The organism is Pseudonocardia petroleophila (assembly GCF_014235185.1).
Classification (GTDB): domain Bacteria; phylum Actinomycetota; class Actinomycetes; order Mycobacteriales; family Pseudonocardiaceae; genus Pseudonocardia; species Pseudonocardia petroleophila.
In genome coordinates, this window is the sequence record NZ_CP060131.1 from 1,803,656 (window position 1) to 1,858,921 (window position 55,266).

Genomic DNA, 55,266 nt, shown 5'->3' on the forward strand with positions numbered 1-55,266 from the left:
GAGCAGGTAGTTCTTGACGTACTGCTGCGTGAGCGTCGAGGCGCCCTGCTCGATGCTGCCGGACACCGAGTTGGTGACGACGGCGCGCACCGTGCCCTGCCAGTCGACGCCCTGGTGCTGGTAGAACCGGCGGTCCTCGACGGCGACGATCGCGGCCTTCATGGCCGGGGAGATCTCGTCGGAGGTGACCGAGCGCCGGTTCTGGTCGGGGACGAACAGCTGCGCGATGGTGTTGCCCGCGTTGTCGGTGACGATGCTGGTCTGGGGCAGCGGCTGGTCGAGGACCTCGGTGGACACGCTGCCGACGCTGTCGCTGGCGTCGTTCGCGACCAGCCCGAGACCGATCGCGGCCGGGAACGCGATGCCGGCCGTGACGATCCCCGCCAGCAGGCAGAGGCCGAGCAACAGGCCGACCGGCCGGATCAGATGGCGCGGGAGGCTCACGGAGACCGAGCCTACGCGGCCCCGTGTCGGGACCCCGTCAGGTGAGTATTTTTGCTCCCTCCCGGAGGGAACCGCGGCGACCCAGGATCCGTCTGTAGCGGGTCGAGTCGACCTACCTCGGGAGGGGCCATGACGGAGCGGTGGAATTGGCGGAGCGCGGCGAGGTGCCGCACGGACGACGCCGACGAGCTGTTCGTCACCGGCGCGCAGCAGCGCGAGGCGAGGATGTTCTGCCGCTCCTGCCCCGTCCGCACCGAGTGCCTCGCCCACGCGCTCGACGAGGGCGTCGAGTTCGGGGTGTGGGGCGGGATGACCGAGCGCGAGCGCCGCGCCCTGCTGCGCACCCGGCCCGAGGTCACGTCCTGGCACGACCTGCTGACCGGCGCCCGCACCGCCTACTACGCCGCCGACCCGGACGCCACGCCCTACGAGCACACCGCGGCCGGGCTGGCCCGGGCCGCGGAGCACGCGGTGGCCGAGCGGACGGCGCGGCGGCTGAGCGAGTCGGCGTAGGCCTACTGGGCCGTGCGCAGCGGGGTGGGGGTCGGCGGGGGCGTGGCCGCCGCGGCGAGTCGGTTGCCCACCTCGCGCAGCCCGTCGAGGTCGGAGATCTCGGCCGCCACCACCGGCACCCGGGCCACGGCGACGCCGGGGTGGGCGTGGGCGAAGCGGGCGAGCAGCCGCTCCTCGCGCTCGGCGAGGTCGACGCGGTCGGCGTGCAGCCGCAGCACCGCGGTGGCCAGCGGGGCGCCGCGCAGGCCGTCGGCCACGTCCCGGGCCCGCCCGGCCGACAGGTCGGCGCGGGCGGGGTGGGTGCGGTTGAGCACGAGCCCGGCCAGCGGCATGTCCTCCGCCGAGAGCCGCTCCACGAAGTACGCGGCCTCGCGCAGGGCGTCCGGCTCGGGGGCCGCCACCACGACGAACGCGGTGCCCGGCGAGCGCAGCAGCGCGTAGGTGGCCTCCGCGCGCTCGCGGAACCCGCCGAACATCGTGTCGAAGGCCTGCACGAACGCCGAGGCGTCGGCGAGGAGCTGCCCGCCCAGGATCGTCGAGACCGCCTTCGCGAACAGCGAGAACCCGGCCCCGACGATCTTCATCAGGCCGCGGCCGCCGGCCCGCGCGGGGGCGGACAGCAGCCGGATCATCCGGCCGTCGAGGAAGGTGGACATGCGCTGCGGGGCGTCCAGGAAGTCGAGCGCCGACCGCGACGGCGGGGTGTCGACGACGATCAGGTCCCAGTCGTCGGTGGCCGCGAGCTGCCCCAGCTTCTCCATCGCCATGTACTCCTGCGTTCCGGAGAACGAGGAGGAGATCGTCTGGTAGAAGGGGTTGTTGATGATCGTCTCGGCCCGGCCGGGCTCGGCGTGCGTCTCCACCATCTCGTCGAAGGTGCGGCGCATGTCGAGCATCATGGCGTGCAGGTCGCCGTCGGCGTCCTCGACGAGGCCGGGCTCGTTGGTGAGCGCCTGCAGGCCCAGCGCCTGGGCCAGCCGCTTGGCCGGGTCGATGGTCAGCACGACCGTGCGGCGGCCGCGCTCGGCGGCGCGGATGGCCAGCGCCGCGGACGTGGTGGTCTTGCCGACCCCGCCCGAGCCGCAGCACACGATCACGCGGGTGGCCGGGTCGTCGATCAGGGCGTCGACGTCCAGGTCGGGTGCGGTCCTCACACCGACACCCCCGTGCCCGCGCCCTGCGCCACCAGTTCCTCCGTGAGTTCGTAGAGCGAGCCGAGGTCGACGCCGTCGAGCAGCGTCGGCAGCTCCAGCCTCGGCTGGTCGGTCCCGGCGTCGAGGCGGGCGAGCGCCAGCCCCTCCGCGTGGATGCGGACGGCGTGGTCGACGGTCTCGGCCACCAGCCCGTCGATGACGTCCGGGGCCAGGTCGAGCCCGGCCGACGCCAGACCGGCGCGGATCCGCTCGGCGTCGACCCGGCCGTTCGCGGCGGCGGTGACCGAGCGGTCGGGCAGCCACTGCGGGCGCACCTGGTTGACGATCACCGCGCCCGGCCGCAGCTCGGCGTCGCGCAGCTGCTCGATCGCCTCGAGCGTCTCGGTGACGGGCAGGTCCTCCAGCAGCGTCACCAGGTGCACCGCGGTGAGCGGGGAGTGCAGCAGCTCCACGACGCCCGCGGCCTGGGTGTGGATCGGGCCGACCTTGGCGAGGTCGGCCATCGCCTTGGTGACGTCGAGGAAGCTGACGACCCGGCCGGTGGGCGGGGCGTCGAGCACGACGGCGTCGTAGACGGGGGTGCCGTCCTTGTCCCTGCGGGTGACGCACTCCTTGACCTTGCCGGTCAGCAGCACGTCGCGCAGGCCCGGCGCGAGCGTGGTGGCGAACTCGATGGCGCCCATCCTGCGCAGCGTCCGCCCGGCCATCCCGAGCCGGTAGAACAGCTCGAAGTACTCCAGGAGGGCGGCCTCCGGGTCGATCGCCAGCGCGCGGACCTCGCCGCCGCCGGGCGCGACCGCGATCCGGCGCTCCTCGTAGGGCAGCGGGGCGGTGTCGAACAGCTGCGCGATCCCCTGCCGGCCCTCCACCTCGACCAGCAGCGTCCGCTTGCCGCCCGCGGCGAGGGCGAGCGCGAGTGCGGCGGCCACCGTCGTCTTGCCGGTGCCGCCCTTGCCGGTGACCACGTGCAGCCGCGCCTGCGCGAGCTGATCGGGCCACCCCGGTGTCGTCATGTCCGCCAGGCTACGAGCCGACGACCTGCCCGGTCGCCCGATCGGGGTGAGGCGCTGGCTACAGTCCCCTCCATGAGCTCCCCCTCAGCGACCAGGTGGGAATACCTCACCGCACCCGTCCTGATCCACAACACGCAGGCGATCCTCAACAACTTCGGCCGCGACGGCTGGGAGCTGGTGCAGGTCACCTCCGGCGCCAACGGCGAGCAGCTGGTGGCGTGGTTCAAGCGGCCGGCGCAGACGTGACGGCCTCGGCGAAGCTCCGCGAGCTCGGGATCGAGCTGCCGACCGTCGCCGCCCCCGCCGGGGCCTACATCCCGGCGCGGCGCACCGGGAACCTGGTGTTCACCGCCGGTCAGGTGCCCTTCGTCGACGGCGCGCTCCCGGCCACCGGCAAGGTCGGGGCCGATGTCGACGTCGACACCGCCCGTGACCTGGCCCGCACCTGCGCCCTCAACGCGCTGGCCGCCGTCGACGCGCTGGTCGGGATCGACGCGGTCGTCGGCGTGGTGAAGGTCGTCGGGTTCGTCGCCTCCGCGCCCGACTTCACCGGCCAGCCGTCGGTGATCAACGGGGCGTCGGAGCTGCTCGGCGAGGTCTTCGGTGAGGCGGGTGCGCACGCCCGCTCGGCCGTCGGGGTCGCCGTGCTGCCCCTGGACGCGCCGGTCGAGGTGGAGATCGTCGTCGAGGTGGCGGGATGACCTCCGCGGAGCGGTCGACGCACGACCTGCTGGTCGCGCTGGCCGGGCGGCTGCCCGACGAGGTGCTGTGGCGGCTGCGCGACTGGCTCGCCGCGGGCGCGCACGAGCCGCTCGCCGCGATGCTCACCCGCGAGCTGCTGCGCCACCGCCTCGGCCTCACCGACGCCGAGCGCGTGCTGCTCGTCGCGGGTGCGGGCGAGTGGGGGGCGTCGCGGCGGCTGCTGGAGGCGGTCCTGCCGCTCGACGGGCCGCTGCACACCGACGTCGTGTTCCGCTCCGGCCCCGACGCCCTCGACGCGGCCGCGCTGAGCGTCCTGGGGGTCGTCCGCGGCCACCCGGGGTGCGTCGAGCTGCGGCAGGCGTGGCGGGTCGGGCCGCGCGGCGACCAGCGCGTGCTGGTCGTCCACGGCGGTGAGCGGCCGTGGCTGCTGGCCGGCACGCTGCAGCGCGTCCTGCGGGCCCACGGCGACCGCACACCGTGCGTCGAGGTGCTCCCGGCGCACGGGGAGCCCCCGGCCTACCACCAGGCGGCCATCATCGGATCGGCGCCGCTGTGGCAGTCGACGGCGTCGTCGTCGTCGATGGAGCCCGTCGCAGCCGGCTGAGACGCAGACGCACGGAACGGGAGGGCCGGTGGACGACCGGACCACGGGCGACTCGCCCCACGAGATCCTGCTGGCGCTGGCCGGCCGCATCGACGACGACCTGCTGGCCTGGTGCCGCGAGCTCGTCGCGGTCGGCGAGGACGGCCGCGCGCTGGAGCTGATCACCGGCACGCTGGTCGCCGACGGCACCGCACTCCCGCCGCGCGACCGGGCCGCCGTCGTCGCCGCGGCCCGGGCCGCCCGCACCGACCTCGACGTCGACGCGGCCCTCCCGCCTGCCGCCGCCGAGACCGACACCGCCCACCGCTTCGCCGCGGGTCCCGGCGTCGAGCACCTGGCCGCGGCCGTGGGGGCGCTGCCCGAGCGGCTGGTCGCCGGCTGCCGCACCTGGGTCACGTTCCGGACCACGCCCGCCGGGTCCGCGCCGGGCCCGCTGCCCCAGCCCGTCGTGGTCGTCGAGGTCGCGGCGGACGACCAGCGCCCCGTCGACGTACTGGGCTACCAGCTCGCCATCGCCTGCGCCCGCGTCGGGGCCCCGTCCGCGGTGGAGGTCGTGGTCGCGGGTTCCGCGCGGCCCGGCTACCAGCGGGCGGCGCTCGCGTCAGCCGTCCCGGTGCACGGCGCCGACGACGACACCGGGTCGGCGTCGGCGGACACCGACACCGACACCGACACCGACACCTTCGCGGCCCAGTCGCCCGCCCCGTCCCCGTCGCCGGGGTCCGAGTCGTCGGAGTCCGAGGCGGAGACGCCGGCGTCCGGGATCCCGGAGTCGTCGGGCGCGTCCGCGTGGCCGTCGCTCGGGAGCCTGGTGATGCCGCCGCCGGTGCGGGCGTTCCGCTCCCCCGAGCCCGACCCCGCTCCGCTCGACCGCCGGTCGCGGCGCGAGGCGCGCGACTCCGGGGAGGCCCGTGCGGAGGGTTCGTGGGACTTCGGGGTCGACCGGGCCACCCCCGCCGGCGGTACGCCCGTGGTCCGGCCGTTCGCCTCCGACGCCGACGGGTCCGCCCTGTTCGGCGGGTCCGGTGCCGAGCCGGACACCGCCGACCGCGCCTCCGCCCACGACACCGGTGCCGGCCGCGGCGATGCCGACCGTCCGGGCATCGACCGTTCCGACACCGGCGGTCCGGGCGCAGCCCGTCCGGACACGGACCGTCTCGACGCGGACGGTCTCGACACGGACCGGCCTGACGCGGATCGGCCCGACGCGGACCGTCTCGACGCGGACCGTCTCGACGCGGACCGTCTCGACGCGGACCGTCTCGACGCGGACCGTCTCGACGCGGACCGTCTCGACATGGACCGGCCTGACGCGGACCGTCTCGACACGGACCGGCCTGACGCGGATCGGCCCGACGCGGACCGGCCCGACACGGGCCGGGCGGACGCTGACCCGGCCGCAGGCATCACGGCCGCTGCGGACCGGCCCCTCGACGGGCCGGACACCGACCGGCCCGCCCCCGAGCCCTCCCCCACCGACCGGGCCGCCACGGAGCAGGACGCCACCGAGCGGGACGCGGCCGAGCGGGACGGCGTCGACCGGCCCGCCACCGGGCCGGGTCGGGCCGAGCCGGCCCCCGCCGATCCGGACCGGGGGGACGCGGCCGAGCAGCCGCTGTCCGGCTGGCCCGCCCTCGCGCGGTCCCGGTCCGCGGCGCTCGCCGCCGCGTCGTCGTTCGACCCGACCGAGGACGCGGCCGACGCTGCCGACCGCGACGGGGACCTCGACACCGACCTCGACACCGACCACGCCGCGGACACCGAGCCGGCCGTGCCCGCTCCGGTCACCCCGCTGCGCTCCCGCACCGACCTGCCGCGCCCGCGGCCCACCGCGGTGTCCCCGCTTCCGCGCCCGACCGACCAGGAGCCGCCCGGCCCCACCCCGTTCGGCAGGCGCCGCCCGCTGGCCCCCGTCGCCGACTTCCCGCGCCACCCGGGCCCGCCCGCCGGGTCGGACTCCCCCGCGCTGGCCTCCATCGGCGACCCGTTCGGCGGTCCGATCGACGACCGCGAGGCGTCCCGGACGCTGCCCCCCATCGACGAGGCCGATCCGCTCGGCATCGGCCGGCTCCCGGTCGAGCACGACGCTGCCCACCGCGCGGGCGGGGAGGACGCGGGGGAGCCCGCTCCCCCCGTCTCCGACGACTGGCTGGCCGACTGGATCTCCGGCGACTGGGCGATCTCCCGCTCGACGTCCTCCCCGGACCCCCTCGACCCGGACCAGCCGCTCCCGGGGCTGTCGGGCCCGGTCGAGGACGCCCCGGCGTCGCCGGAGCCGCCGCGGCCCGTTCCCCGGCCCGCCCCGCAGCCGTCGGCCCGGCCGGTCCCGCGCCCGTCCCCGGTCCGCCCGCCGGCTCCCGCCGCGCCGGCGCCGTCGGAGACGGCCGCCCGGCTCTCCGACGCCGACCGCGACCTGCTGGCCCGCCTGCAGTCCGAGCTGGGCGGCGGCGACGCCCCCCGCCCGCGCGTCTCGCGCCGGGCCGGCATCGCGGGCGAGAACGGCAACGGGGCCCCGAACGGCCGCGGACCGCACCCGCCGCCGCCGGACATCGCGGGCTGACGCTCAGCCGGCGGCCCGGGCCACCTCGTCGACGACCTCCTGCAGGCGCAGCCCGCGGGCGGCGTCGAGGACGACCGGCGGGCCGCCGTGCACGGCGTCGACGAACCCGTCGAGGAGCCGCCCGTAGCAGGTGCGGGCGTCGGCGGCGCCTCCGGAGAAGCGGTGCCGCCCGACGCCGCCGAAGACCGTCAGCTCGATCTCCGACGGGTCGACGGGCAGCCGCAGGGAGACCGTGACGGTGCTGTGCGCGCCGCCATCGTGGCGCAGGGCGAAGCGCCAGAGGTCGGGCTCGACGAGGTGCGCCCAGTCGACGCCGGTGACGGGGCCGAGCGCCGCGTCGAGCAGGTCGACGACGTGCGGACCGAGGTCGAGCAGCGCGCCGTGCGCCGCCCGCCACGGCGAGGTCGCGTACGGCCCGCCGAGCAGGGAGCCGGACAGCCAGCGGATCGCGCCGAGGGTGTCGGGCCCCGCCCCGGCCGGGACGCCCGCGAGCCACCCGGCGATCCCGGTGTCGTAGCGCAGCGTCAGCACGACCGCCGAGACGACCCCGGCCGCGGCCTGGGCGACCGCACGGGCCCCGTCGAGGTCGGCGGCCAGCGGCTTCTCGCAGATCAGGTGCTTGCCGGCCGCGGCGGCGCGGACGGCCAGCTCGCCCTGCACCTGCGGCGGCACCGCGAACGCCACCGCGTCGACGTCGGCGAGCAGCTCCTCGAACGATCCGACGGCCCGCCCGCCCAGCTCGCCGACCAGGTCGGCGGCCACCTCGGGTCGCCGGGTCCACACCGACGCCAGCTCCGTGCCGGGATGGGCGACCAGCGCCGGCCCGTGCACCCGCCGCGCCCACGGCCCGCCCCCGACCAGTCCCACCCGCAGAGCACTCACGTCCGTCATCATGCCGTCCCTCGATCTAGGGTGACCTCTCGTGACCCCCGAACCGGTCGTACCCCGACCCGCCGCGACCGTGCTGCTCTTCCGGGACGTCCCCGGTGACCGGCCGTTGCAGGTGTTCCTGCAGCGCCGGGTGGCCGGGATGGCGTTCGCGGGCGGGATGACGGTGTTCCCGGGCGGCGGCGTCGACGCGGACGACACCCCCGACCCCGCGCTGTGGGACGGCCCGGACCCGGCGTGGTGGGGCGAGCGGTTCGAGGCCGACGCCGAGTCCGCCGGACGGCTCGTGCACGCGGCCGTCCGCGAGGTGTTCGAGGAGTGCGGGGTGCTGCTCGCCGCGCGCCCCGACGGCTCGGTCCCCGACCCGATGGTCCTGGCGGAGGCCCGTGCCGACCTCGTCGCGCACCGCCGGACCCTGCGCGAGGTCCTCGCCGGGACCGGGCTCGTGCTGCGCGCCGACCTGCTCGACGCGTGGTCCCGCTGGATCACCCCGGAGGAGTCGCCGCGACGCTACGACACCGCGTTCTTCGTCGCCGCGGTGCCGCACGGCCAGCAGGCCGACGCGCACACCACCGAGGCCGTCGAGGCGGCGTGGTGGCATCCCGAGGAGGCGCTGGAGCGCTGGCGGGCGGGCGAGATGGAGCTGATGGCGCCGACGTTCCGGACGCTGCAGGAGATCGCCGAGTACCCCGACACCGCGTCGGTGCTCGCCGCGGCCGCCGCGCGGACCGTCCGCCCGATGGTCCCGCGCGTCAAGCGCGAGGGGGACGAGGTGGTGGTCGTGCTGCCCGGCGACGAGGGGTTCGAGGTCGCAGCGGGACACCTGACGCCGGGGGAGCTCCGGTGACGCACCCCGCCTACCGGACGCTGCGCCCGGTCACGCCGCTCGCGTCGGTGCTGCTCGCCGACAACCCCTCGCCGATGACGCTGGAGGGCACCAACACCTGGGTGCTGCGCGCGCCCGGCGTCGAGGGGTGCGTCGTCGTCGATCCCGGTGACGACGAGATTGGGCACCTCGAGCGCGTGGCCGCGCAGGGTCCGGTCGCGCTCGTGCTGCTGACCCACCGCCACCACGACCACGCCGGCGGGGCGGCCCGCTTCGCCGAGCTGACCGGGGCACCCGTCCGGGCGCTCGACCCGTCGCTGGTGCTGGGGTCCGAGGCGCTCGGCGTCGGCGAGGTGGTGGCCGCGGCGGGCGTCGAGCTGCGGGTCGTCGCGACGCCGGGGCACACGTCGGACTCGGTGTCGTTCCTGCTCGACGGACCCGGCGCCGCGCAGGCCGTGCTCACCGGCGACACGGTCCTGGGCCGCGGCACCACCGTCATCGACCACCCCGACGGGAAGCTGGGCCCCTACCTCGACTCGCTGCGCCGCCTCGCCGACCTCGCCCCCGGCACGGCCGTGCTGCCCGGGCACGGCCCGGAGCTGCCGGACGCGCCCGCGGTGGCCGCCGCCTACCTGGCGCACCGCGAGCAGCGCCTGGACCAGGTCCGCGACGCGCTGACGACGCTGGGCAGCGGCGCGACCGCCCGCCAGGTGGTGGAGCTGGTCTACGCCGACGTCGACGAGTCGCTGTGGCCCGCCGCGGAGTGGTCGGTGCAGGCGCAGCTGGCCTACCTGCGCGGCTGACGCGCCGGCGCGCACCCCGCCGGATCGCAGTGGGGTGGCTTCACTCCAACCCCGTTGGAGCAGAGCCACCCCACTGCAACCCGGGCGCGGCCGTCAGGCCCGGGCCAGCGCCTCCTGCGGCTGCGGGGCCAGGGTGGCGCGCCGCCACCACAGCATCCCGGCCATCACCGCCCCGGCGAGCCCGCCCACCAGGAACGAGCTCGCGGCCCCCGCGACGTCGACGGCGACCCCCGCCGCGACCTGGCCGGCGGAGATCCCGAGCACCGCGGCGGTGACGATCCAGCCGAACCCCTCGGTGGCCGTGCCGGCGGGGGCGGTCGCCTCCACCCCGAGCGAGTGCGCGGTGACCTGCGGCGTGATCAGGGCGCCCGCCGCCAGCATCGCGACGACAAGCACCGGCAGCGACGCCAGCGGCCCGACCAGCGCCATCGCCGCCACGCAGACGGCGAACGCCCCCAGCAGGAACGGCATCCGCAGGTGCAGCGGGCGCGGCCACGGCCGCAGCGAGTAGAGGATGCCGGCGAGCACCGAGGCCACCGACCACGCGGAGAGCAGCACCCCGCCCAGCGTCGGCGAGCCCTGCTCGGTGGCCACGGCGTTGACGCCCACCTCGACCGACCCGATGACGAGCCCGAACCCCAGCGACGCCAGCGCGACCGTGCGCATCCCGGGCCGCGCCACCGCCCCGAGCAGCCCGATCGACGGCCCCCCGACGGCCGGTTCCTGCGTCCGCACCGGGCGGCTCAGCGCGAACACCGTCGTGCCGACCACCATCCCGGAGACCGCGACGACGAGCGCGGTGCCCGGCCACGGGGCCGTCACCAGGAACGCGGCGAGCGCGGGCCCGAGGATGAAGAAGGTCTCCAGGCTGATCGCCTCGTAGCTGTAGGCCGCGTCGCGGCGCGGGCCCGCGGGGACGAGCCGCCCCCACAGCGCGCGCGAGGCCCCGGGCATCGCCGGGCGGACCAGCCCGGACAGCGCCGCCGCGGCCACCAGCACCGGGATCGCCGCACCGTTCTCGATCACGAGGATCAGCCCCGTCGCGGCGACGGCGTAGAGCCCGGCCGCGAGCAGCAGCGGCCGCATCGGCCCGACCCGGTCCATCCACCGGCCCTGCGCGACCGCGCCGAGGGACTCCCCGGCCAGCGTGCCCGCCGACACCACGGCCGCCACGGCGTAGGAGCCCGTCGCGCGCTGCACGTAGAGCAGCACGGCCAGCGTCGTCATGGCGATCGGCAGCCGCGCCAGCGCGGAGGCGAGCGTCGGCACGAGTGCACCGGGGGAGGTCAGGGCAGCGCGGTAGTCGGCCAGGGCCGCGGACGAGGAGGACACACCGAGCAGGGTCGCACGATCTGGCACGGCCGTACCACTTTATTGGGCCCGGACGCGACGAACGGCACCTCCCCGGTCAGGGAGGTGCCGTCCGTCGATGGGGTCTAGCGGGCCCGGCGGGCCAGCCGCTCGGGCTCGAGGATGAGCACGCTCTTGCCCTCCAGGCGCAGCCAGCCGCGGTGGGCGAAGTCGGCGAGCGCCTTGTTGACGGTCTCGCGGCTCGCGCCCACGAGCTGGGCGATCTCCTCCTGCGTCAGGTCGTGCGTGACGCGCAGCAGGCCCGACTCCTGCGACCCGAACTGGCGCGCCAGCTGCAGCAGCGACTTCGCCACGCGGCCGGGGACGTCGGTGAAGATCAGGTCGGCGAGCATGTTGTTGGTGCGGCGCAGCCTGCGGGCGAGCACGCGGAGCAGCTGCTCGGCGATCTCGGGCCGCTTGCCGATCCACTCCCGCAGCGCGGTGCGGTCCATCGTGTAGGTGCGGACCTCCGTGACGGCCGTGGCCGACGACGTGCGCGGCCCCGGGTCGAAGATCGACAGCTCGCCGAACATGTCGGACGGGCCGGCCACCATCAGCAGGTTCTCGCGGCCGTCGGGCGACTTGCGACCGATCTTGACCTTCCCGGACGCGACGATGTAGAGCCGGTCGCCCGGCTCGCCCTCCGCGAAGATCACGTGCCCTCGCGGGAACTCCGCCGGTTCCAGCGCCTGCGCCAGCGCGTCGGCCGCGTGCGGCTCGACCCCCTGGAAGATGCCTGCGCGGATCAGAATCTCGTCCACTTCACCGCTCCTCGTTCCGGCCGCGGCCTCGCGGCGGATCACCGGCGCGCCAGTCTAGGGGGTGCGCCCACACTCTGTGACGTCGCGCGGGTCGTTTTCCGTGCACGACCGGGCGACATCGGGGTCGATTCGCCGCCGCGACCCGTTCCGGGAGCCCCGGTGGAGGTCAGGCGGCCTTGTCGCGCTTCTGCGGCCTGCGGCCGCGCGGCGCGCGGTTGCGCAGCCGGAACAGCTCCAGCGCGCGGCCCGTGCCCTGGCGGAACAGGGCGCGAACCTCGTCCGGACGGGGGCGTTCGAGCAGCTCCTCGAGCTCCTCGGGGCGCACGGTGGACTCCCGCAGCTTGGACTCGACGCGCTCCATGCCGAGCGCGAAGAACATCACCAGCAGCGGTACGAGGACGGAGAGCCAGGCAGTCATGTCGAGGAAGATGGTCCCGCACGCCCGGAAGTTACGGTGGACCGGGGTCGGTGCGCCGCCGCGGTGATACCCAAACGTGTCCGGGTGTTCGGCTCCGGTGACCGACGACGGGTCGTCGGGGGCCCGCCGTAGGCTCGACGGCGTGACCGGATCCTCCGCACTGACCCGCAAGGCGGCCGTTCTGGCGAAGCGCGTGGCGGCCGGCGAGCCGTCGCTCGGGCGGGCCCGCCGCGTCGGCCGGATGCTGCGGGAGCTCACCGACACCCACGTCGACGCGCACTGCGAGCTCGACTTCCGGACGCCGCTGGAGCTGGCCGTCGCCACGATCCTGTCGGCGCAGAGCACGGACAAGGGCGTCAACCTCGTCACCCCGGCGCTGTTCGAGCGGTACCCCACCGCGCTCGCCTACGCGCAGGCCGAGCGGGCCGAGCTGGAGGAGATGATCCACAGCACCGGGTTCTACCGGAACAAGGCGTCGTCGCTGATCGGTCTGGGTGCCGCCGTGGTCGAGAAGCACGGCGGCGAGCTGCCGCACACGCTCGACGAGCTGGTCGCGCTGCCGGGGATCGGCCGCAAGACCGCCAACGTCATCCTCGGCAACGCCTTCGACGTCCCGGGCATCACCGTCGACACCCACTTCGGGCGCCTGGTGCGGCGCTGGGGCTGGACGGACCTGGAGGACCCGGTCAAGGTCGAGCACGCGGTCGGCGAGCTGATCCCGAAGCGCGACTGGACGATGGCGTCGCACCGCGTGATCTTCCACGGCCGCCGCGTCTGCCACGCCCGCAAGCCCGCCTGCGGCGCCTGCACGCTGGCCGCCGACTGCCCCGCCTACGGCGAGGGCCCCACCGACCCGGTGCTGGCCGCGAAGCTGGTCAAGGGCCCGTCGCGGCCGTTCCTGCTCGCGCGCGCCGGGCTGGCCGACGACGGCGCGCCGCTCGAGGTCCCCGCCGACTCCCCGGCCGGCCTCGACGCCGCGGCGGCCTCGCCCGAGGCGGCCGAGCAGGACGTGCCGTGACGCGGCGACGCGCAGCGCCCACCCACCCGGCCGCGTGCGCGGCGCCCGCCGGCGCCGCGCCGGACGTCGCGTGAGCGCCCGGGTCGGGCCGGGTCGGGCGGAGCTCGTCTCCACCGCGGTGGTCGTGCTGCTCGTCGGGCTGGCGGTGTTCGCCCTGTGGCCGCGCCCGGCCGGGTCCCCGTCGGGCGTCGACGCGCCGGTGGCGCAGCAGGCGGTCGCGGTGTCCGACGCCGAGCTGGCCCCGCTGCGCGCCGACGCCGGTCTCCCGGTCTGCCCGGTGCCCGGTGCGGGGGCCGCCGACGGTCCGCTGGCCGGCGTCACGGTCGCGTGCCTGGGCGCGGAGGGCCCCGTCGACCTCGGCGCGGTCGCGGCGGACGGTCCCGTGCTGCTCAACCTGTGGGCGTCCTGGTGCGGCCCGTGCCGCGAGGAGCTCCCCGCGCTCGCCGAGTACGCGGCGCGGCCCGGGTCGGTGCCCGTGCTCCTGATCGACGTCGACGACGACCCGCGCGCCGCCCTGCGCACCCTCGACGAGCTCGGGGTGGACCTGCCGTCTGCGCTCGACACCGGCTCCGCCCTGCGCACCGCCCTCGACGTCCCGCCCGGCCTGCCGTACTCGTTCCTCGCCCGGCCCGACGGCACGGTCGACCGCGTCGACCCCCCGGTGCCCTTCGCGAGCGCCGACGCCGTGGCCGCCGCCGTGGCGGAGCTGTCGTGAGCGCGCTGCGCCCGGAACGGGTCGTCGAGCCGCTGCGCCCGCTGCTCACGGCCGTCCGCGACGTCGACGCGTTCACCCTGAGCCGCCACCGCGTCCCGCCGCCGGAGGGCGGCCGCCGGGCGGCGGTGCTGATCCTGGTCGGCCACGATCCCGGGCACGGACCCGACGTGCTGCTGGTCGAGCGCGCCAGCACGCTGCGCGACCACGCGGGCCAGGTCGCCTTCCCCGGCGGCGGTTCCGACCCGGGCGACGCCGACGCCGTCGCCACGGCGCTGCGCGAGGCCGAGGAGGAGACCGGGCTCGACCCCGCGGGCGTCGTCCCGCTGGCCCTGCTGCCCGAGCTGTTCATCCCGCCGTCGGGGTTCGTCGTCACGCCGGTGCTCGCCCAGTGGGAGCGGCCGAGCGACGTGCACGCCGTCGACGCCGGGGAGACCGCGGCCGTCGTCCGGGTGCCGCTGGCGGTGCTCGCCGACCCGGGGAACCGGATCTCGGTGGGGCATCCGAGCGGCTTCACCGGGCCGGGGTTCCTGGTCGCGGGCCTGCTCGTGTGGGGCTTCACCGGGGGCCTATTGTCCGCGCTGTTGGATCTGGGTGGGTGGGCACAGCCCTGGGAGCCGACCCGGGTGCTGGATCTGGACGAGGCGTGGTCACGGGCCCGCGCGGAAGCATGAGGAGACCGTCGTGAGCTGGGTCGACCTCATCGTGATCGCGCTCGCCCTCGTCGCCGGGGTGTCCGGGTGGCGGCACGGGATGGCCGTCGCGCTGCTGTCGTTCGTCGGGGTGCTGGGCGGGGCGATCCTGGGCGTGCGCCTGGCGCCGCTGCTCGCCTCCGGCATCGAGTCCACGAGCACGCGGATCATCGTCAGCATCGTGGTCGTCGTGCTGCTCGTGGCGCTCGGCGAGACCACCGGCGTCTTCTTCGGCCGCCGCATCCGCGACCGGATCACCGGCGAGAACACCCTGCGCGTCGACTCCACGCTGGGCTCGGTGCTGCAGGCGCTCACCGTCGTCATCGCGGCCTGGCTGGTGGCGCTGCCCCTGGCCTCGGCGAGCTTCCCCGGGCTCGCGTCGGGCGTCCGCAGCTCGGAGGTGCTGCGCGTCGTCGACTCGGTGATGCCGGAGGGGGCCCGCGCGCTCCCCGAGGAGCTGCGCCAGCTGCTCGACACGTCCGGGTTCCCGCGGATCCTCGACTCGTTCGACCGCACCCCGATCGAGGAGGTCGGCCCGCCCGACCCGTCGCTCGCGTCGAACCCGATCGTCAGCGAGGTCGCCGACAGCGTGCTGAAGGTGCGCGGCCGCGCGCCGTCGTGCCAGCGGGCGCTGGAGGGCACCGGCTTCGTCATCGGCGACGGCCTGGTCATGACGAACGCCCACGTCGTCGCCGGCACCGACGACGTCGGGGTCGAGGTCGTCAACAGCCGCGGGCGCACCGTCGAGCTGGGCGGCGAGGTCGTGCTCTACGACCCGGCGGTCGACATCGCCGTCCTGCGCATCCCCGACCTCGACGCGCCCACGTTGCCGTTCCGCCCGGCCCCGGCGCAGGTCGGCGAGGACGCGATCATCCTCGGCTACCCGCTCGACGGCCCGTTCACGGCGTCGGCGGCCAAGGTGCGCCAGGAGATCACGCTCAACGGCCCCGACATCTACGACGACGCCACCGTCTCGCGCAACGTCTACACCGTCCGGGCGGTGGTCCGCTCCGGCAACTCCGGCGGCCCGATGATCGACCGCGACGGCCAGGTCATCGGCGTGGTGTTCGGCGCTGCGCTCGACGACAGCGAGACCGGGTTCGTGCTCACCAACGAGCAGGTCGCGGCGTCGGTCAACCCGCAGGCCCAGCTCGGTGCCGAGGTCGACACCGGGGCCTGCGCGAACTGAGCCCGTGCGCGGGAACGACGGCCGGGGCCACCGTTCCCGCGCACGGGGGATCAGACGTCGCGGGTGATCGTCTCGTCCCGGCCGGGGCCGACGCCGATCGCGCTGACCGGGGCCCCGGTCAGCTCCTCGATCCGCTGCACGTAGGCGCGGGCGTTGGCCGGCAGCTCGTCGAAGGTGCGGCAGGCCGAGATGTCCTCGAACCAGCCGGGCAGCTCCTCGTAGACCGGCACGGCGTGGTGCACGTCGGTCTGCGTCATCGGCATGTCCTCGACGCGCTTGCCGTCGACCTCGTAGGCGACGCACACCGGCACCGTCTCCAGGCCCGACAGCACGTCGAGCTTGGTGAGGAAGAAGTCGGTGATGCCGTTGACGCGCACGGCGTAGCGGCCGATCACGGCGTCGAACCAGCCGCAGCGGCGCGGACGCCCGGTCGTGACGCCGACCTCGCCACCGGTCTTGCGCAGGTGCTCGCCCATGGCGTCGAGCAGCTCGGTCGGGAACGGGCCGGAGCCGACGCGCGTGGTGTAGGCCTTGAGGATCCCGATCACCCGCGTGATCTTGTTCGGGCCGATGCCGGAGCCGACCGCCGCGCCGCCCGCCGTCGGGTTCGAGCTGGTGACGAAGGGGTAGGTGCCGTGGTCGACGTCGAGCAGGGTGCCCTGCGACCCCTCCAGCAGGATCGAGTCGCCCGCCTCGAGGGCCTTGTTGAGCAGCAGGCGGGTGTCGGCGATGCGGCCGGCGAACTGCTGGGCGTGGCCGAGCACGGTGTCGACGACCTGCTCGACGTCGAGCGCGCGGCGGTTGTAGACCTTGACCAGGACCTGGTTCTTCAGGTGCAGGGCCGCCTCCACCTTCTGGTGCAGGATCTTCTCGTCGAGCACGTCGGCCACGCGGACGCCCACCCGCGACACCTTGTCCTGGTAGGCCGGCCCGATGCCGCGACCGGTGGTGCCGATCTTCGCCTTGCCCAGGAACCGCTCGGTGACCTTGTCCATCTCCACGTGGTACGGCATGATCAAGTGCGCATCGGCGCTGATCAGCAGGCCGCTGGTGTCGACGTCGCGGTCCTCCAGGCCCTTCAGCTCGGTGAGCAGCACGCCCGGGTCCACGACGACGCCGTTGCCGATCACGTTCTTGACGCCCGGCGTGAGGATGCCGGACGGGATCAGGTGCAGCGCGAAGTTCTGCCCGTCGGGGAGCACGACGGTGTGTCCTGCGTTGTTGCCGCCCTGGTAGCGGACGACCCACTGGACCTGGTCACCGAGGATGTCGGTGGCCTTGCCCTTGCCCTCGTCGCCCCATTGGGCGCCGATCAGCACGATCGCGGGCATGTGAGACTCCAGACCTAGAGCAACGTGGCGGCGGGAGGGTAACCGATCAGGTGGTCACGATCGACTCGAGACGACTGGTGCTGACCTGCGCGGACCCGGCCCGGGAGCGGCGGCTCCCGCTCTACGGTAGTCGGCGCCCGCCCGCCTTCGACGGGGTGCCCACCGTCGCGCTGCCCGCCCGGCCCGGCCGTGCGGAGCTCGACCCGCTGCTGGTCGAGCACGATCCGCAGCGGGTGGTCGTGCACGGCACCGACGCGGATCTGGCCGCGGTCCTGCTCCGCCTGCTGCGCACCGAGCGGCTGCACGTGGAGATCGGCTACGTCCCGTCGTCGCGGCGGTCGGCTGTGGCCGCGATCTGGGGGCTGGGCCCGGTCGGGACGGCGCTGCACGGCCGGGCGACGGCGGTGCCGCTGGTGCGCGACGACACCGGAGGCGTGCTCGTCGGGCGCGGGGAGGTCCGTGACCTCGACGGCGAGTGCTACTGCGACGACGCGCTCGTCCTGCGCGGCCGGACCCCCCGCCTGGTGGTGGCCCCGGGCCCGGACGGCATCGCGGTGCGGGCCGGCCGCGGCTCCCGGCTGCCCACCGGCGCGGTCCGTCCCGTCGCCCCCACCGCCCGTCGGGGCCGCGGTTCGGCCCTGGGCCGGGCGGTGCAGGTGGGCGGGCGGCCGTTCACCGCGGTGTCCGACGGCGTCGCCCACCCCCGCCCGCTGGAGCGCCGGACCTGGTACCGGCACACGTCGGACTGGCTCCTCGCCCTCCCCTGACCCGAGCGGGGTCCGGGCGGTTCGACCGGATCTAGGCGGCGGGCCGCTCGTGGTAGGTGTCGACGTACTCCTGCTGGGACAGCGTGGCGATGGCGTCCATGATCTGGTCGGTGACCGCGCGGCGGATCGCCGGGGAGCTCTCCAGGCCGTCGTAGCGGGAGAAGTCGAGCGGGGCGCCGTAGCGGATCACGACCCGGCGCAGCCGCGGCAGGCGCTTCCCCACCGGCTGCACGCGCTCGGTGCCGAGCAGCGCGACCGGCACGACCGGGGCGCCCGCGCCGAGGGCGAGCGTGGCGACGCCGGTGTGGCCGCGGTGCAGGCGGCCGTCGAGGGAGCGGGTGCCCTCCGGGTAGATCGCGAACGCGCCGCCGGCGTCGAGCACGGACCGGCCCGCGTGGAGGGCGGCGAGCCCGGCCTTCGCCGAGCCGCGGTCGACCGGCACGTAGCCCAGCGCCGAGAGGAACCGGGCCAGCGCCCGCCCCTTGATCCCCCGCCCCACGAAGTACTCGGCCTTGCCGAGGAACGCGACGGGCCGGCGCGCGGTGAGCGCGATGACGGCCGTGTCGACGGCCGCCCGGTGGTTGGCCGCGATGATCAGCGCACCCCGCTTCGGCAGGCGCTCGACCCCCTGCACGACGGGCCGCCACAGCAGCCGGGCGATCGGGGCCAGCAGGAAGCGCACGAGGAGATGCACGGGCGGGGAACGCCGGGCGTGACCGGCCGGTTCCCGCGCGTGCGCGGGGCCACCCGGATGGCGCATCCGCGAATCCGGTTGCGGGCGTCGGGGCGCCCGGGGCAGACTCGGCCCCCTCATGTGGATCTGAGCGCACCCGCACCCGCCCGAGGCCTCGCCCGGCGGCTGCCCCTCACCCGAACTCCCCGGTGGTGCGCCCGTGCCCTCAGCCCTGCTCGCCCGTGACGTCGTCCGCGCGTACGGCGACCGCACCGTCCTCGACGGCGTCTCCCTCACCGCCGCCCCCGGCCGCCGGATCGGGCTGATCGGGGAGAACGGCGCGGGCAAGTCGACGCTGCTGCGGCTGCTCGCGGGCGTCGAGGAGCCCGACGCAGGCTCCGTCGAGCGGCCCACCGACCTGGGGTTCGGCCACCAGGAGCTGCCGTACCCGGGTTCCGCGACGATCGCCGACGTCCTCGACGACGCGCTGCGCGACGCCCGGGCCGCGGTCGCCGCGGTCGACGCGCTCGCCGCGCTGCTCCCCGAGCGGGCCGACGACTACGCCGAGCGCCTGGAGTGGGCCCAGGACCACGACGCCTGGGACGCCGACCGGCGCGCCGAGCTGACGCTGCACGGCCTGGGCCTCGCCGGGATCCCGCACGACCGCACGCTCGACTCGCTCTCCGGCGGGCAGCGCAGCCGCGTGGGGCTGACCGCGCTGCTGGTCCGGCGGCCCGACGCGCTGCTGCTCGACGAGCCCACCAACCACCTCGACGACACCGCCGCGGCCTTCCTGGAGGAGACGCTGCGCGGGCTGCCCGGGGTCGTCGTGCTCGCCAGCCACGACCGCGCGTTCCTCGACGCGGTGTGCACCGACGTCGTCGACCTCGATCCGGCCGTCGACGGCCCGACGCGGTACGGCGGCGGCTACTCGGCCTACCTCGCCGAGCGCCGGGCGGCGCGGGAGCGCTGGGAGCAGCGCTACGCCGACGAGCAGGAGGAGCTGGCCGACCTGCGGGTCTCGGTCGCGGTGACCGCCCACCAGGTGGCGCCGGGTCGGCCGCGGGGCAACGAGCCCAAGCTGTTCTACGGGTTCAAGCGCGGGCGGGTGCAGAGCCAGGTCTCCCGCCGCGTCCGCAACGCCCGGCGCCGCCTCGACGAGCTCGACCGCGACCAGGTGCGCCGCCCGCCGGTGCCGCTGCGGTTCGCGGCGACCGTCGGTGAGGCGGGGACGGGCCCGGCCGCGGCGCTGCGGGACGTCCGGGTCGTGGGCCGGCTGGAGCTGCCCCGCCTCGACGTCGGCGCGTCCGACCGCGTGCTCGTGACCGGCGCGAACGGGTCGGGCAAGTCGACGCTGCTCGCGGTGCTGGCCGGGCGGCTGCCCGCGGAGGGCACGGTGCACCGGCGGCGCGGGCTGCGGATCGGGCTGCTGGCGCAGGACGTCGAGCTGCCGGACCCGGACCGCACCCCGCGGCAGTACTACGGGGACCACCCCGTCCCGCTGCGCGACCTCGGCCTCGTCCACCCGCGCGACGTCGACCGGCCCGTCGGCGTGCTGTCGGTGGGCCAGCGGCGGCGCCTGGAGCTGGCGCTGCTCGTCGCGAGCGCCCCGCAGCTCCTGCTGCTCGACGAGCCGACCAACCACCTGTCCCCCGCCCTGTGCGACGAGCTGGAGGAGGCCATCGGCGGGAGCCCGGGCGCGGTCGTCGTCGCCAGCCACGACCGGTGGCTGCGCCGCCGGTGGGCAGGCCGCGAGGTGGCCCTGGCCGACGGCAGGATGGCGGCGTGTCCCGCGATCTGAGCGTGTACCTGCGCGAGCGTCCCGATCCCGCGGCGGCGGCCCGGGCCGTCGGCCTCGTGATCGGCGGGGACGGGGTCCTGCGGCTCGGCGGGGAGTACGTCGCTGACGTGGGCGCGCCGGAACCCGTCGAGCCCGGCGACGTCCCGACGCAGGTCGAGCCCGCCGACGTGCCGGAGCTGGACGTCGCGTCCTGCCGCTGGAGCGTGTCGGTCGTGGTGCAGGGCAGCGCCCCGGCGGGCGTCGAGCGGGCGGTGGCGTTCGCCCGGGCGCTCGCCGGTGCCACCGGGATCGTCGAGGACCCGGCGACCGGGCTGTGGTCGGCGGGCACGCTGCACACCCCCACGTCGAGCAGCGACCGGCTCGTCGACGTCGTTCAGCTGCGCTGGTACGTCCGCCGCGCCGACGCCCCGGCCGATCTCGCGCAGCGCTGGCTCCACCTGTGCCGCACCCACCTGCCCGCCGCGCTGCCCGTGCGGTTCGGGCCGTCGGAGCCGCCGCGCCTGCGCCTGGACGTCGACGGCGACGCCGCGTTCGTCGCCGCGCACGTCGCCGACGCCGTGTACTACCGCGCCGCGCGGCCCTGCTACGAGGGGTCGCTGGCCGCCGCGGCGGGTCGCGGGCCGGTGCGCACGCACGGCCTGACCGTCGACCGGACGGCCCTCGACGACCCGGCCCTGCGCGCCGCGGCGCAGGACCTGTTCGTCGCGATCGCCGCGGCGTCGGGCGCGTTCTACGCGTCCGCCTCGGTGCAGCGCGACCTCACCTGGACCGGGCGGCAGCTGTACTCGACCTCGTCCGAGCCGCCGCTCGCGTTCGGCGGCTCGTGGCTCGGGCTGCCGGCGCGGCCCGTCGCCTGGAGCTGGTTCGGGCCCGCCTACCGGAAGCTCGTCGCGCGCCGGCTCGACCTCGACGGCCCGCTGCACCGCTGGGCCGACGAGCTGCTCGACGCCGACGCGCTCCCCCCGACCTGGCTGCCCCCCGTGCTGACCAGCAGCGGCACCGACGATCCGGCCGCCCGCGTCCCGCGCGGGCTGCGCCCGTCGACGTGGGACGTCCTGCGCGGACGCGGGTAACACCCCCGCCACACGGGAGTAACAGCGCACCGTGAGGATGGCCGCCATGTACCTCAGCCCGCAGGAGCAGGACAAGCTGCTGGTGCACGTGGCGGCCGGGGTCGCCCGTGCGCGCCGCGAACGCGGCGTGCTCCTCAACTACCCGGAGGCCGTCGCCCTGATCACCGACCACGTGCTGGAGGGCGCCCGCGACGGGCGCACCGTGAGCGAGCTGATGTCGAGCGGGCGGTCGGTGCTCGGCCGCGGCGACGTCCTGGAGGGGATCCCGGAGATGATCGACTCGGTGCAGGTCGAGGCCACCTTCCCGGACGGGACGAAGCTCGTCACCGTCCACAGCCCGATCCCGTGATCCCGGGCGAGATCCTCCCCGGCGACGGCGACGTGCCGCTCAACCCCGGGCGCGAGCGCACCACCCTGGTCGTGGTCAACGCCGCCGACCGGCCCGTGCAGGTCGGGTCGCACTACCACTTCGCCGCGGTCAACCCCGGCCTGGAGTTCGACCGCGACGCCGCGTGGGGCACGCACCTGGACATCCCTGCGGGCACGTCGGTGCGCTTCGAGCCGGGCGTCGAGCGGGAGGTGGTGCTCGTGCCGCTGGCGGGGGCGCGCACCGTGCCGGGGCTGCGTCCGGAGTGGGCGGGGGACCTCGACCGATGACGAGCATCGAGCGCGGCCGCTACGCCGACCTGTTCGGTCCCACCGTCGGCGACCGGATCCGGCTGGCCGACACGAACCTGCTGATCGAGGTCACCGAGGACCGCAGCCGCGGCGCCGCCTCCGGCGACGAGGTGCTCTTCGGCGGCGGCAAGGTGATCCGCGAGTCGATGGGGCAGTCGGCGCGCACCTCCGCGCAGGGCGCCCCCGACCTCGTCATCACCGGGGCTGTGGTCCTCGACCACTGGGGCGTCGTCAAGGCCGACGTCGGCGTCACCGACGGGCGCATCGTCGGCATCGGCAAGGCCGGCAACCCCGACGTGATGGACGGTGTCACGCCGGAGCTGGTGATCGGCCCGTCGACGGAGATCATCGCGGGCAACGGCCGCATCCTCACCGCGGGCGGCATCGACTGCCACGTCCACTTCATCTGCCCGCAGCTCGTCGACACGGCGCTGGCCAGCGGTCTGACGACGCTCGCCGGCGGCGGCACCGGACCCGCCGACGGCACCAAGGCCACCACCATCACGCCCGGGCCGCGCGCGATCGGCCGGATGCTGCAGGCGATGGACCACCTCCCGATCAACCTGCTGCTGATGGGCAAGGGCAACACCACCAGCGCCGACGCCCTGTGGAAGCAGCTGCGCGCCGGGGCGGGCGGGTTCAAGCTGCACGAGGACTGGGGCACCACCCCCGCCGTGATCGACGCCTGCCTGCGGGTCGCCGACGCGTCCGGGGTGCAGGTGGCGATCCACACCGACACGCTCAACGAGGCCGGCTTCGTCGCGTCCACGCTGGAGGCGATCGGGGGCCGCTCGATCAACGCGTTCCACACCGAGGGCGCGGGTGGCGGGCACGCACCGGACATCATCGAGGTCGTCTCGCAGGGCAACGTGCTCCCGTCGTCGACGAACCCGACGCGCCCGCACACCGTGAACACCATCGACGAGCACCTCGACATGCTGATGGTCTGCCACCACCTCAACCCGTCGGTCACCGAGGACCTGGCGTTCGCGGAGAGCCGGATCCGGCCGACCACGATCGCGGCGGAGGACGTGCTGCACGACCTGGGCGCGATCTCGATGATGAGCTCGGACAGCCAGGCGATGGGCCGGATCGGCGAGGTGATCATCCGCACCTGGCAGACCGCGCACGTCATGAAGGCCGCGCGCGGTGCGCTGCCCGGGGACGGTGCCGCCGACAACGTGCGGGCCCGGCGCTACGTCGCCAAGTACACGATCAACCCGGCGATCGCGCACGGGATGGCCGACGAGATCGGCTCGGTGGAGGTGGGCAAGCTCGCCGACCTGGTGCTGTGGGACCCGAAGTTCTTCGGGATCCGCCCGCACGTCGTGCTCAAGGGCGGGTTCATCGCGTGGGCCGCGATGGGCGACGCGAACGCCTCGATCCCCACCCCGCAGCCGGTGCTCGCGCGTCCGATGTTCGGGGCCTCGCCCGCGGTGGCGTCGGCGACCAGCCGCACCTTCGTCTCCGCCGCGGCGCTCGAGGCCGGGCTCGACCACCTGGAGCTGCGCACGCCGTGCGTCCCGGTCGCCGACACGCGGCGCGTCACGAAGGCGGAGATGGTCGGCAACTCCGCGACGCCCGAGGTCAGGGTGGACCCGGACTCGTTCGCGGTGCGGATCGACGGCGACCTCGTGGAGCCCGCCCCGGTGAGCGAGCTGCCGATGGCGCAGCGCTACTTCCTGTTCTGATGCCGCTCGAACTCGGAGACGGTGACGGCGGCGGCCACGAGGTAGGCGGCGGCGAAGGCCAGGAGATCGCCCAGGTGCACGCCGTGGTTGTAGCTCAGGCTGGCGACGATGGGGCCGATCCTCGTGGTCGCGGCGACGAGCAGCCCGAACAGGGTGGCCGCCACCCACACGGCGGCGACGCGCAGGAGGCGGCTCCGGGGCATGTCGAGGATGGTCACGTGGATAGGACGCCTGCGGAGCCGCGAAGGTTCCGCACCCACAGGTGTGACGTTCACGCGGCGGCCGCCTGATGGCCACCCTCGCCGCCCTCACCCTGGCCGACGCCCGCTTCCCCGGCGGCGGACACGTGCACTCCGGCGGCGTGGAGGAGGCGGTCGCCCGCGGGCTCGTGACCTGCGTCGACGACCTCGCCGCCCTCCTCGACGGCCGCCTGCGGACGGCCGGTCTCGTGGCGGCGTCGTTCGCGGCGGCGGCCGCCGGGGGGACGGGGTTCGCCCTCCTCGACGCCGAGCTCGACGCCCGCACCCCCTCCCCCGCCCAGCGCACGGTCTCCCGCGCGCAGGGCCGGGCGACGCTGCGGGCCGCCCGGCTCGCCTGGCCGTCGGACGCCCTCGACGCCCTGTGCGCCGTCGACCCCCGCCCGCACCACGCGCTGCTGGTCGGGGCCGTGGTCGGGGCCGAGGGGGGCACGCCCGCGGACGCGGCGCAGTGCGTCGGCTACCTCGCGGTCAGCGGGCCCGCCTCGGCGGCGATCCGGCTGCTCGGGCTCGACCCGTTCGCCGTCAACGCCGTGGTCACCGGCCTGGCCGGCGTGCTGGACGGCGTCGTCGACTCGGCGGTGCGGTCCGCGGCGGGACCCGTCGCGGAGCTGCCCGCCCCGGGGGCGCCCGTCCTCGACCTCATGGCCCAGGCCCACGTCACCCACCACCGAGAGCAGGTGCGTCTCTTTGCCAGCTGAACCCCACGGACACGGTCACGGGCACTCGCTCGACCCGACGGCCGTCGACCCCGACCCCGATCCGGCGCCTGCGGAGACCGGGCGCTCGGTCCGCATCGGCATCGGCGGCCCCGTCGGCAGCGGCAAGACCGCGCTGGTCGCGGCGCTCGCCCGCACGCTGGCCGACCGGCTGCGCCTCGCCGTCGTCACCAACGACATCTACACGACCGAGGACGCCGACTTCCTCCGTCGCGCGGGCGTGCTCGCCCCCGACCGGATCGAGGCCGTGCAGACCGGGTGCTGCCCGCACACCGCGATCCGCGACGACATCACCGCCAACCTCGACGCCGTCGAGCTGCTGGAGGAGCGCTTCGGCGACCTCGACCTCGTGCTCGTGGAGAGCGGCGGCGACAACCTCACCGCGGTGTTCAGCCGCGGCCTGGTCGACCGGCAGATCTTCGTCGTCGACGTCGCGGGCGGGGACAAGGTGCCGCGCAAGGGCGGGCCCGGTGTCACCACGGCCGACCTGCTCGTCATCAACAAGGTCGACCTCGCCCCGCTCGTCGGCGCCGACATGGCCGTGATGACCGGCGACGCCGCCCGGGTGCGGGGCGCGCTGCCCGTCGTCACGCAGTCGCTGGTGCACGACCCCGCGGCCGCCGAGGTGGCGCAGTGGGTGCTCGCGCAGGTGGCGGCCGTGCGCGGGGCGGTCGTCTGACGTGCGGTCGCGTGCGCGGCTCGTCGTGTCGGCGGATGGGGTCGTGCGGGAGCTGCGCTCGCAGGCCCCGCTGACCCTGCTGCCGCGACGCGGCACCGCGGCCGGGCGGGACCCGGCGCTCACCGTGCACCTGGTCGGGTCGGCGGCGACCCCGCTGTCCGGCGACGACGTGGAGCTCGACGTCGTGGTGGAGCCCGGGGCGCACCTCGTGCTGACGGGCGTGGCCGCCGCGGTCGCGCTGGCCGCGCCGGGGGGCAGCCGGTTCGCCGTGCGCCTGGAGATCGGCGACGGCGCTTCGGTGCGGTACCTGCCCGAGCCGACCGTGGTGACGCGCCGGGCCGATCACGTGACCGTCCTCGACGCCGTCCTCGGTGCCGGGGCGCGGCTGCGGGCGCGGGAGGTGCTGGTGGCCGGGCGCAGCGGTGAGCGGGCCGGGCGCTACCGCGGGTCGACGCGCGTGGACGGGCCCGCCGGGCCGCTGCTCGTGCAGACCCAGGACCTCGACCCCTCGCCCGCGCACCTCGCCGGGCGCCGCGTGCTGGCCACCGAGGTGCTGGTGTGGGGCGCGGACCCGGCGGAGGCGGTGGCGGGCGAGTGGTGGTCGCTCACGCCGCTGGCCCGGGGCGGGTCGCTGGCCACGGCGGTCGGCCCGGACGCGGTGACGACGCAGCGCGACCTGGCGACGGCGGTGGCCGCGCACCCCGGCTGGTCGTCGGAGGTGCTGGCGGCGGCGGTCCCGGCGCTGCAGTAGGCACCTGCGCCCGACCACGCACCCCGACAGCGGCATCGCCCGCTCCCACCCCGCCGAGTTTGCCCACCACCCCCGGCGAGTTTGCCGACCGCGTCCGGCGAGTTTGCCGACCGCGCGCGGCCCGCGACCTGGCGACGGCGGTGGCCGCGCACCCCGGCTGGTCGTCGGAGGTGCTGGCGGCGGCGGTCCCGACGCTGCAGTAAGCACCTGCACCCGACCACGCACCCCGACAGCGGCATCGCCCGCTCCCACCCCGCCGAGTTTGCCGGCTCACCCCCGGCGAGTTTGCCGACTGCGCCCGGCGAGTTTTCGCGCGGCGAGTCCGCCCATCACGTCGGCCGATCCGCCCGGTGAGCCGCCCGGACACGACCAGATGGGTGGCGACCGCTTCGGGGGACCCCGCGAATCCGTGACGGGCGTCAACGGCCGAACAGGCGCACCAGAGCGCCGAGCCCGCCGGGCGTGAGCGGCCAACTCGCGGGGCGTGAGCGGCAAACTCGCCGGGCGCAGTCGGCAAACTCGCCGGGCTAGAGCCGCAAACTCGCGGGGCGGGAACCGCAAACTCGCGGGGTGGGAGCGGCAAACTCGCGGGGTCAGGGGTCAGGGGTCAGGGGTCAGGGGTCAGGGGTCAGGGGTCAGGCGCCAGAGGCGGTCGCGGGTCATCGGCAGCTCCGTCGGGCGGATGCCGAGCGCGTCGCGGATCGCGTTCGCCAGTGCCGGGGCCACCGGGTTGTAGGGGGCCTCGCTCATCGACTTCGCCCCGAACGGGCCGTGCTCGTCGTGGGTGTCGGCGAACAGCACCTCGGTGCGCGGGACGTCGGCGAGCTGCGGGACGTGGTAGTCGCGCAGCACCGAGGTGGTGACGCGGCCGGTGCCGTCGAGCACGACCTCCTCGAACAGCGCCGAGCCCAGCGCCTGCGCCACCCCGCCCTCGACCTGCCCTCGGCACTGCTCGGGGTTGAGCACCGTCCCGGCGTCGACGGCCTGCACGGACCGCAGGATCGCGACCTCCCCGGTCCCCGGGTCGACGGCCACCCGGAACGCGTGGACGTTGAACGCGACCGACCGCGGCGTGCCGTCGTGGACGGCGGAGGCGCGCAGCGGGGCCAGCGCGGTGAGCGGGACGAACCGCTCGCCGTCCTGCACGCCCTGCGGCCCCAGCACCGGCTCGCGCACCGGTCCCGCCGCCGCCAGTATCCGCGACCGCAGCTCCGTCGCCGCCGCGAGCAGCGCCCGCCCGGCCACCACCGAGCCCGCCGACCCGAACGCCCCCGTGTCGTACCCGACGGCGTCGGTGTCGGACCGGACGATCCGGACGCGGTCGGCCGTGGTGCCCAGCGCGGTGGCCGCGAACTGCACATGCACCGTCGTGGTGCCGTTGCCGAACTCCGCGGTGCCGACGCGCACGGTGTAGGTGCCGTCGGCCTCCAGCGTCACCGACGCCTCGGCGTGGTGCCCGCGCGGCGGGATCGTGGCGATCATCGCGACCGCCATCCCCTCACCGACCGGCCATCCCTCGGGGGCGGGCAGTGCGTCCCGCCGGAGGGCGGCCTGGGCCAGGTCCAGGCACTGGTCGAGCCCGTAGCTGCCGCCGAAGGTGAGGTCGTCCGGTTCGTCGGACGAGGCGACGAACGCGTCGCCCGGCGCCACGACGTTGCGCCGCCGCAGCTCGAACGGGTCGATCCCCAGCCGGTGCGCCAGCTCGTCGAGCGCGCCCTCGATCCCGAACATCACCTGCCCGAGCCCGTACCCGCGGAACGCCCCCGACGGGATCGTGTGCGTGTAGACCGACCGCGCGTCCACCCGCTTGTTCGCGCACCGGTACTGCGCCATCGACTCGTGGCAGCCGTGGAACATCACCCCGGGGCTGTGGTTGCCGTAGGCGCCCGCGTCGGCGACGACGTCGATCGCCAGCGCCGTCAGCACGCCGTCGGCGGTGGCCCCGACCTGCACCGACACGCTCATCGGGTGCCGTGCGGGCGCCACCGTCAGCTCGTCGGTGCGGGTGAACTCGTACTGGACGGGCCGCCCGGTCGTGAGCACGGCGAGCGTGACCAGGTCCTCGGTGAGCATCTCCTGCTTGCCGCCGAACCCGCCGCCGACCCGCGCGGCGAACACCCGCACGTCGCGCAGCCCGAACACGCGGGCGATCTCGTCGCGCACCAGGAACGGCACCTGGGTGCCGGTGCGCAGGACGAGCCGGTCGCCGTCGAGCCAGCCGACGGTGCCGTGGGTCTCCAGCGAGGTGTGCGCGACGCGCCCGGTGCGCCAGGTCCCGGACACGACGACGTCGGCCGCGGCCAGCCCGTCGGCGACCGACCCGACCTCGCCGTGCTGCTCGGCCACCAGGTTCCGCGACGGGTCGGCGATCCGGGCGTCCGCGCCCTTGTCCCCGTGCACCAGCGGCGCCCCCGGCTCCAGCGCGGCGGCCGGGGTGAGCACGGCCGGCAGGACCTCGTAGTCGACGACAAGCGCCCGACACGCGGCCTGTGCCACCGCGACCGAGTCGGCCACCACCGCGGCGACGCGCTGCCCGTGGAAGCGCAGGACGGGGTCGAGGACGAGCGTGTCGTCGGGGTCGTCGAGCCGGTCGTCGTGGCGGCCCGTGGAGAACGCGACGGGCGGCGCGTCGAGGTGGGTGAGCACGGCGTGGACGCCGGGGAGCGCGGCGGCTGCGGACGCGTCGACCGACCGGACCCGCGCGTGCGCGTGCGGGCTGCCGAGCACGGCGAGGTGCAGCACCCCGGGCGGCGGCTCGTCGAGCGTGTACGGCTCCCGACCGCTGACGATGCGGGCCCCGGCCGGCGCCGGAAGGGAGCTGCCGGGGTGGGACCGGTCCTCCGTGGTGACCGTCCCGTCGAGGGCGTCGCGGATCGCGCGGTAGCCCGTGCAGCGGCAGAGGTTGCCCTTGAACAGCCGGCCGCGGTCGCCGTCGGGCAGCGCGGCGGCCGTGACGACCATCCCCGCGGTGCAGAACCCGCACTGGAACCCGCCCGCGTCGACGAACCGCCGCTGCACCGGGTGCAGGTCCTCCGGGGTGCCCAGCCCCGCGGCGGTGGTGACGGACCGGCCGTCGGCGCGGACCGCCGGGTAGACGCAGGCGTGCACGGGTGCGCCGTCGACGAGGACGGTGCACGCGCCGCAGTCGCCCGCGTCGCAGCCCTTCTTCGGCGCGGTGTGCCCGAGCTCGCGCAGCAGGGTGCGCAGGCACCGGCCCGGGGCGGGGTCGGCCTCGGCCGGGGACCCGTCGACCTCGAACCTCACCCGAGCCCCGTCCGGATCTCCTCGGCCAGCAGCCCGGTGACGTGCCGGCGCCAGTCGGGCGAGCCGTGCGGGTCGTCGTACCACTCCGGGATCGCGTCCAGGGTTGTGACCAGCTCCTCCGCGGTCGGCACGCCGGGGAAGGCGATGCGGTGCGGGCGCGAGGTCGCGGCGGTGACGGACAGGACGAGCCCGGTCCCCCGGCGCCCGATCACCACCGCGCCCGACCGGCCCTGCGCCGACAGCGCGGCGCGCCGGAACGCGAGCGGTTGGGCGAGCGCCGCCGCCGGCAGGTCGACGGAGCGGAGCACCTCGCCCGGGCGCAGCGCCGTGGACCGCACCCCGGTGACCAGGTCGACGACCGGCACACGCCGGTCCTCGGCGGGCCCCCACAGCACCGCGACCCCGTCGAGCGCGACGGCCAGCGACGTCATCGACCCCGCGGGCAGGGCGAGGCAGACGTTGCCGCCGACCGTGGCCAGCGAGGTGATCTTGAACGACGCCGCCAGCGCGCCGACGCACTCGTCCGCGAGCGGGATCCCGGCCGCGACCAGCTCGTCGAGGGTGCAGGTGGCGGCGACCGACACGCCGTCGGCGGTGCGGGTGACCGGCGGCCAGCCCAGCCCGTCGAGGTCGACGAGGGTGTGCAGGTGGTCCTGCGGCTCGGAGAACAGCCACGTCCCCCCGGCGAGGACGGCCGCGCCGGGACCGAGCCCGGCCAGCCCCGCCCGGTCGACGGGGCGGCGCAGGGCGGTGACGGTGGGGAGGTCCATCAGTACGCGACCCGGTCGGCCGCGGCGAGCCAGGTGTCGAACGGCGCCGGGCCGGTCGGCAGCGCGACGGCGTCGACCCGCGTCGCCCAGGTGCTGCGGTCGCGGGCGAACAGCTCGTAGAACTCCAGGTCGTCGAACCCGCCGCGGGCCGCGTCGTAGCGGTCGGCGGCGTAGACGATCCGGTCGACCCGCGCCCACAGCGCCGACGCCATGCACATCGGGCACGGCTCGCACGAGGAGTAGAGGGTGCTCCCGGCCAGGGAGAAGTCGCCGCGGGCGGCGCACGCCCCCCGGATCGCGACGACCTCGGCGTGCGCGGTGGGGTCGTTGTCGCGGGTGACCCGGTTCTGCCCGCTGCCGATCTGCGCCCCGTCGGCGACGAGCACGGCACCGAACGGCCCGCCCCCGGCTCCGACGTTGGCGACGGCGAGGTCGACGGCGGTGGTGAGCCAGTCCTGGTCCGACATCCCGGTTCCCATGCTCAGCTCCCTCGGTAGGTCGAGTAGGAGAACGGCGACAGCAGCAGCGGCACGTGGGTGTGCGGCCGGTCGGCGTCGACGGTGACGGCCACGACGACCTCCGGGTAGAAACCGGCCTGCCCCGTGGCGGAGAAGTAGGACCCGGTGTCGAAGCGGAGACGGTACGTGCCGCCCGGCAGCGCCCCGGGGGCGAGGTCGCCGATGCGCCCGTCGTCGTCGGTGACGCCCTCGCGGACCGTGCCGTCGGGCGCGGTGAGCGCGACGGCCACCCCGGCGGCGGGACGGCCGAGGGCGGCGTCCAGCACGTGCGTGGACAGGCTCACTCGAACAACCTCCGCAGCCGCAGCGCGGTGATCCTGGAGAGCTCGGCGCGCAGGACGCGGGACTCGGTCGCCGGGTCGTTCCGCATCCGCTCCCGCAGCACCGCCAGCAGCTCCTCGGCGGACCGGCCGTCGGCGCAGACCAGGAACGCGTGCCCGAACCGCACCTCGTACTCGAAGTTGCCCTTCTTGAACGCCTCCCTGATCTCGGCGTCGGCCGTCACGACGCCGGCCTGCTCCTGCTGCGACCAGGCGGGCGAGACGTGGTCGGTCAGCCGCTCGCCGATGCGGGGGTGGCCGTGCAGCGCGTCGGTCACCTGGTCGTCGGTGAGCATCGCGAACTCGACGTCGCCCTGCGCGATCAGCGCGTCGACGCTGGGGTAGGGCCGCCCGGCCGTGACCGGCTCCGACCAGTCGTACGACGAGCAGCAGTCGTGGAGCAGGGTCTCCGCGTCCCGCTCGGGCAGGGCGTTGAAGGTCTCCAACCGCATCCGCCCATCCTCCCCGATCACCGCGTCCCGGCGTCGCACATCCCTGTGAACTCCGGGCACGGAGCGCTAGCCGAGTGCGTCGACCGGGCGGCCCGTCGCCGCCTCCAGCTCCGCGGCGTCGACCGCCCCGCACCGCAGGCCGCGGAGCAGGTAGCCGGCCATCGCGCGGGCGGTGGCCGGCTCGTCGAGGAAGCCGGATCCGGCGCGCTCGTGGTAGGCGCGCAGGCGGGCCGCGACCGCGGGGAAGGTCTCCCGGTAGAACGCGAACCCGGTGACGAACCGGCTCGGCAGGTGTCCGGGGTGCAGGTCCCAGCCCTGGTGGAAGCCGCGTTCGAGGCTGCGCCGCACGAGCCGGCCGTGCAGCGACCAGGCCGCGCGGACCTCGTCGCGGGACCCGACGGGGAGCACGTTCGTCGACCCGTCGGAGAGCCGGACGCCGGTGCCCGCGGCCGCCACCTGCATCACGGCCTTCGCGTGGTCGGCGACCGGGTGCTCCGTGCTCTGGTGCTGCGCGGCGATGCCGAGCGACGCGGAGTAGTCGTAGGTGCCGTAGTGCAGCCCGGTGCAGCGGCCGCGGGCCAGCGCGATCATCCGCGGCAGCGGCGACGTGCCGTCGGGGCCGAGCACCGACTGCGGCGTCTCCACCTGGACCTCGAACCGCACGGGGGCGAGGCCGTGCTCGGCCTCCAGCCCCTCCAGCACGGTGACCAGCGCCGACACCTGCTCCGGGGCCGTCACCTTCGGCAGCGTCAGCACGAACCCCGCGGGCACCGTGCCCAGTGCGCCGAGGAACGCGTGCAGCGTGCGCACCCCGCGCCGGCGCGTCGCGGCCTCGAGGCTGCGGAACCGGATGCCGACGAACGGGGCCGCCCCCGCGATCTCCCCCGCCACCCGGACGGCCTCGGCGTCCTCCTCGTCGTCACCGCGCGGGCCGTAGCCGTCCTCGAAGTCGACGCGCAGGTCCTCGATCGGCTCGGCGGCGAGCTTGGCCCGCACCCGCCCGTGCACCTCCGCGGCCAGCTCCGGCGGGAGCCCCCACACCGCGGCGACGTCGGCCGGGGTGGCGGCGTGGGCGTCGAACAGCTCCAGCGCCGCCGCGCCCCACTCCGCGGAGGTGCCCGGGTGGAACCGGTCGGCGGGCACGTAGACGGTGTGCACCGGCTGGCGCGTGCCCGGATCGCCCGGGTAGGCGCGGTCGAGGGCGGCGTCGACGCCGGCGAGCGAGCGGTCGAGGGCGTCGGCGACGGCGTCGGGGGTCATCCCCGCATTCTGCGGGCTACGAGCGCATGGCCGTCAGGGCCTCGGTGCGCGTCAGGCCGGTGGCCTGCAGCAGGTCCAGGGCGATGCTCCGGAGCTGCGCGACGATCACCTGCTCCGACGGCCCCGGCACCCACACCTCCGACAGCACCACCGCGTGCCGGACGACGTCGAGCACCGGCTCGCGGGCCCGCTCCCGGTCGCCCTCGCGGCCGAGCTCGGAGGTGAGCGTGCCGACGGCCGCGGACAGCTCGCCGAGTGCGTCGGCGAGCTCGGGGGCGGCGGGCTCGTCGTCGAGCAGGGCCTGGTACGCGCGGCGGGCGAGCACGCGGGCGTTGCGCATGGCGTAGTCGGCGCGCTCGGCCAGCTCGCTGTAGCGGCCGAGCTGCCGCCGCCGTCGCCGGTAGAGCGGGGCCACCGTGGCGACCTCGTGCCCGCCGCGCAGGGCGGAGCGCAGCTCGTCGATCAGGGGCTGGGAGGCGCGGGCCCGCTCCAGCGCGGCGAGCGCGATCGCCGGGTCGCGCACGCGCAGCGCGTCGCCGGTGCAGGCGAGGACGGCGGCCAGCTCGTCGAGCAGGGCGCGGGCCCCGCGCTGCACCGGGCGCACCGGGTCGGTCGGGATCACCCCCGCCACGACGACGCCGACGAGGCCGCCGATCAGGGCGTCGACGCAGCGGTCGATGCCCCCGGCGTCACCGGGCGGCAGCAGCGTGGCGACCAGCACCGCGGACGAGCCGGCCTGGGCGACGAGCAGCGTGGCGCCGTCGGCGAACACGGCCACCGACATCGCCAGCGCCACGACGAGCACGATCTGCCAGGCCCCGGAGCCGATCTGGGAGATCAGCAGGTCCCCCACCAGCACCCCGACGCTGACGCCCGCCACCAGCTCCGCCACGCGGCGCAGCCGGCTGGTGAGCGACAGCCCGAGGCTGATCACCGCGGCGATCGGGGCGAAGAACGGCCGGGCGTGGCCGACGAGGTCGCTCGCGACGTACCACGCGAGCCCCGCCGCGATCGCGCACTGCAGGATCGGCAGGGCCGAGAGCGCGACGCGCCGGCCGCGGGCGCGCAGGTGGGCCCGCAGGCGACGGCCGCGCACGGGTCAGCTCAGGCCGAGTGCCGCGGGTGCGGCGGGGTCGGACTCGACGAGGAACGTGGCGGTGCGCTCGGCCTCGTCGGACTCGCCGATCGCGACGGCCGCGCGGTGCAGTGCGGCGAGCGCGCGCAGGAAGCCCCGGTTGGGCTCGTGCGACCACGGCACGGGGCCGAAGCCCTTCCAGCCGTTGTGGCGCAGCATGTCGAGGCTGCGGTGGTAGCCGGTGCGCGCGTAGGCGTACCCGGTGATCGTCTCGCCCGCGGCGAGCGCGTTCTCGGCGAGCTGGGCCCAGGCGATGGCCGACGTCGGGTGGTCGGCGGCGACCTTCGCCGGGTCGGCGCCGCCGTCGAGCTCGGCGGCGGCCGGGTCGACCGGGAGCAGGGTGGGGTCGGGTCCGAGCAGGTTGCCGTGCAGCGTCATGGGCCCATCCTGCCTGCTTCGGGTCCGGGCCGGTGCGCCCGTGGGTCAGTCGTCGTCCCCGTCGTCGTCCCGGTCGTCGTCCCGGTCGGCGGCCGCGGCCTCGCTCGCCGTCCGGACGTCGACGCTGCCGAACGCGCCGGAGGCGTCCACGGTGATCTCGCGGACGCCGGTGCCCGAGCAGGCCGCGTCGCAGTCGACGGAGCCGAACACCACCGCCCCGTTCACGACGACCCGGGCGTCGTCGGGCACCACGACGTCGGTGCTGCCGAAGAGGAACCCGAGCTCGACGCGGTCGTCGCCGGGCGCGAGGGCGATCGTGCGGCTGCCGAACACCGCTGCGCCGTCGTCGCGGCCGAGGAGCTGTCCGCCGCCCCAGAGCACCGCCGCCCCGACGACGAGCGTGCCGAGGAGCCCGCCGGCGCGCCGGACCCAGGCGGGCGCACCGGGGTCCCGGTCGACGGCGACCGGCCCGGCCGCGGCCGGGACCGCCGGGCCCGGGGCCGGGAGGTCCGCGGTGAGCGCGTCGAGGTCGGCGCGGGTCCGGGCCGCCCAGGCCCCCGCGGACCGCTCCTCGTACTCGGCGAGGGTCAACCGCCCCTCGCCGTGGGCGCGCTGCAGACGCTCGTCCGCAGCGCGCCGCTCGGTGTCCCCGACCCGGACCGCCGGGTCCTCCGCCGCCATCCCTACTTCAGCTTCTGGCCCGTCGAGCGCAGGTTCTCGCAGGCCAGCGTGACGCGCTCGGCCATGTTGAGTTCTGCGGCCTTGAGGTAGGTGCGCGGGTCGTAGGTCTTCTTGTTGCCGACCTCGCCGTCGACCTTGAGCACCCCGTCGTAGTTGCTGAACATGTGGCCCGCGATCGGCCGCGTGAACGCGTACTGGGTGTCGGTGTCGACGTTCATCTTCACGACGCCGTAGTCGAGCGCCTCGTGGATCTCCTCGATCAGCGAGCCCGATCCGCCGTGGAAGACCAGGTCGAACGGCTTCGCCGACGCGTCGAGGCCCAGCTTGGCGATCGCGACCTCCTGACCCTGCTTGAGGATCTCCGGGCGCAGCTTGACGTTGCCCGGCTTGTAGACGCCGTGCACGTTGCCGAACGTGGCGGCGAGCAGGTAGCGGCCCTTCTCGCCGGCGCCGAGGACCTCGACGGTGCGCTCGTAGTCGCCGGGGGCGGTGTAGAGCTTGTCGTTGATGTCGTTCGCGACGCCGTCCTCCTCGCCGCCGACGACGCCGATCTCCACCTCGAGGATAATCTTCGCCTTGCCGGCCAGCTCCAGGAGCTCGGCGGCGATGGACAGGTTCTCCTCCAGCTCCACCGCGGAGCCGTCCCACATGTGGCTCTGGAACAGCGGGTTCTCGCCGCGGTCGACGCGCTCCTGGCTGATCGCGATGAGCGGGCGGACGAACCCGTCGAGCTTGTCCTTGGGGCAGTGGTCGGTGTGCAGCGCCACGTTGATCGGGTAGTGCCGCGCGGCGACGTGGGCGAACTCGGCCAGCGCCGTCGCCCCGACGACCATGTCCTTGACGCGCGTGCCGGAGAGGAACTCGGCGCCGCCCGTGGAGACCTGGATGATGCCGTCGCTCTCCGCCTCGGCGAAGCCGCGCAGCGCCGCGTTCAGCGTCTCGCTGCTGGTGACGTTGATGGCGGGGTAGGCGAACTGGCCGCTCTTGGCGTTGTCCAGCATCTGGTTGTAGATCTCGGGCGTGGCGATAGGCACGGGTGTGGCCCTCCTCGACGTCTGACCGGTGCGCTTCTTCGACGGCAGTATCGCGCACTACGCTGGGCTCCGTGGCTGCCGACGGTATCGAGCGCGCCGTCGAGCAGACGCTCAGCGGCCTGCGCAGGCTGGACCCGATCCCGCCCGCGCCGCTGCCGAACGCGCCGCTGACCCTCGCCGACCTCTACCGCGACCACCGGGTGCGCCTGGTCCGGCTCGCCGTCCTGCTGGTCGACGACCCCGCCACCGCGGAGGACGTCGTCCAGGAGGCGTTCGCGGGGCTGCACCGCCACTGGTCCGGCCTCCGCGACGAGGCCGCCGCCGTGGGCTACCTGCGCACGGCCGTCGTCAACGGGTCGCGGTCGGTGCTGCGCCGCCGCCGCACCGCCCGCGAGTACGTCCCCCCGCACCAGGTCAACGCCCGGTCGGCGGAGTCGCTGGCGATGCTTTCGGCCGAGCACCAGGCCGTCGTCGACGCCCTCGCGACGCTGCCCCCGCGCCAGCGCGAGGTGCTCGTGCTGCGCTACTACGGGGGGCTGAGCGAGGCGGAGATCGCCGACGCCACCGGGATCAGCCGCGGCACCGTCAAGTCGACGGCGAGCCGGGCGCTCGACGCCGTCTCGCACGTGCTGAAGCCGAAGGACGCCCGGTGATCCCGTGACCGCCGATCCCGAACGCCGACTCGCCGAGGCCCTGCGCGCGCAGGCCCGCGGCGGCGGCCGCCCGATGGCGCCCCCGCGCGGTGAGCCCGAGCCCGCCCCCGGCATGTCGGTGCGCACGGCGCTGCTGCTGGCCCTGCTCGGCGGCGTCGTCCTCGGCACGGTCCTCGCCCTGCTCTCGCTCCTCGCGCCGGGAGTGCTGCCCGCACTGGGCTGAGCCGGTCTCGGTATCGTCACGCCGGTGATGACGACCACGCTCGCCCTCGGCCCGGAGTGGCTCAAGCCCGACGTGATCATCAGCTGGCTGGGCCCGTGGGCGCTGGTCGGGCTGGCGCTCATCGTGTTCGCCGAGTGCGGCCTGCTGCTCGGGTTCTTCCTGCCGGGCGACTCCCTGCTGTTCACCGCGGGCCTGTTCGTCGCGCAGGGGGCGATCGGGTTCCCGCTGTGGGCGGTGTGCGCCCTGCTCGTGGTCGCCGCGTTCGTCGGCAACGTCGCGGGCTACTACATCGGCCGCGCCGCGGGCCCCGCCGTGTTCGACAAGCCCGAGTCGAGGCTGTTCAAGCCCAAGCACGTGGCGCGCACGCAGGAGTTCTTCGACAAGTACGGCACCCGGGCGATCGTGCTGGGCCGGTTCGTGCCGATCGTGCGCACCTTCATCACGGTGATGGCCGGCGTGGGCAGGATGGACGCCCGGCGCTACTTCACGTACTCGCTGATCGGCGGCGTCCTGTGGGCCGCGGGCGTCACGGTGCTGGGGTTCTGGCTCGGCCAGTTCCAGTTCGTCCGCGACAACATCGAGCTGATGCTGCTGCTGATCGTGTTCCTGTCCGTCGTACCGATCGTCATCGAGATCATCCGGGCGCGCCGGACGCCGGGGGCGCACGCCGCCCACTGATGGCCGGATCCGTGGGAACCGCGTCGTTGACGCCGTCCCGCGACCGCGCGACCGTGGACGGGTGCCCGCCCACCAGGTCGTCCTCCCCCTGTTCGACGGGTTCCAGCCGCTCGACGTCACCGGGCCGCACGAGGTGCTGAGGGGCGCGTCGACCCTGTTCGCCGCGCGCGGCGAACCCGACCGCGGCTACGACGTCGCGCTCGTCGCGGCGCGGCCGGGGCCGGTCGGCGGCGACAGCGGGCTGCAGGTCGTCGCCACGCACGGACTGCCCGAGACCGGTCCGATCGGCACGCTGCTGGTCCCCGGCGGGTCCGGCACCCGCGCCGCGGCCACCGACCCCGAGTTCGTCGGCTGGGTGCGCCGCGCCGCGGGTCGCGCCCAGCGGGTCGCGTCGGTGTGCACCGGGGCGTTCGTGCTGGCCGCCGCGGGCCTGCTCGACGGCAGGCGGGCCGCCACGCACTGGCGCTGGGCGGGCACGCTGGCCGCCGCCCACCCCGCCGTCGACGTCCGTCCCGACTCGATCTACGAGCGCAGCGGCCGGATCTGGACCTCCGCCGGCGTCACCGCGGGGATCGACCTGGCGCTGGCCCTCGTCGAGGCCGACCACGACGCCGCAGTCGCGCAGGAGCTCGCGCGCGAGTTCGTCGTCTTCCTGCGGCGCCCCGGCGGGCAGAGCCAGTTCGCCGCACCGGTCTGGACGGACCCCGCGCCCCGGCCGTCGGTGCGCGCCGCCCAGGACCTCGTGCACGCCGACCCGGCCGCGGACCTGCGCGTCCCCGCCCTCGCCGCGCACGTCGGGATGAGCGAGCGGCACTTCGGACGCGAGTTCACCCGGCTCGTCGGCTGCCCGCCGGGCGACTACGTCGAGCAGGTCCGCGTCGACACCGCCCGGCGGCTGCTGGAGTCCGAGCCGCTGCTCGTGGGCGTCGTCGCCGCCCGCGCCGGCTTCGGGTCCGCCGAGACGATGCGCCGCGCGTTCCTGCGCCGGCTCGGCGTCCCGCCCGACCACTACCGGCGGCACTTCGCCGCCCCCACCGAGAGGAGCTGACCGTGCAGGTCGCCATCGCCCTGTTCCCGCGGGTCACCGCGCTCGACGCGGTCGGGCCCTACGAGGTGCTGCAGCGCGTGCCCTCGCTCGACGTCGTGTTCGTCGGGGAGCGGCGCGGCGAGGTGCGCACCGAGAACGGGTTCCTCGGCCTCACCGTCGACGCCGCGTTCGACGAGGTGCCCGCCCCCGACGTCGTGCTGGTGCCCGGTGGCATCGGCACCCGGTCGCAGCTCGACGGCCCGCTGCCGGAGTGGGTCCGCGCGGCGCACACCGGGACCCGGTTCACGACCTCGGTCTGCACGGGATCGCTCGTGCTCGCCGCGGCCGGCCTGCTCGACGGGCTGACCGCCACCACGCACTGGGCCCTGCTCGACACGCTCGGCGGCCTCGGTGCCGAGCCCGTCACGCAGCGCGTCGTCGAGCACCTGCCCGAGCGGATCGTCACCGCGGCCGGGGTGTCCGCCGGGATCGACATGGCTCTGCGGCTCGTCGCACTGCTCGTCGACGACGTCGCGGCCCGGGCCGCGCAGACGCTGGTCGAGTACGACCCGGCGCCCCCGTTCGACGCGGGCCACCCGTCGCGCGTGGGCGCGGAGGTCATGGCGCGGATCGCCGAGTACGCGGCGGTGCGGGCGTGACCACCACCGTCGACGCCCGCGCGGCGCTCACCGACCGCGGGTCCCGGACGCGACGAGCGGACCCCCGCGGCCGTGCAGCCCCGGGAGGCGGTGCGCCGACCTGCGGCTACCGGCGGTCGCGGAACAGGGCGAGCGCGGCCGGGAGCTGGCTGTGCAGCGGGTGCGGGAGGTCGTCGAGGGTGAACCAGCCCAGCTCGTCGAACTTCCCCGGCTCGCCGATCGCCACCCCCGCCGGGTCGACGAGCACCGCGTGCACGACGGCGACCCAGTGCGCCACCGGGTCGCCGCGCAGCACGTTGCGCACGCCGATGACCTCGACGGCGACCGGGTCGACGGAGTACTCCTCGCGGACCTCCCTGGCCACGGCCTCGGCCAGCTCCTCGCCGTGCTCCAGCGCCCCGGCCCCGGAGTCCCAGGTGCCGGGCTCGTCGCGGGCCCCGGCACCGCGCTTCGCCAGCAGGATCCGGCCGTCGGCGTCGTGGCAGACGAACACGCAGGAGACGGCGGGCGAGATCAGCGGATCGACGGGCACGCGCACAGCCTAGGAGGCCCGGAACTGTCGGGGGTCGGCCCTACCGTGCCCGCCATGACCACCGAACGCTTCATCCACCAGGTCGACCAGTACGACGCGTGGCAGCGCGAGACGATCCGCCTCCACGGCTGGGCGTTGCAGGCGGTCCTGGGCGAGGAGGAGTCGCCCCCGTTCGTCTACACGATCGGGCTCTACGGGTTCGGCCATCCCGAGCTGATCCTGTTCGCCACCTCCCAGGCCACCGCGGCCACGGTGCTCAACGACCTCGGTGAGCTGGTGCGCGCCGGGCGGATCCTGGAGCCGGGCGAGCGCGTGGCGCTGCCCAGCGGCGGGGTGCACCTGCTGGCGTTCCCGGAGTCCGAGCACTGGCTCTACGCCGCGCACGACCTGTACGGCGGAGCGGTCCCGGCCCTGCTGGTCGTGCCGGCCGACGACCTCGTCGAGACGCCCGGGGAGGACGGCTGCTGCGCGTTCTGCGGGTGAGTCACCAGGCGGTGCGCAGGTCCGCGTGCTGGCGCACCCACGCGTGCATCGCGACGCCCGCCGCCACCCCGGCGTTGATCGACCGGGTGGAGCCGAACTGCGCGATCGACACGGTGAGCGCGGCGGCGGCACGGGCGTCCCCGGTCACGCCGGGGCCCTCCTGGCCGAACAGCAGCACGCAGCGGCGCGGCAGGTCGGCGGTCTCCAGCCGCTGCGCGCCGGGGGTGTTGTCCACGGCCACCACCGCGAGGTCGTGCTCGCCGGCGAACGCCAGCAGCCCGGCCACGTCCTCGTGGTGGCGCACGTCGAGGTAGCGGTCGGTCACCATCGCCCCGCGCCGGTTCCAGCGCCGGCGCCCGACGATGTGCACGCCCGCCGCGCCGAACGCGTTGGCGGTGCGCACGACCGTGCCGATGTTGTGGTCGTGCCCGAAGTTCTCGATCGCCACGTGGAACGGGTGGGCGCGGCGGGCCAGGTCGGCGGCCACGGCCTCGCGGCGCCAGTACCGGTAGCGATCCACGACGTTGCGCCGGTCCCCGTCGCGCAGGAGCTCGGGGTCGTAGTGGTCTGCGGTGGGCCACGGGCCGGCCCAGGGGCCGACCCCGACCGATTCACCCCACTCCGTCGGACCGGGCCCGTCGTCGTCGGTCACGGCGAGACCCTACGACCGCTCGGCGAGCGGCACCTCGCACACCCCGCTGTCACCTCGCGCAGCGCCCGCGGGTCGCCGCCGGATCAGTGCGGTGCCTCGTGCGGGGTGGCGGCCGCCTCCGACCCCGGCCGCACCAGCCGCCCTCCGGTGGGCAGGGCCAGGGTGACCGCGCCGTGGCCGTGGTGGGCCCCCGCGGCGGCCGCGTGGTACTCCTCGAGCTGCGCGACGAACGCCGGGTCGTGGTAGGCGCGCCCGTCGACCGAGAGCCCCTCGCGCCCGTCGAGGACCGCCTCGATGTCGTCACCGGTGAGCGTCTTGTGCGTCTCCAGGGCGTGCGCCACCGCGAGCACCGACGCCCGGTTGTCGCGCAGGATCTGACCGGCGCGCTCCAGCAGGCCCGACAGGGAGTCCTCGATGCGGTCGGCGAGCGCCCGCCGGAGCAGGGCCTCCGGGTTCTCCGGGGCGCTCGCCCCGCGCCCACCGGGGCTGCCGACCTCCAGGCGCCGGGCCGTCGAGTACGACGACACGGTGGAGCCCATGCCCCAGTAGCCCTCCATGAACGACGCGATCGCGGTGGCCGACTCCAGGTCGCCCGACACCCCGGACGACGAGTCGCCGTCGAAGAACATCCGCTCCCCGGCCAGCGACGCGAGGGAGACGAGGATGTCGGCCTCGAACTCCGAGCGCCAGCGCGTGAACTGGTCCTCCGGCGGGATCGACGCGACCATGCCGAGGTAGTCGCTGCCCTTCTCGATGGTGGCCAGGTCGATCTCCATGTGGTGCCGCGTGCGGTACGCGACGACGGCGTGGCAGGCCTCGTGCACGGCGACGGCGTGCCGCTCGCGCTCGATGTACTCCACGTCCTCGGGCGGGCCGAGGTCCTTGAGCTTCTTCGCCTTGAGGACGTCGCGCCAGGCGATGACCTCGCGGCCGTCGCGGATCGCGGTGATCAGGGCCTCGTTGACGAGGTCCTTGATCGTGGCGCCGGTGGCGTAGGGCGTGATCGTCGCGAGCTTGTCGAGCTCCTCGTCGGTGATCTCGTGCGGCACCTTGTCGAGGTAGCCCCGGTAGGTGCGGATCCGGCCGGCCTTGCTCGGGTAGCCGACCTTGTAGATGCGGTCGATGCGGCCCGGACGCAGCAGCGCCTCGTCGAGCGACTCCGGCATGTTCGTCGCCATCATCACCAGCAGCCGGTACTTCGGCGGCGCCTTCGGGCGCATCCCCAGCGCCCGCCGGCCCCAGCGGTTGATCAGCCCGCGCGGCTTCTTCAGCCCGGACAGCTCCGTGAGCAGGGCCTGCAGCGTGCCCATGCCGCCGCCCCCGCCGCCGCCCATCCCACCCATGATGATCTTGTCGCGCCCGGTGTCGACCGGTCCGGCGGCCGCGGCCGAGGAGCGGGCCAGCATCCAGCGCGTGTCGTTCGACAGGTAGGTGGCGCCGTGGCAGCCCGCGGCGTGGAACGGTCCGAACCCGCGCACCCCGCCGCCGGGGCCGACCCCGGCGAGGGATCCGCGGTTGCCCAGCGCGTCGGCCTCGTCGAAGAAGACGATCACCCCGCCGTAGCGCAGGGAGAGCTTGCGCAGCTTCCGGAACAGCGACTTCACCTTGAGGATGCCCACGCCCATGAACATGTTGATGAACGCACCCGGGTCGACGAAGACGTACGGCTTGCCGGTCTCGCCGGCCACCGCCTCGGCCATCAGCGTCTTCCCGGTGCCGGGCGGTCCCCACAGCAGGATGCCGCCCGGGACGTAGCCGCCCTTGCGCTCGATCTCCTCGGGGTCCTCCAGGAACAGGATGTTCTCCTTGATCCGGTCGACCACGTGGTCCTGGCCCCACACGTCGCGGAAGCGGGTCGAGATGTCGTCGGGGTAGTAGGTGTCGACGCCGCCGCGCGAGAGCAGCCAGAACAGCCCGCCGAACTGCACCGCGATGAACAGGAACCCGAAGGAGAGCTGCAGGACGAACGGCAGCGCGGAGAACAGCAGCGCGGGCGCCTCGAACAGGGCCAGCGGCGGGCTGGTCTCCAGGATCTGGGCCGCGACCAGCGCGAACAGCGTGACGAACGCCAGCCACTTGAGGATCCGGGCCAGCCGGAAGCGCGACCAGTCCGAGAACCGGCGGCGCAGCTGGCGGTCGGTGCCGCCGAACACGGTGTGCGACCAGAACCGGTGGTAGCCGGCCGAGCGCTCGCTGACGAGGAAGTGCAGCTGGCGGACGACCTCGGCCCCGGCGAGCCACAGCAGCCACTGCGACTCGACGACGTGGATCCGCATCGCGTCGACGAAGGGCAGCAGCGGGTTGTCGGCCATCGCCGCCCACACGACGACGAACCACGCGAGCACTAGGAGCAGCAGCAGCCGCACGCGGTCCCACAGCGCCGCGGGCTTGCGGGTCGGGCGCTGCGGGGTCGGGTGCTCGTCGGGCGGGGTGAGGCCCTCGGGCGCTGCGGCTCCCGCTGGCGGGACGGTCTCCGGAGGCGGGGCGGCGGTCACGGGCGGTCCTCCAGAACGGTGAACGAGGAGACCGCGCGCTGGATCTCCTGCTGGCGCTGCGCGTAGCACTCCGACGAGCAGCGGGCGACGAACACGTACAACTTGCTCGCGTCGTCGTTGACGTACGCGGTCTTGTCGAACACCTGCACGGGCCCGCCCGCGACCCGGTAGCGGTAGACGACGTGCACCCCGCGGATGCCGTCGCCGGGGGTGAGCACCTCGTCGGCGAGCAGGGCGAAGTCGCTCAGCGCGGCGCCGGGATTGGCCGCGAGCTGCTGGCGCCCGCTCGGCGACGTCGGCTGGAACAGGTCGCGGAGGCGGTCGAGGGAGTACGTCCCGCGCATCGGCTGCGGGACGTCCTGCACGAGCAGCAGCCCGGTGGGTGCGGGGGCGTGCGGGCCGAGGAGGTGGGCCGTGGAGGGCAGCAGGTCGGCGTCGTAGCCCTCCAGCCACACGCCCTGGTCGGCGGCGGTCAGGCTCGGGTCGAGGCCCAGCGAGGTGGCCAGCTCCGTCTCGTCGACGGCCTGCCACGCGACGGGCAGCCGGACGTAGGTGCGGTCGTCGGAGTTCGCGATGTAGGCGTATTCCGGCGAACCGCACGAAACGGTCAGAAGTGCGCCGACAACGGCGACGATCAGCGCGGCGACGGAACGCTGACCAGTGCGGAACCGCATGGGGGCCTCCCGCCGTGACCTTCTCGTGATGCACGAGTATGCGTCACGAAAGGTCGCGGCGGATCGGCCGAACGGTTGCCAACAGGTAACCGACTAGAGAGCCCTAGAGACCCAGATCGGGCAGTCCCAGCAGCGCGCGGTAGGCCAGCCCCTCGGCCTCGATGGCCTCGCGGGCCCCGGTGTCGCGGTCGACGATCGTGGCCACGCCGACGATCTCCGCCCCCGCCGCGCGGACGGCGCGCACGGCGGTGAGCACGGAGCCGCCGGTCGTCGAGGTGTCCTCGACGACGAGCACCCGGCGGCCGGTGATGTCGGGGCCCTCGATGAGCCGCTGCATCCCGTGCTCCTTCGTGGACTTGCGCACCACGAACGCGTCGATCCCCGGGGCGTCGGGCTCCACCGACGCGGCGTGCAGCACGGCGTCGGCGATGGGGTCGGCGCCGAGCGTGAGCCCGCCGACGGCCTCGTAGTCCCAGTCGGCGGTGAGCACCCGGATCAGGCGTCCGACGAGCGGGGCAGCCGCGTGGTGCAGCGTGACCCGCCGCAGGTCGACGTAGTGGTCGGACTCGGCGCCGGAGGACAGCGTGACCCTCCCGTGCACCACGCCGTGCTCGCGGACGAGCGCGGCCAGCTCGGCGAGCTCCGCGCTCGCCTGCGCGGGGGACGTCACGTGCGGTCCCGGTCGAAGGCGGCGGTGACGCGGCGGATCAGCGCGCGCGGCAGCACGTCGGCCAGCGCGACGATCGCTTTGTACTGCGGGCTCGGTACGGACACGGTCTTCCCCCTCGCGAGATCGGCCAGGGCGTCGGAGACGACCCGGTCGGCGTCGAGCCACAGCGGTCCGGTGCGGGAGCCGACGTCGATGCCCGCGCGCTCGTGGAACTCCGTCCGCACGAACCCCGGGCACAGCGCCATCGCGCGTACCCCGGTGCCGTGCAGCGACGCCGAGACCCCCTCGGTGAACGCCGTGACCCACGCCTTGTCGGCACTGTAGGTGGACCCGCGCCCGGCCAGGAACCCCGCGACGCTGGAGACGTTGACCACCCCGCCGCGCCCACGCGCGACCATCCCGGGCAGGGCCGCCCTGGTCAGCAGCAGCACCGCCTCGACGTTGACGGCGAGCTGGCGGGCCAGGTCGTCGGGTGCGCACTCGAGGAACGTGCCGTGCATCGCGAAGCCCGCGTTGTTGACGAGCAGGTCGACGGGTGCCCCGGCCGTCAGCCGCTCGGCGACGGCGGCGCGGCCGTCGGGGGTGGAGAGGTCGGCGGGCAGCACCTCGACGTCGACGTCCGTGATCGCCGCCGCGGTGGACTCCAGGCGGGCGCGGTCGCGGGCGACGAGCACGAGGTCGCGGCCCTCGCGGGCCAGGCGGGAGGCGAACGCCGCCCCGATGCCGGCGGTGGCGCCGGTGACCAGTGCCGTGGGCACCCGACTAGTGCGGGGTGGTGCTGCGGTCGGCGCGCTCCAGGGCGGTCGCGACCTCGGACAGGTCGGCGAGCAGGTCCTGCAGGCGCTCGACGGTGGAGTTCAGCGGCGCCGTCGCGAGCACCCAGGCCTCCTCGGCCCAGAGCAGCTCGACGTCGTCGCCGACCTCGTCGGCGGCCTTCGCCAGGCGCGGGGTGAGCAGCGGGCGCACGGCCTCGGCGTCGGCGACGAAGGCGTAACGGGCGCCGACGGGCTCGAGCAGGTCGAGCCCGGCGTCGTCGGGGAGCGGGGCCGAGGGCAGCCGCAGCTCGACGGCGGCGGGCACCGGGTTGCGCACCTGCACCGCGGCGAGCACCGAGCTGAGCCGCCCGGCCTGCTCGTGGTCGAACAGGTAGGCCTGGCGCGGGCCGTCCGGGGTGGGGACGTCGCCGCTGATCAGGTTGCGGGCAACGCCCGGACCGCCCTGGTGGATGGTGCCGTAGCGCCAGCGGCTGGGCAGGACCGGATCGCTGTCCAGGTACTCCCACCCGCGGGCCGCGGCCCAGCGGCGGCGGTCGCGCGCCCCGCCCCCGTCGGCCCGGCGCCGGTCGAGGACCAGCAGTGCGATGCCGATCAGCAGCGCGATGACGGCGATGACGAACCACACGCCCGACGGAATGCCCACGGCGGCACCCTAGCCCCGCGCGGTGGCAGAACCCGGGAACCGCGACCCGCCGCGTCGCGCGCCGCCCCGCTCGCGCGCCGCCCCGGCGCGCCCCCCACGCGTGGCAGTGGGGTGGCTCCACTCCAACGAGGTTGGAGCAGAGCCACCCCACTGCGATCCGCGGAGCGGGGGCGCGGGGTCAGAGGGCCTTCGCCGGGACCGCGCGGCCCACCAGGAGGCCGCCCGTGCCGCCCGCGGCCGACGGGTCGAGGTCGACGCGGACGGTGTCGCCCTCGCGGACCTCCCCCGACAGCAGCTCCTTGGCGAGCTGGTCGCCGATCGAGCTCTGCACAAGCCGCCGCAGCGGCCTTGCCCCGTAGACGGGGTCGAACCCGTTCATCGCGAGCCACTCGCGCCCGGCGTCGGACACCTCGAGGGTGAGCCGGCGCTTGGCGAGCCGGGTGCGCAGTACGTCGAGCTGGATGTCGACGATGTGCGTCAGCTCCTCGGTGGACAGCGCGTGGAAGACCACGACGTCGTCGAGCCGGTTGAGGAACTCCGGCTTGAAGTGCCGCTGCACCGCGTCCATGACGAACGCGCGGCGCTGGGTGTCGTCGAGGTCCTGGTTGGCGCCCGAGCCGAGGTTCGACGTCAGCACCAGGATCGTGTTGCGGAAGTCGACCGTGCGGCCCTGGCCGTCGGTGAGCCGGCCGTCGTCGAGCACCTGCAGCAGCGTGTCGAAGACGTCCTGGTGGGCCTTCTCGACCTCGTCGAACAGCACCACGGTGTACGGGCGGCGCCGCACCGCCTCGGTGAGCTGCCCGCCCTGGTCGTAGCCGACGTAGCCGGGAGGGGCGCCGACGAGCCGGGCCACCGAGTGCTTCTCGGAGTACTCGCTCATGTCGATGCGCACCATCGCGCGCTCGTCGTCGAACAGGAACCCGGCGAGCGCCTTGGCCAGCTCGGTCTTGCCGACGCCGGTGGGCCCGAGGAACAGGAACGAGCCGGTCGGCCGGTTCTCGTCGGCGATGCCCGCGCGGGCGCGGCGCACCGCGTCGGACACGGCGCGCACGGCCTCGGTCTGCCCGACGACCCGCTTGCCGAGCTCCTCCTCCATGCGCAGCAGCTTGGCGGTCTCGCCCTCCAGCATGCGGCCGGCGGGGATGCCGGTCCACGCGCTGACGACGTCGGCGACGTCGTCGGGCCCGACCTCCTCCTTGAGCATGAGGTCGGCCCCCGTGGACACCGGCGCCGCAGCCAGCTTCTTCTCCAGCTCCGGGATCCGGCCGTAGCGCAGCTCGGCGGCGCGCCCGAGGTCGCCGTCGCGCTCGGCGCGCTCGGACTCCCCGCGCAGCGACTCCAGCTGCTCCTTGAGCTCGCGGACGTCCTCGATGGCGCCCCGCTCGTTCTGCCAGCGGGCCGTCAGGGCCGAGAGCTCCTCCTTCTTCTCCGCCAGCTCGGCGCGCAGGCCGGCCAGCCGGTCGACCGACGCGGCGTCGGACTCCTTGGCCAGCGCCATCTCCTCGATCTCCAGCCGACGCACCGACCGCTCGACGGTGTCGATCTCCACCGGTCGCGAGTCGATCTCCATGCGCAGCCGCGACGCCGCCTCGTCGACGAGGTCGATCGCCTTGTCGGGCAGGAAGCGGGCGGTGATGTAGCGGTCGGACAGCGTGGCGGCGGCGACGAGCGCGGCGTCGGTGATCCGCACGCCGTGGTGGACCTCGTAGCGCTCCTTGAGCCCGCGCAGGATGCCGACGGCGTCCTCGACGGACGGCTCGCCCACGTAGACCTGCTGGAAGCGGCGCTCCAGGGCCGGGTCCTTCTCGATGCGCTGGCGGTACTCGTCGAGCGTGGTGGCGCCGACGAGCCGCAGCTCCCCGCGGGCCAGCATCGGCTTGATCATGTTGCCGGCGTCCATCGAGCCCTCGGCGTTGCCCGCGCCGACGATGGTGTGCAGCTCGTCGATGAACGTGACGACCTCGCCCGCGGAGTCGGTGATCTCCTTGAGCACGGCCTTGAGCCGCTCCTCGAACTCGCCGCGGTACTTCGCGCCCGCGACCATCGAGCCGAGGTCGAGCGAGACGACGCGCTTGCCGCGCAGCGACTCCGGCACGTCACCGGCGACGATCCGCTGCGCCAGCCCCTCGACGATCGCGGTCTTGCCGACGCCGGGCTCGCCGATCAGCACCGGGTTGTTCTTGGTGCGCCGCGACAGCACCTGCACGACCCGGCGGATCTCGGTGTCGCGCCCGATCACCGGGTCCAGCTCGCCGGAGCGGGCGCGCTCGGTGAGGTCGACGCCGTACTTCTCCAGCGCCTGGTAGGTGCCCTCCGGGTCGGGGCTGCTGACCCGCGCGGAGCCGCGGACCTTGCTGAACGCCTCGCGCAGCGCGTCGGGGGTGGCGCCGTGGCGCCCGAGCAGCTGCGCCACCGGGCTCCCGGTCGAGGCGAGCCCGACGAGCAGGTGCTCGGTGGAGACGTACTCGTCGCCCATCTCGGTGGCCAGCTGCTGGGCCGCGGTGATCGCGGCGAGCGCGTCGCGGCTGAGCTGCGGGGCGCTGACCGTCGAGCCCGACGCCGAGGGCAGCCGGTTGCCCAGCGTCGTCAGCTCCGAGCGGACGGCGGCGGGGTCGGCGCCCGCCGCGGTGAGCAGGGGCGCGGCGATGCCGTCGCCCTGCGCGAGCAGCGCACCGAGCAGGTGGGTGGGGCCGACGTCGGGGTTGCCGGCGAGGGCCGCGGCCTGCACCGCGGCGGAGATGGCCTGCTGGGCCTTGGTGGTGGGGTTGAACGAGTCCATCCGCTCGGGTCCTCCTGCGAGTCGCCAGGGCACCTATCGTGCCCGTCGACTGTCCCAACGTCAGGAAAGTTGAGTGTGTTCCGCTCAAGGCGAGAGGAGTTCGCGCGCCTCCCGCCACATCCGGGTGACGACCTCACCCGCCGGCTCCGCGGTGGCGAGCGCCGCGGACTGACCCGCCCAGTGGTTGGAGCGGTCGAGACCGGCCGGCTCCCCGCGCCGCACGCGCGCGACCAGCGCGCGCTGCTGCGGGTAGGGGGCGGGGAGCGGGGCGTCGGGGGCGGCCCAGGCCGTGACGTACGGCGTCGGGGCGGCGCGGGCCAGGCGACCGGTGTAGGCCCGGGTCGTGCGGGTGGCCTCGGGCGCGAGCCCCGTGAGCGACGCCGCCCACTCCGGCGCGATCGCCGCCTCCGGGGTGCGCAGCAGCGCCGTGCCGACCTGCACCGCGCTCGCCCCCAGCGCGATCGCGGCGGCCGCGCCCCGGCCGTCGGCGATCCCGCCCGCGGCGATCACCGGGACGTCCAGGCCGTCCGCCAGGCGCGGGACCAGCGCGAACAGCCCGACCGTCGTGGACTCGGCGGCGGCCGGGTCGAACGTCCCGCGGTGCCCACCCGCCTCCATCCCCTGCGCCACGACGGCGTCGGCCCCCGCCTCCTGCGCGGCCAGCGCCTCGTCGAGGGTGGTGGCGCAGGCGAACCAGGCGACGCCGGCCTCGTGCAGCCGCGCGACGTACCCCGCGTCGAACACCCCCATGATCGACGAGACGGCGGTCGGCCGGGCCGCGAGCACCGCGTCGCACTGCTCGGCGAAGACCGGCGCGGCGGGTCCGGGCCCGCCGGGGGTGCCGAAGCGGCCGAGGAACGCCGACGCGGCGGCGACGCGCGCGGGATCGTCGACCGGCTCGTCGGGGATCCACAGGTTGAGCTGCAGCGCCCCCGACGAGCCCGCGCGGAACTCCGCCGTCCACTCCGCGATCCGCTCCGGGCCGTCGAGCACCACTCCCGCGGCGCCCATCCCGCCCGCCTCCGCGACGGCGACGGCGAGCGCGGGCGGGCACGCCCCGGCCATCGGGGCGGACAGGATCGGCACCCGCAGGCCGAACCGCTCGCAGAACCGGGCCACGCGCGTCGGGGTCATGGAGGAGTCCTATCACCGGGAGGGCCCGCGGGTGCCGTGGCCATACTGGGGACGTGCCCGACGACGCCCTCCTCGCCAGCCTGCTCGCGGCGGTCGACGCCACCCCCGACGACGTGCCGCTGCGGCTGCACGTCGCCGACCTGCTCGCCTCCCGCGACCGGCTCCCCGACGCGCTGGCGCAGGTCACGCAGGCGCTGTCGCGCGCGCCGGGCGACCCGCAGGCCGTCGCGATGCTGCAGCGGCTGACCGCGGCGATCGCGCGCCCGGTCGAGCCCGAGCCGTTCGACTGGCAGCGGGCGGAGCAGGAGATCGGGCCGATCGCGGAGCCGGAGTTCGCCCAGGAGTACCGCCCCGACGCGGTCACCGAGGACGTCGAGCGGCCCTCGCTGCGCCTCGCCGACGTCGGCGGGATGGAGGACGTCAAGGCGCGGCTGGAGCTCACGCTGCTCGGCCCGATGCGCAACCCCGAGCTGGCGCGGGCGTTCGGCACGGGCACCGGGGGCGGCCTGCTGCTCTACGGCCCGCCCGGCTGCGGCAAGACGTTCGTGGCGCGGGCCGTCGCGGGCGAGCTGGGGGCGTCGTTCTACGAGGTCGGCGTCTCCGACGTGCTCGACATGTACACCGGGTCCAGCGAGCGCAACCTCACCCAGGTCTTCGAGGCCGCGCGCCGCAACGCGCCGTGCGTCCTGTTCTTCGACGAGGTCGACGCGCTCGGCCAGAAGCGCTCGCACCTGACGCACTCCTCGAGCATGCGCAACACCGTCAACACGCTGCTCGCGGAGATGGACGCCGGCCGCAACGAGGGCGTGTTCGTGCTCGGCGCCACCAACCACCCGTGGGACGTCGACAGCGCGCTGCGCCGCCCCGGGCGCTTCGACCGGATGCTGCTGGTCCTCCCGCCGGACCCGCCCGCCCGGGCCGCGATCCTGCGCCACCACCTGCGCGACCGGCCGGTCAGCGGCATCGACCTCGACCGCCTGACCCGCTCCACCGAGCACTTCTCCGGCGCCGACCTCGCCCACCTGTGCACCACGGCCGTCGAGCGTGCGCTGGCCGACTCGGTGCGCCTCGGCACCGTCCGGCCGGTCGGGATGGCCGACTTCGACGTCGCCCTGCGCGAGGTGCGCCCGAGCACCGGGCCGTGGTTCGCCACCGCCCGCAACGTCGTCGCGTTCGCCAACTCCGACGGGAGCTACGACGACCTGGCCGCCTACCTCAAGCGGAACCGGAAGCTGTGAGCGGCGCCGCGTCCCGGGTCGCGCAGCTCCGGACGCTCCGCCGCCTCGACGAGGCCGAGCGGATCGCGCGGGAGGCGCTCGCCGCCGACCCGCAGGACGCGGCCCTGCTCACCGAGCTCGCCGCCGTCCTGCTCTCGGCGGAGCGCAACGCCGACGGGCTCGCCGTCGCCGACGCCGCCGCGGCCGCCGCGCCGCAGGACGAGCGCGTGCACCGCATCCGCGGGGTGCTGCTGGCCCGGCTGGGCCGCCATCCCGAGGCACTGCAGGCCGGGTACACCTCGGTGAGCCTCGCGCCGGAGGAGCCGTTCGCCGCGCTCGGCTACGCCACCGTCCTGCAGCTGGCCGGACGGCTCGACGACGCCCAGCAGGTCGCGCTGCGGGCCGTCGCGCTCGCCCCCGCCGAACCCGCCGCGCACCTGCGGCTGGCCGACATCGCCGCGCAGCGCCGCGACACCGCCACCGCCCGCCGCGCCTACGCCGAGACGCTGCGGCTCGACCCCGACAACGCCGCCGCCCGCCACGACCTCGCCGTGCTCGACCTGCACTCCCACCGCCCCGGCGACGCCCTGCGCGGGCTGGTGGAGGCGGGCACGATGGACCCGACGCAGCCGCTGGTGCTGCGCAACATCGCCGCCGTGGTGTGGCGGCTGGCGTGGCTGCTGCGGATCGTGCTGGTCGTGGCCGTGTTCGTGGTGGTCGGGGTGGGGGCCGGGGACGGCGGGACGCCGACGGGCGCGGTCCGGGTCGCCGGCGCGCTGGTGCTCGCAGTCGTCGCGCTCCTGACCTGGCGCACGGTCCGCGACCTGCCGCCCAGCACCCGCCCCGCCGCGCTCGCCGCGGTGCGGGCCGACCGCCCGCTCGCGTTCACCTGCGTCGCACTCGTGCTGTGCGTGGGGCTGTTCGCACTGGTGGCGGTGACCGGCGTCGCCGCCGGCGCGATGCTGGTGTGGGGGGTGCTGGCGCTGCTCGCCGTGGTCGCGGTGGCCGTCGGGCTCGCCCGGCGCCACCGGAAGAGCTGATCAGGGGCTGTTCTTCGCCCCGAAGTAGTCGCCGCCCTTGCGGGCCGGGTCGTCGGTGCCCCACGCCCGGCGCAGCGGGACGCGCTGCATCTGCGGGATGTGCTTGCGGCAGTGCACGTAGGCCTCCTCCACGTGCACCACGACCCAGCGCTCCGCCTGGCGTCCGCGGGTCGGGTCGTGCGGCACGTCCGGGTGCACCGCGTGGAACCGCTCCGCGGCGACGATCTGCGCGGTGCCGTTGACGTGCAGGCCGATCCGGTCCTGCTCGAAGTCGAGCATCAGCAGCCCGACGTGGGCGTTCTCCGAGATGTTGCCCAGGCTCGCGTGCACCCCGTTGCCGCGGTACTCCGGGTAGGCGAGCGTGCGGTCGTCGAGGACGGTGAGGAACCCGGGCGGGCCGGACCGCAGTGAGGCGTCGCACTCGCCGCCGGCGTCGGACGTCGCGACGAAGACCATCTCCATGCGTCGGACGAAGGCGACCATCGCGGGGAGTAGCCGGTTCCTTACCTGTTCGGAGTAGAACGTCTCGGCCCGGTCCTCAGTGCCGTAGGCGCACTGGAGAGCGTGCTCGCCGTCGGATCCGGGCCGCTCCGGGGCGTCGACCGGCGCCGTGACCTCGGTGGGCGCCGTGGACGGGCGTCGGGCGAGTGCGGGGTTTCGCGGCGTCACCCCCCCACCGTGCCACCCGCGACCCCGTCCGGTCACGTGAGGCGGATGTCGCCGGGTGGCGTCACCCCCCTGCTCGTGCTTTAGGCTGACCCCCCTAGCACCCCGCGTCACCGCTCCCCGACGCAGGCCCACCACGAGCAGAGGAAGCCGGCCGTCCATGACCGCTGAACAGTTGCTCACCGCCGATCTCCCCACGGTCGGTGAGTCCCGCAGCGAGGCGACCGGGGCCGTCGAGATCATCCGGTCGAGCTGGGCCGTCGTGGAGCCGCAGACGGAGAACGTGGGCCGGCACTTCTACGCCACCCTGTTCAGCCGCGCCCCCGAGACGCGCGACCTGTTCCCGGTCAACATGGAGGTGCAGCGCAGCCGCCTGCTCCGGGCGCTCGTGCACGTCGTCCAGATGGTCGACCAGCCCGACGATCTGGTGCCGTTCCTCGAGCAGCTCGGCCGCGACCACCGCAAGTTCGGCGTGCTCGCCGAGCACTACGACGCCGTGGGCGTCGCGCTCCTGTCGGCCGTCGGCGAGTACGCGGGCGCCGCCTGGACCCCCGAGGTGGAGAAGGTCTGGCACGACGCCTACACCGTCGTCGCGAAAGCCATGCGCACCGCGGCGCAGGCCGAGCGCGGGCCCGCGTCGTGGCTGGGCCGGGTCGTCGGCCACCGGCGCGTGGGCTGGGACCTCGCCGTCATCACCGTGCAGACCAGCGAGCCGATCCCCTACCGCGCCGGCCAGTACCTCAGCGTCGAGACCCCGCAGCGCCCGCGGCTGTGGCGCTACCTCTCCCCGGCCAACGCCCCCCGCCCCGACGGCACGCTGGAGTTCCACGTCCGCGCCGTCAACAGCGGCTGGGTCAGCCGCGCGATCGTCGCCCACTCCCGCGTCGGCGACACCTGGCGCATCGGCCCCCCGATGGGCCGCATGAGCATCGACAAGGAGTCCGACCGCGACCTGCTGATGATCGCGGGCGGCACCGGGATGGCCCCGCTCAAGGCACTGCTGGAGGACCTGGCGGCGCAGCCGAAGCGGCCGCGCACGCAGGTCTTCGTCGGCGGGCGGTCCTGGGAGGACCTCTACGACTTCGGCGCCCTGCGCAAGCTGTCGTACTCCAACAACTGGCTCGACGTGATCCCCGTGGTGGAGTCCGACGAGGACGAGACGGGCGCCGAGCACGGCACGCTCGCCGACGTCGTCACCCGCTACGGCGCCTGGGCCGACCACGACGTGCTGGTCTGCGGCTCGCCGTCGATGATCCGGGCCACGGTCTCGCGGATGCTGGTGGCGGGCACCCCGCTCGACCGCATCCGCTACGACCCGTTCACGATGGACTGACCGAGCCGCTACGTCCGGGGCTTCGGACGCCACACCACGAGGGCCTGGTTGCGCTCCACCGGCACGAGATCGCGCCGGTAGGAGGCGTGCACGTTCGCCGTGGCCTGGTCGGTTGCGGCCCGGGCGGACAGCACCTCCTGGGCCAGCTCCTCCAGCCGGGTGCGCAGCTCGTCGACGAGCTGCTCGAGCTCGATGATCCGCTTGATCCCCGCGAGGTTGACGCCCTCCTCCTGGGACAGGCGCTGGACCTCGCGGAGCAGGGCGATGTCGCGCGCCGAGTAGCGCCGCCCGCCGCCCGGCGACCGGCCGGGGCTCACGAGCCCCAGCCGGTCGTAGCTGCGCAGCGTCTGGGCGTGCAGCCCGGCCAGCTCCGCGGCCACCGAGATCACGAACACGGGGCTGTCCGGCGTGGTGCCCGGCGGCAGCCCCGGGAAGCTCACGTCGCACCCCGGAGCAGGTCGGCCCGGGGGTCGAAGCCCTTCGTGGCCTCGGCGTAGGACTGCAGGGCCTCGGTGGCGGCCTCGTCGTGCGACTTCGGCACGGCCACCTCGACGGTGACGAGCAGGTCGCCCTTCGACGTCTTGCGCTCCACCCCGCGCCCCTTGACCCGGAACGTGCGGCCCGACGTGGTGCCCGCCGGGATGCGCAGCGAGACCGTGGACTCCAGCGTCGGCACCGTCAGCGTGCTCCCCAGCGCGAGCTCGGGGTACGTGACGGGCACGGTGAGCGTGAGGTCGTCGGCGTTGCGGGTGGAGCGACCGAACAGCCGGTGCGGCGTGACGTGCACCGTGACGTAGAGGTCGCCCGCCGGAGCACCGCCCCGGCCGGGTTCGCCCTGGCCCTTCAACCGCACCTTGTTGCCGTCGTCGACGCCCGCGGGGACGCGGACGGTGAGCTGGCGGGTGCGGGTGCTCACGCCGTCGCCGCCGCACTCGGGGCACGGGTCGTCGATCAGCCGGCCGGTGCCGCGGCAGTCGCGGCACGGCTCGGAGAACGCGAACGCGCCCTGGCTGCGGCTGACCAGGCCCACCCCGTCACAGGTGGGGCACTGGC

61 protein-coding genes (2 of these 61 only partly in view) are annotated in these 55,266 nt (G+C 75.3%); 29 read left to right on the top strand and 32 right to left on the bottom strand.

The features are described 5' to 3' along the window. Positions 1-444, bottom strand: the 5' end (the start) of a protein-coding gene (locus H6H00_RS09090) for a penicillin-binding protein (RefSeq protein ID WP_255425655.1). 1,974 nt of this gene lie to the left of the window's left edge; 444 of the gene's 2,418 nt are visible here — the first part of the coding sequence; its start codon is at positions 442-444; its stop codon lies beyond the left edge, outside the window. A gap of 129 nt (positions 445-573) precedes the next feature. Here H6H00_RS09090 and H6H00_RS09095 point away from each other — a divergent pair, with 129 nt between their 5' ends. Further along, the gene (locus H6H00_RS09095) at positions 574-957 is read left to right on the top strand and encodes a WhiB family transcriptional regulator (protein ID WP_185720860.1); all 384 of its coding nucleotides are present in this window, start codon (positions 574-576) and stop codon (positions 955-957) included. Positions 958-959: 2 nt separating this feature from the next. Here the strand turns inward: H6H00_RS09095 and bagB are convergent, their stop codons facing one another. After that, entirely contained in the window at positions 960-2,111 is a 1,152-nt protein-coding gene (bagB, locus tag H6H00_RS09100; RefSeq protein ID WP_185720861.1) for an ATPase BagB, read from the bottom strand. Continuing rightward, on the bottom strand, positions 2,108-3,124 hold the full coding sequence (gene bagA, locus H6H00_RS09105) for an ATPase BagA (RefSeq protein WP_185720862.1): 1,017 nt from the start codon (positions 3,122-3,124) through the stop codon (positions 2,108-2,110). Before bagA ends, bagB begins: the two co-directional genes overlap by 4 nt. Before the next feature lie 72 nt (positions 3,125-3,196). Here bagA and sp36 point away from each other — a divergent pair, with 72 nt between their 5' ends. The 4 genes from sp36 to H6H00_RS09125 are packed head-to-tail and all read left to right on the top strand — an operon-like array spanning position 3,197 to position 6,990. Continuing rightward, complete coding sequence (sp36, locus tag H6H00_RS09110; RefSeq protein WP_185720863.1) at positions 3,197-3,370, top strand: Sp36 family protein; 174 nt, start codon at positions 3,197-3,199, stop codon at positions 3,368-3,370. After that, positions 3,367-3,825, top strand: a complete 459-nt coding sequence (locus H6H00_RS09115) for a RidA family protein (protein WP_185720864.1) — start codon at positions 3,367-3,369, stop codon at positions 3,823-3,825. Before sp36 ends, H6H00_RS09115 begins: the two co-directional genes overlap by 4 nt. After that, positions 3,822-4,430 carry a hypothetical protein gene (locus H6H00_RS09120; RefSeq protein WP_185720865.1) on the top strand — a complete coding sequence of 203 codons (609 nt, stop codon included), beginning with the start codon at positions 3,822-3,824 and terminating at the stop codon, positions 4,428-4,430. The genes H6H00_RS09115 and H6H00_RS09120 overlap by 4 nt, the downstream gene beginning before the upstream one ends. A gap of 28 nt (positions 4,431-4,458) precedes the next feature. Further along, positions 4,459-6,990, top strand: a complete 2,532-nt coding sequence (locus H6H00_RS09125) for a hypothetical protein (protein ID WP_185720866.1) — start codon at positions 4,459-4,461, stop codon at positions 6,988-6,990. Positions 6,991-6,993: 3 nt separating this feature from the next. On the opposite strand, the gene H6H00_RS09130 is transcribed toward H6H00_RS09125, so the two are convergent. Further along, positions 6,994-7,881, bottom strand: coding sequence for a Gfo/Idh/MocA family protein (locus H6H00_RS09130; protein WP_185720867.1), 888 nt, complete (start codon positions 7,879-7,881; stop codon positions 6,994-6,996). A 31-nt stretch (positions 7,882-7,912) separates the two neighbouring features. Here H6H00_RS09130 and H6H00_RS09135 point away from each other — a divergent pair, with 31 nt between their 5' ends. Continuing rightward, the gene (locus H6H00_RS09135; RefSeq protein ID WP_185720868.1) at positions 7,913-8,725 is read left to right on the top strand and encodes an NUDIX hydrolase; all 813 of its coding nucleotides are present in this window, start codon (positions 7,913-7,915) and stop codon (positions 8,723-8,725) included. After that, entirely contained in the window at positions 8,722-9,507 is a 786-nt protein-coding gene (locus H6H00_RS09140; RefSeq protein WP_221775839.1) for an MBL fold metallo-hydrolase, read from the top strand. Before H6H00_RS09135 ends, H6H00_RS09140 begins: the two co-directional genes overlap by 4 nt. A 93-nt stretch (positions 9,508-9,600) precedes the next feature. Here the strand turns inward: H6H00_RS09140 and H6H00_RS09145 are convergent, their stop codons facing one another. The 3 genes from H6H00_RS09145 to H6H00_RS09155 form a co-directional block, all read right to left on the bottom strand. Then, positions 9,601-10,839 (bottom strand): MFS transporter, encoded by a 1,239-nt coding sequence (locus tag H6H00_RS09145; RefSeq protein WP_185720869.1) that lies wholly within the window; start codon positions 10,837-10,839, stop codon positions 9,601-9,603. A gap of 104 nt (positions 10,840-10,943) precedes the next feature. Further along, positions 10,944-11,618: a Crp/Fnr family transcriptional regulator gene (locus H6H00_RS09150; protein ID WP_185720870.1), complete on the bottom strand. Its 675-nt coding sequence runs from the start codon at positions 11,616-11,618 to the stop codon at positions 10,944-10,946. Positions 11,619-11,784: 166 nt separating this feature from the next. After that, positions 11,785-12,036, bottom strand: a complete 252-nt coding sequence (locus H6H00_RS09155; protein WP_185720871.1) for a hypothetical protein — start codon at positions 12,034-12,036, stop codon at positions 11,785-11,787. 241 nt (positions 12,037-12,277) lie between these two features. Here H6H00_RS09155 and nth point away from each other — a divergent pair, with 241 nt between their 5' ends. From nth to H6H00_RS09175, 4 genes are all read left to right on the top strand, one after another. After that, positions 12,278-13,054, top strand: coding sequence for an endonuclease III (nth, locus tag H6H00_RS09160; protein ID WP_185722279.1), 777 nt, complete (start codon positions 12,278-12,280; stop codon positions 13,052-13,054). A 70-nt stretch (positions 13,055-13,124) separates the two neighbouring features. Continuing rightward, on the top strand, positions 13,125-13,769 hold the full coding sequence (locus H6H00_RS09165) for a TlpA family protein disulfide reductase (protein ID WP_185720872.1): 645 nt from the start codon (positions 13,125-13,127) through the stop codon (positions 13,767-13,769). Then, positions 13,766-14,440: an NUDIX hydrolase gene (locus H6H00_RS09170; RefSeq protein WP_185720873.1), complete on the top strand. Its 675-nt coding sequence runs from the start codon at positions 13,766-13,768 to the stop codon at positions 14,438-14,440. Before H6H00_RS09165 ends, H6H00_RS09170 begins: the two co-directional genes overlap by 4 nt. Positions 14,441-14,450: 10 nt before the next feature. Further along, a complete protein-coding gene (locus tag H6H00_RS09175) occupies positions 14,451-15,647 on the top strand; it encodes a MarP family serine protease (RefSeq protein WP_185720874.1) in 1,197 nt (398 codons plus the stop codon). A gap of 50 nt (positions 15,648-15,697) precedes the next feature. Here the strand turns inward: H6H00_RS09175 and H6H00_RS09180 are convergent, their stop codons facing one another. Next, positions 15,698-16,978 (bottom strand): adenylosuccinate synthase, encoded by a 1,281-nt coding sequence (locus tag H6H00_RS09180; protein WP_185720875.1) that lies wholly within the window; start codon positions 16,976-16,978, stop codon positions 15,698-15,700. 50 nt (positions 16,979-17,028) lie between these two features. Here H6H00_RS09180 and H6H00_RS09185 point away from each other — a divergent pair, with 50 nt between their 5' ends. After that, on the top strand, positions 17,029-17,745 hold the full coding sequence (locus tag H6H00_RS09185) for a hypothetical protein (protein ID WP_255425656.1): 717 nt from the start codon (positions 17,029-17,031) through the stop codon (positions 17,743-17,745). A 31-nt stretch (positions 17,746-17,776) separates the two neighbouring features. Here the strand turns inward: H6H00_RS09185 and H6H00_RS09190 are convergent, their stop codons facing one another. Further along, complete coding sequence (locus H6H00_RS09190) at positions 17,777-18,439, bottom strand: lysophospholipid acyltransferase family protein (protein WP_255425657.1); 663 nt, start codon at positions 18,437-18,439, stop codon at positions 17,777-17,779. A 199-nt stretch (positions 18,440-18,638) separates the two neighbouring features. Between H6H00_RS09190 and H6H00_RS09195 the strand changes: the two genes are divergently transcribed. The 5 genes from H6H00_RS09195 to H6H00_RS09215 are packed head-to-tail and all read left to right on the top strand — an operon-like array spanning position 18,639 to position 23,661. Then, on the top strand, positions 18,639-20,219 hold the full coding sequence (locus H6H00_RS09195; protein ID WP_185720877.1) for an ABC-F family ATP-binding cassette domain-containing protein: 1,581 nt from the start codon (positions 18,639-18,641) through the stop codon (positions 20,217-20,219). Further along, entirely contained in the window at positions 20,204-21,292 is a 1,089-nt protein-coding gene (locus H6H00_RS09200; protein WP_185720878.1) for a hypothetical protein, read from the top strand. The genes H6H00_RS09195 and H6H00_RS09200 overlap by 16 nt, the downstream gene beginning before the upstream one ends. A gap of 46 nt (positions 21,293-21,338) precedes the next feature. Then, a complete protein-coding gene (locus tag H6H00_RS09205) occupies positions 21,339-21,641 on the top strand; it encodes an urease subunit gamma (protein WP_185720879.1) in 303 nt (100 codons plus the stop codon). Continuing rightward, the gene (locus H6H00_RS09210; RefSeq protein WP_185720880.1) at positions 21,638-21,949 is read left to right on the top strand and encodes an urease subunit beta; all 312 of its coding nucleotides are present in this window, start codon (positions 21,638-21,640) and stop codon (positions 21,947-21,949) included. The genes H6H00_RS09205 and H6H00_RS09210 overlap by 4 nt, the downstream gene beginning before the upstream one ends. Further along, positions 21,946-23,661, top strand: coding sequence for an urease subunit alpha (locus tag H6H00_RS09215; protein ID WP_185720881.1), 1,716 nt, complete (start codon positions 21,946-21,948; stop codon positions 23,659-23,661). The genes H6H00_RS09210 and H6H00_RS09215 overlap by 4 nt, the downstream gene beginning before the upstream one ends. Here the strand turns inward: H6H00_RS09215 and H6H00_RS09220 are convergent. Next, on the bottom strand, positions 23,646-23,864 hold the full coding sequence (locus H6H00_RS09220; protein ID WP_185720882.1) for a hypothetical protein: 219 nt from the start codon (positions 23,862-23,864) through the stop codon (positions 23,646-23,648). The two genes, H6H00_RS09215 and H6H00_RS09220, sit on opposite strands and share 16 nt — an antisense overlap. Before the next feature lie 86 nt (positions 23,865-23,950). Here H6H00_RS09220 and H6H00_RS09225 point away from each other — a divergent pair, with 86 nt between their 5' ends. Genes H6H00_RS09225 through H6H00_RS09235 form a run of 3 tightly spaced genes read left to right on the top strand, consistent with a single transcriptional unit; the run spans position 23,951 to position 26,067 of the window. Next, positions 23,951-24,619 (top strand): urease accessory protein UreF, encoded by a 669-nt coding sequence (locus tag H6H00_RS09225; RefSeq protein WP_185720883.1) that lies wholly within the window; start codon positions 23,951-23,953, stop codon positions 24,617-24,619. Then, entirely contained in the window at positions 24,609-25,316 is a 708-nt protein-coding gene (gene ureG, locus H6H00_RS09230) for an urease accessory protein UreG (protein WP_185720884.1), read from the top strand. The genes H6H00_RS09225 and ureG overlap by 11 nt, the downstream gene beginning before the upstream one ends. 1 nt (position 25,317) lies before the next feature. Further along, complete coding sequence (locus tag H6H00_RS09235) at positions 25,318-26,067, top strand: urease accessory protein UreD (RefSeq protein ID WP_185720885.1); 750 nt, start codon at positions 25,318-25,320, stop codon at positions 26,065-26,067. 621 nt (positions 26,068-26,688) lie between these two features. Here the strand turns inward: H6H00_RS09235 and H6H00_RS09240 are convergent. The 10 genes from H6H00_RS09240 to fbaA all read right to left on the bottom strand — a co-directional run bounded on the left by H6H00_RS09240 (position 26,689) and on the right by fbaA (position 35,879). Next, positions 26,689-29,331, bottom strand: a complete 2,643-nt coding sequence (locus tag H6H00_RS09240) for a molybdopterin-dependent oxidoreductase (protein WP_185720886.1) — start codon at positions 29,329-29,331, stop codon at positions 26,689-26,691. Continuing rightward, positions 29,328-30,101, bottom strand: coding sequence for an FAD binding domain-containing protein (locus H6H00_RS09245; protein ID WP_185720887.1), 774 nt, complete (start codon positions 30,099-30,101; stop codon positions 29,328-29,330). Before H6H00_RS09245 ends, H6H00_RS09240 begins: the two co-directional genes overlap by 4 nt. Further along, positions 30,101-30,580: a nucleoside deaminase gene (locus H6H00_RS09250; RefSeq protein ID WP_185720888.1), complete on the bottom strand. Its 480-nt coding sequence runs from the start codon at positions 30,578-30,580 to the stop codon at positions 30,101-30,103. Before H6H00_RS09250 ends, H6H00_RS09245 begins: the two co-directional genes overlap by 1 nt. Positions 30,581-30,582: 2 nt before the next feature. After that, positions 30,583-30,903, bottom strand: coding sequence for a hydroxyisourate hydrolase (uraH, locus tag H6H00_RS09255; protein ID WP_185720889.1), 321 nt, complete (start codon positions 30,901-30,903; stop codon positions 30,583-30,585). Continuing rightward, on the bottom strand, positions 30,900-31,391 hold the full coding sequence (gene uraD, locus H6H00_RS09260; RefSeq protein WP_185720890.1) for a 2-oxo-4-hydroxy-4-carboxy-5-ureidoimidazoline decarboxylase: 492 nt from the start codon (positions 31,389-31,391) through the stop codon (positions 30,900-30,902). Before uraD ends, uraH begins: the two co-directional genes overlap by 4 nt. A gap of 66 nt (positions 31,392-31,457) precedes the next feature. Continuing rightward, positions 31,458-32,651, bottom strand: a complete 1,194-nt coding sequence (locus tag H6H00_RS09265) for a DUF6986 family protein (RefSeq protein WP_185720891.1) — start codon at positions 32,649-32,651, stop codon at positions 31,458-31,460. Positions 32,652-32,667: 16 nt separating this feature from the next. Next, on the bottom strand, positions 32,668-33,747 hold the full coding sequence (locus tag H6H00_RS09270) for an FUSC family protein (RefSeq protein ID WP_221775840.1): 1,080 nt from the start codon (positions 33,745-33,747) through the stop codon (positions 32,668-32,670). A gap of 3 nt (positions 33,748-33,750) precedes the next feature. Next, positions 33,751-34,164, bottom strand: coding sequence for a DUF3151 domain-containing protein (locus H6H00_RS09275; RefSeq protein ID WP_185720892.1), 414 nt, complete (start codon positions 34,162-34,164; stop codon positions 33,751-33,753). A gap of 45 nt (positions 34,165-34,209) precedes the next feature. After that, positions 34,210-34,845 (bottom strand): DUF1707 SHOCT-like domain-containing protein, encoded by a 636-nt coding sequence (locus H6H00_RS09280; protein WP_185720893.1) that lies wholly within the window; start codon positions 34,843-34,845, stop codon positions 34,210-34,212. A gap of 2 nt (positions 34,846-34,847) precedes the next feature. Beyond that, positions 34,848-35,879 (bottom strand): class II fructose-bisphosphate aldolase, encoded by a 1,032-nt coding sequence (fbaA, locus tag H6H00_RS09285; RefSeq protein ID WP_185720894.1) that lies wholly within the window; start codon positions 35,877-35,879, stop codon positions 34,848-34,850. A gap of 71 nt (positions 35,880-35,950) precedes the next feature. Between fbaA and H6H00_RS09290 the strand changes: the two genes are divergently transcribed. The 5 genes from H6H00_RS09290 (at position 35,951) to H6H00_RS09310 (ending at position 39,119) form a co-directional block, all read left to right on the top strand. Continuing rightward, positions 35,951-36,532, top strand: coding sequence for a SigE family RNA polymerase sigma factor (locus H6H00_RS09290; protein ID WP_255425658.1), 582 nt, complete (start codon positions 35,951-35,953; stop codon positions 36,530-36,532). A gap of 4 nt (positions 36,533-36,536) precedes the next feature. After that, positions 36,537-36,755, top strand: coding sequence for a hypothetical protein (locus tag H6H00_RS09295; protein ID WP_185720895.1), 219 nt, complete (start codon positions 36,537-36,539; stop codon positions 36,753-36,755). Positions 36,756-36,782: 27 nt separating this feature from the next. After that, positions 36,783-37,433, top strand: a complete 651-nt coding sequence (locus H6H00_RS09300; RefSeq protein WP_185720896.1) for a DedA family protein — start codon at positions 36,783-36,785, stop codon at positions 37,431-37,433. A gap of 61 nt (positions 37,434-37,494) precedes the next feature. After that, positions 37,495-38,481, top strand: a complete 987-nt coding sequence (locus H6H00_RS09305; RefSeq protein ID WP_185720897.1) for a GlxA family transcriptional regulator — start codon at positions 37,495-37,497, stop codon at positions 38,479-38,481. A 2-nt stretch (positions 38,482-38,483) separates the two neighbouring features. Next, positions 38,484-39,119 carry a DJ-1/PfpI family protein gene (locus tag H6H00_RS09310; protein WP_185720898.1) on the top strand — a complete coding sequence of 212 codons (636 nt, stop codon included), beginning with the start codon at positions 38,484-38,486 and terminating at the stop codon, positions 39,117-39,119. Between the two features lie 106 nt (positions 39,120-39,225). On the opposite strand, the gene H6H00_RS09315 is transcribed toward H6H00_RS09310, so the two are convergent. After that, positions 39,226-39,651, bottom strand: a complete 426-nt coding sequence (locus H6H00_RS09315) for an NUDIX domain-containing protein (RefSeq protein ID WP_221775841.1) — start codon at positions 39,649-39,651, stop codon at positions 39,226-39,228. 54 nt (positions 39,652-39,705) lie between these two features. Between H6H00_RS09315 and H6H00_RS09320 the strand changes: the two genes are divergently transcribed. Next, positions 39,706-40,134 (top strand): DUF4262 domain-containing protein, encoded by a 429-nt coding sequence (locus tag H6H00_RS09320; RefSeq protein WP_185720899.1) that lies wholly within the window; start codon positions 39,706-39,708, stop codon positions 40,132-40,134. Position 40,135: 1 nt separating this feature from the next. Here the strand turns inward: H6H00_RS09320 and H6H00_RS09325 are convergent, their stop codons facing one another. The 8 genes from H6H00_RS09325 to H6H00_RS09360 form a co-directional block, all read right to left on the bottom strand. Beyond that, complete coding sequence (locus tag H6H00_RS09325) at positions 40,136-40,786, bottom strand: TrmH family RNA methyltransferase (protein ID WP_185720900.1); 651 nt, start codon at positions 40,784-40,786, stop codon at positions 40,136-40,138. 83 nt (positions 40,787-40,869) lie between these two features. Beyond that, entirely contained in the window at positions 40,870-43,281 is a 2,412-nt protein-coding gene (locus tag H6H00_RS09330; RefSeq protein WP_185720901.1) for an AAA family ATPase, read from the bottom strand. Next, on the bottom strand, positions 43,278-43,955 hold the full coding sequence (locus H6H00_RS09335; RefSeq protein WP_185720902.1) for a hypothetical protein: 678 nt from the start codon (positions 43,953-43,955) through the stop codon (positions 43,278-43,280). The genes H6H00_RS09330 and H6H00_RS09335 overlap by 4 nt, the downstream gene beginning before the upstream one ends. A gap of 103 nt (positions 43,956-44,058) precedes the next feature. Further along, entirely contained in the window at positions 44,059-44,625 is a 567-nt protein-coding gene (pyrE, locus tag H6H00_RS09340) for an orotate phosphoribosyltransferase (RefSeq protein WP_185720903.1), read from the bottom strand. After that, positions 44,622-45,383 (bottom strand): SDR family NAD(P)-dependent oxidoreductase, encoded by a 762-nt coding sequence (locus H6H00_RS09345; protein ID WP_185720904.1) that lies wholly within the window; start codon positions 45,381-45,383, stop codon positions 44,622-44,624. The genes pyrE and H6H00_RS09345 overlap by 4 nt, the downstream gene beginning before the upstream one ends. A gap of 4 nt (positions 45,384-45,387) precedes the next feature. Then, a complete protein-coding gene (locus tag H6H00_RS09350) occupies positions 45,388-46,044 on the bottom strand; it encodes a TtfA family protein (protein WP_185720905.1) in 657 nt (218 codons plus the stop codon). Positions 46,045-46,222: 178 nt separating this feature from the next. Next, the gene (gene clpB / locus H6H00_RS09355; protein ID WP_185720906.1) at positions 46,223-48,823 is read right to left on the bottom strand and encodes an ATP-dependent chaperone ClpB; all 2,601 of its coding nucleotides are present in this window, start codon (positions 48,821-48,823) and stop codon (positions 46,223-46,225) included. Positions 48,824-48,907: 84 nt separating this feature from the next. Then, on the bottom strand, positions 48,908-49,957 hold the full coding sequence (locus tag H6H00_RS09360; protein WP_185720907.1) for an NAD(P)H-dependent flavin oxidoreductase: 1,050 nt from the start codon (positions 49,955-49,957) through the stop codon (positions 48,908-48,910). 53 nt (positions 49,958-50,010) lie between these two features. Here H6H00_RS09360 and H6H00_RS09365 point away from each other — a divergent pair, with 53 nt between their 5' ends. Then, the gene (locus H6H00_RS09365; protein WP_185720908.1) at positions 50,011-51,195 is read left to right on the top strand and encodes an ATP-binding protein; all 1,185 of its coding nucleotides are present in this window, start codon (positions 50,011-50,013) and stop codon (positions 51,193-51,195) included. Next, positions 51,192-52,214 (top strand): tetratricopeptide repeat protein, encoded by a 1,023-nt coding sequence (locus H6H00_RS09370; protein ID WP_185720909.1) that lies wholly within the window; start codon positions 51,192-51,194, stop codon positions 52,212-52,214. Before H6H00_RS09365 ends, H6H00_RS09370 begins: the two co-directional genes overlap by 4 nt. Here H6H00_RS09370 and H6H00_RS09375 read toward each other — a convergent pair whose 3' ends face one another. Further along, the gene (locus H6H00_RS09375) at positions 52,215-52,883 is read right to left on the bottom strand and encodes a pyridoxamine 5'-phosphate oxidase family protein (protein ID WP_255425659.1); all 669 of its coding nucleotides are present in this window, start codon (positions 52,881-52,883) and stop codon (positions 52,215-52,217) included. Between the two features lie 157 nt (positions 52,884-53,040). Between H6H00_RS09375 and H6H00_RS09380 the strand changes: the two genes are divergently transcribed. Further along, positions 53,041-54,213, top strand: a complete 1,173-nt coding sequence (locus H6H00_RS09380; RefSeq protein WP_185720910.1) for a globin domain-containing protein — start codon at positions 53,041-53,043, stop codon at positions 54,211-54,213. A gap of 8 nt (positions 54,214-54,221) precedes the next feature. On the opposite strand, the gene H6H00_RS09385 is transcribed toward H6H00_RS09380, so the two are convergent. Both H6H00_RS09385 and dnaJ read right to left on the bottom strand, forming a co-directional pair. Further along, complete coding sequence (locus H6H00_RS09385) at positions 54,222-54,653, bottom strand: heat shock protein transcriptional repressor HspR (RefSeq protein ID WP_304633085.1); 432 nt, start codon at positions 54,651-54,653, stop codon at positions 54,222-54,224. Then, positions 54,650-55,266, bottom strand: partial view of a molecular chaperone DnaJ gene (gene dnaJ, locus H6H00_RS09390; protein WP_185720911.1) — the 3' portion only. 574 nt of this gene lie beyond the right edge of the window; only the last 617 of its 1,191 coding nucleotides appear in the window; its start codon lies beyond the right edge, outside the window; its stop codon occupies positions 54,650-54,652. Before dnaJ ends, H6H00_RS09385 begins: the two co-directional genes overlap by 4 nt.

Coding starts and splice junctions, on each gene's coding strand:
- H6H00_RS09205 (WP_185720879.1), top strand. CDS start 21,339: ATGTACCTCAGCCCGCAGGAGCAGGACAAGCTGCTGGTGCACGTGGCG.
- nth (WP_185722279.1), top strand. CDS start 12,278: ATGCTGCGGGAGCTCACCGACACCCACGTCGACGCGCACTGCGAGCTC.
- H6H00_RS09380 (WP_185720910.1), top strand. CDS start 53,041: ATGACCGCTGAACAGTTGCTCACCGCCGATCTCCCCACGGTCGGTGAG.
- H6H00_RS09155 (WP_185720871.1), bottom strand. CDS start 12,036: ATGACTGCCTGGCTCTCCGTCCTCGTACCGCTGCTGGTGATGTTCTTC.
- H6H00_RS09245 (WP_185720887.1), bottom strand. CDS start 30,101: ATGGACCTCCCCACCGTCACCGCCCTGCGCCGCCCCGTCGACCGGGCG.
- H6H00_RS09180 (WP_185720875.1), bottom strand. CDS start 16,978: ATGCCCGCGATCGTGCTGATCGGCGCCCAATGGGGCGACGAGGGCAAG.
- H6H00_RS09225 (WP_185720883.1), top strand. CDS start 23,951: ATGGCCACCCTCGCCGCCCTCACCCTGGCCGACGCCCGCTTCCCCGGC.
- H6H00_RS09130 (WP_185720867.1), bottom strand. CDS start 7,881: ATGACGGACGTGAGTGCTCTGCGGGTGGGACTGGTCGGGGGCGGGCCG.
- H6H00_RS09320 (WP_185720899.1), top strand. CDS start 39,706: ATGACCACCGAACGCTTCATCCACCAGGTCGACCAGTACGACGCGTGG.
- H6H00_RS09360 (WP_185720907.1), bottom strand. CDS start 49,957: ATGACCCCGACGCGCGTGGCCCGGTTCTGCGAGCGGTTCGGCCTGCGG.
- H6H00_RS09335 (WP_185720902.1), bottom strand. CDS start 43,955: ATGCGGTTCCGCACTGGTCAGCGTTCCGTCGCCGCGCTGATCGTCGCC.
- H6H00_RS09095 (WP_185720860.1), top strand. CDS start 574: ATGACGGAGCGGTGGAATTGGCGGAGCGCGGCGAGGTGCCGCACGGAC.
- sp36 (WP_185720863.1), top strand. CDS start 3,197: ATGAGCTCCCCCTCAGCGACCAGGTGGGAATACCTCACCGCACCCGTC.
- H6H00_RS09275 (WP_185720892.1), bottom strand. CDS start 34,164: ATGACGCTGCACGGCAACCTGCTCGGACCCGACCCCACCCTGCTCCCG.
- H6H00_RS09215 (WP_185720881.1), top strand. CDS start 21,946: ATGACGAGCATCGAGCGCGGCCGCTACGCCGACCTGTTCGGTCCCACC.
- uraD (WP_185720890.1), bottom strand. CDS start 31,391: ATGCGGTTGGAGACCTTCAACGCCCTGCCCGAGCGGGACGCGGAGACC.
- H6H00_RS09120 (WP_185720865.1), top strand. CDS start 3,822: ATGACCTCCGCGGAGCGGTCGACGCACGACCTGCTGGTCGCGCTGGCC.
- H6H00_RS09250 (WP_185720888.1), bottom strand. CDS start 30,580: ATGGGAACCGGGATGTCGGACCAGGACTGGCTCACCACCGCCGTCGAC.
- H6H00_RS09300 (WP_185720896.1), top strand. CDS start 36,783: ATGACGACCACGCTCGCCCTCGGCCCGGAGTGGCTCAAGCCCGACGTG.
- H6H00_RS09265 (WP_185720891.1), bottom strand. CDS start 32,651: ATGACCCCCGACGCCGTCGCCGACGCCCTCGACCGCTCGCTCGCCGGC.
- bagA (WP_185720862.1), bottom strand. CDS start 3,124: ATGACGACACCGGGGTGGCCCGATCAGCTCGCGCAGGCGCGGCTGCAC.
- H6H00_RS09280 (WP_185720893.1), bottom strand. CDS start 34,845: ATGGCGGCGGAGGACCCGGCGGTCCGGGTCGGGGACACCGAGCGGCGC.
- clpB (WP_185720906.1), bottom strand. CDS start 48,823: ATGGACTCGTTCAACCCCACCACCAAGGCCCAGCAGGCCATCTCCGCC.
- H6H00_RS09220 (WP_185720882.1), bottom strand. CDS start 23,864: ATGCCCCGGAGCCGCCTCCTGCGCGTCGCCGCCGTGTGGGTGGCGGCC.